Genomic DNA, 57,671 nt, shown 5'->3' with positions numbered 1-57,671 from the left:
AAATTTAAAGTTATTTATATGAAAAATAAGGTGGTTTTTATTTATGTTAATATTAAAAATATTAACATAAATCAGTTGGGATATTAAGTGTATTTTAATGGAATGATTTTATATCAATAAATGGATTTATTTGATAATTTTTGTTTTATCTATCTATAATGAATGAAAGGGAGAAGTGCTCTTGAGCTTACATATTGATTTTATCCCGCATTAACGGGCAGTTTATCTCCCACGTAACTTCTTTGCTTTCACCAAATTTCGAGGTGGGCGTATTACTGCCCGCAAATAGTGGGATAAATGAAGATAAAAACAAAAAAAGAATGAGGCTCGGAGGAACGACATGGAACATTTAATTTCATTATTTGAGCAGCACAGCTATAGTATTTTATTCACTGTTATTTTGATTGAACTGTTTGCGATTCCGATTTCGGCTGAATTCTTTATGAGCTTTGCTGGATATTTTGTGTTTCAAGGAAAAATGGATTACACCTTGGCCATTCTAACAGCTATTGCTGCTGGAGGAGTCGGAATTACAGTTACATACTGGATTGGAAGGTTAGGAGGCTATAAACTGATTGAAAAGTATGGACGGTATATTCACCTTGGACCTAAGAACTACAAAAAAGTAGCCGCCTGGATGGAACGATCAGGAAGTAAATTGTTGGTAGTTGCTTATTTCATTACTGGGGTTCGGCACTTCACAGGATACGTATCTGGTATTTCAAGAATGCCGTATCGAACCTTTTTTATTCCAGCATACATAGGGGCAAGCTTATGGGCAATTGGCTTTATTACACTAGGTAAAATATTAGGACCACGTTGGCAGGATTTTCATAAATTGGCCGGACAATATCTTATCTACATTGTCCTTGTACTCGCTATCGTTATAGGAGGGTTACTAGTTTACAAATTTTACAAAAAACAAATCAAAAACTTTTTCCTACGACTGCTTAATTGGCTTATTTCCTATTTTCGAACAATCCGAGCAACGGAAGTGTTCCTTATCAGTCTTACACTAGTCTTATTAGGAATGATAACCTTAATGCTGGGAATGGCACTGTCTTATTTATATAATGAGTTTACTCAGTTTAACGAGGTTACTACATATATTGTTCATTCTGTACTTCAAACAGGATGGACAAGTAGTATCAAAGGATTTCTATCGTTGCAGTCACCTATCGCATTTAGTGTTCTCATTATTATTACGATTTTAGCCATTTGGAGAAAAGGAAGGGATAGATGGCTTGAAGGTCTCTTGCTTATCGTTTCCATACTTGGAGCACATATATACCATAATGCAGTCTTACACACACTTTCTTATTTTCATTTTATTGGAAAAAATGCGGCAACATGTTCTTCTGCTTTTCCAGATGAAAAAGCAACAATTACCATTATTGTTTTTGGCACCTGCTTATTTCTAATGGTACGTCACCTGAAGAATAAGTATATACAATTTGTTCTCCCTCTTCTGGGTATCGTGCTTTTGCTAGGTATAGCAATTGCAAACATTGCGTTTTCTCATATACTTCCAAGCGATATCGTAGGTGGATATGTATATGGCGGGGTGTGGATGTTCTTGAATTTCTTGCTATTTGAGATGTTTCGCCTTATCGTAAATAAGCAAATTTAATATCCAGTGCATACAGAAATAACTTTTTAAGGAATGCTACAGTTCGCGCGTTCCAACGCTTATTGAGCGCTTCGGCTGAGATACAAGTTCCTGTGGCTGAAATTTTCGTTGAATCATACCTGTTTGATACGCAAGTTCTTGTAAGTGATGGATAGAAAATTTATTTCGAAATTCTTCACCCAGTATGCGTAATTCCTCAACTAATATGTTGTTGTTTGTAGGCATAAATGAGGGAACCCTTTCATGCAGTACTGCATGAAAGGGTTCCCTCATCTTATTATTTTATTGATTTTCTTAAGTTGATGGCTATGGCCGTGAATGGCGCCCTTTTTACTATGCGTTATACCCAAATAACTTTAGCTCTTCTCCTGAGTCTGAAATTATTTTTTCGAATCGCAATCCTACTTTTTCTAAAAGGTTTCCTGAATCAACATTATCTGTAGAAGTAATTGCTACAATTCGTTTAAGACCTAGCTCGTTCTTTCCATACTCAATGACCGCAGAAGCTGATTCGTAGCCGTATCCTTTTGAACGGAATTTTTCTAAAAAGGCAAAACCGATATCAACATCTTCTAATGAATCTCTTTTAATAAGACCGCACATACCAAGCGGGGTAAGATCTTCTTTTCGTTCTACTAAGTAAAGTCCAAATCCGATTTTGTTATACATATCAACTGGTCCGTTTACAATATAATTTTTTGCATCTTCTAAGTTTCTAACCCCTTTATCACCGATAAACTGAATCCATGCAGGATCGTTTACTAACTCGAAAATAAAAGGAGCATCTTTTATATCGAACCAGCGAAGAGTGAGTCGTTCAGTTTCAAGAACTATCAATCTATTGCACCACCTTTAAAAGTTATAACAATTAGTATGGATTGTGTGAAACGAAAGTGCAACATATTTTAATTATGCTCTACTTGTTCACATAAAGTTCGATTGTTTTGTATAAAAGGATATTTTATAATTAGGATTGATTGTAAAGAGTGAGATCCTTATACAATGACTCCTAGGTAACTAGGAGTTTTTACTATATAACTATCATTATTACTAAATATGACACACTACACATTCTACTCAAGGAGGTACATAATGAAGAAATTATATAATGCATCGTTTACTTATTTAATTATCGGTTTATTATCAGGAATTTTTGCTAGGGAGTATGGTAAATTTAAAGGGATTCTAGGATCTACACTATTAAATCTTTTGCATACGCATACGTTAGTACTTGGCTTTTTCTTCTTTTTAATTGCTTTAGGATTAGCAAAAGTATTCGCATTTCATGAAGTGAAAGGTTTTAATAAGTGGTTTGTTTTACATAACATTGCACTAACTTTAATGTTAGGTTCGCTAGCAGCGAGAGGGCTTCTTCAACTAAATGGAGCGGACTTTAAAGGGTTAACTTATATTGTAGGTTTCTCTCATTCTATGATGGCATTTACTTTAGTTTGGTTTATGCTGTTAATAAAGAAGTCATTTAATATGAAATGAAAAAAGAACTTGTAGCACTCGCTGCAAGTTCTTTTTGCTATGCTCAAAGTTAATAATCTTATTTTTCCGATTATTTTGTATAAAAATGGTATACTTGTTTTAAAACTAAAAAGGAGAGTTAGTGATGGAAATAACAATTGAACATTTAGTAAATGCATTAAAGGATATACTTCCAGAAGATCGAGTAGTAATAAATACGACAGTAAGGGAGTTACATAGTAAAGATGAATCTTACCATGCTAGTAGTTTACCAGATGTAGTTGTTTTTCCGAAAACGACAGAAGAGGTTAGCGCGATAATGAAAGTAGCAGGTCAGCAAGGAACAGCTGTCGTTCCGTTTGGAGTAGGGTCCAGTTTAGAGGGACATGTAATTCCTTATGAAAAAGGGATTACAATGGACTTTTGGCTTATGAATAAAATACTCGAAATAAGAGAGAAAGATTTTCTTGTGAGAGTACAGCCAGGAGTAACGCGCTCTCAGCTTAATAAAGAACTAAAGAAATACGGTTTGTTTTTTAGTGTAGATCCGGGGGCAGATGCAACGTTAGGTGGAATGGCTGCTACAAATGCGAGTGGAACAACAGCAGTGAAGTATGGTGTTATGCGTGATCAAGTTCGTGATTTAGAAGTGGTGCTTGCTGATGGACAAGTGATACATACTGGAAATTTAGCAGCGAAGTCATCATCAGGTTATCATTTGAATGGTATTTTCGTAGGATCAGAGGGGACGCTTGGATGTTTTACGGAGTTAACTTTAAAAGTATACGGCATACCAGAACATGTTATGGCTGCGAGAGCATCGTTTCCAACTATAAATGATGCAGTAGAAGCTGTTATTCATATATTGCAGGCAGGTATTCCAATTGCGAGAATTGAACTTGTTGATGAATTATCTATGAAACAAGTAAATCATTATAATGAAACGAGTTACAGAGAAGAACCTACACTGTTTTTAGAGTTTCATGGCAATGAAGCAGGGTTAAAGCAAGATATTGAATTTACGAAAGAAATTGTTTTTGATCATAAATGTAGAGAAGTTGCTTTTGAAACTGAAACTGCGGCGAGGAATAAATTATGGGATGCCAGACATAACTTAGCTTATTCTTATGTGCATAGTTACCCAGGTAAAAAGCTGATGAGTACGGATGTATGTGTGCCGATTTCGGAATTAGCTGGCGCGATCCATCATGCAAAAGAGACTTTAGATAAAGTTGGTCTTGTTGGTGGTATTCTTGGTCATGTAGGAGACGGGAATTTTCACGTGCTCTTAATGGTTGATCCGAACGATAAAGATGAAGTGAAAAAAGCTGACGAAATAAACGAAAGTATCGTACTGTATGCTCTTAAACGAGGGGGAACGTGTACTGGAGAACATGGCGTTGGAATCGGAAAAAGAAAGTATCAAGAAGAAGAACATGGGGCGGCATTATTCGTAATGGAGAAAATAAAGAAAGCTCTTGATCCGCAAAATATTTTGAATCCGAATAAAATTTTCAAGCTAACAGATAAGGAATGATGAAGTTTGGAGAAACGAATTATACACTTTGAAGGATTGATTGTCTTATTAGCTACGATTTATATATATTCATTATGTGGATTTAGTTGGTTATTATTTATCGTATTACTTTTTGCACCTGATTTAGCGATGGTAGCATACACGATAAATAATCGTGTCGGTGCGCAAATTTATAATCTATTTCACACATATATTATATCGATACTACTTGTTTTAATAGGGGTCTATTTAAAGATGGATACGATTTTAATGGTGGGCCTAATATGGACAGCACATATTGGAATGGATAGAATGTTTGGATATGGATTGAAATATGAGACGGATTTTAAGGATACTCATATTCAGAGGTTATAAAAGTGATTTAAGAAGGCTGAGTCAATTGAAACAATTTATTACTGTTGAGAAATATAATACACAATGGGAAAGTGAATTTTGTAAATTACAGAAGTTGATTAATAACGTAATGGGGGAACTCATTTTTTCTATAGAGCACGTTGGGAGTACATCTGTTAAAGGTCTTGCTTCTAAACCGATATTAGATGTCGATGTTGTAATAGAAGATTATGATGTTTTTCCTAAAGTAATAAAGAGGCTTGAAAATATAGGATATTTTCATCAAGAAGAGTGGAGTTTTAAGGGGAGAGAGGCTTTTGGGAGAAAGGATCAATATGTTCCGAGGGATGGGAAGAATACAATTTGGATGGAACATCATTTATATGTATGCGATAAGAATAGTGAAGAGTTAAGAAGACATGTAGCGTTTCGTGAGTATCTTCGGGGAAATCCAAAAGTTGTTATTGAATATGGGAAGTTAAAGAAAGAGTTAGCAGAAACGGCGGAAAATCGCTTAAGTTATAGCCTAGGTAAAAAGGAATTCATTGAAGCTGTATTAGAAAAAGTTATGAAGGATAGTTGAATAGATGAGTTTGTATCAATAAGAAAATAGATTAAGGTGGCAGAAATCATATAATGCCACCTATTATTTTTGAAACAAAGGTTTTACTATATACACTGACCTTATAAAATAATTACAATCTGCCTCTGCCAAATAATAAATTACATAAATATAATGGGAAATAAGAGGATAAGAAAAGAGGGAGCTTATGTACATACCAAAACATTTCGCAATACAAGATGAAGAGATGAAGTACGAAATAATTGAACAAAATAGCTTTGCAACGCTATTTTCTCAACATAATGGAGACCATATGCAACGCATTTACCGTTGTTATTAAATAGGGAGACTCTTACTTTACATGGCCATTTCGCACGTCCGAATGAACAGTGGAAAGACACTGGGAATCAACAAGTACTAGCTATATTCCAAGGGCCACACAGTTACATCTCTCCGTCATGGTATGAAACAAATAAAGCAGTACCAACATGGAATTATGTTGCAGTACATGTATACGGTGAATTAGAAATTGTGGAGGATGAACAGGAATTAATAGATTCTCTTCAAGATTTAGTACATAAATATGAAGGTTCAAAGGGCACATACTCGCTGAGTGAGGTAGATCCGAATTATATGGAAGGATTAAGTAGGGGAATAGTTGGGTTCAAAATAAAGATAAATAAAATAGAAGGAAAAGTGAAGTTAAGTCAAAATCATTCTGTGGAGAGACGAGAGTTAGTTATAGAAGAACTTGGGAAAGTTGGGAGTGAGGGGAGCAGGGGGATTGCGGGGTTGATGAAAGAAATAGAATGAGGATTTTGGTGAAATAAAGGGAGAATACTATTTTTGTTGAAAATACATTCTACTTAGAAGACAAATACTCTAAATAAGTGCATTTAAAAAGACCTTCTTAATTGAAGGTCTTTCGTTTTTTAAAGTGCTTTTTCAGCTGTTGTTGAGTTGTAGTCTTTACTAACGTCAATGGATTGAACAAAGTCAGGTTTTTTTGGTGCAGGAAGATCGGCATGACTTGCTTGATATGTAAATGAACTATTTATTCCAATAGACATAATACCGATAACAGACAATCCTAAAACGACAGAACTAATTTTTTTAATCATTTTAATGCCCCTTTCTCAAAAGTTTTTTCTTTCGCTTGTAATGCGCGATGAAAATATTCACTCGCCTTTATATGACTATTCTCACCATAAAGCTTTATTGCTAACTTTTCGGAATATTCTTGAGTGTAGTTATATAAAGATTCTTTGTCGAAATACGTAATTCCTTCAAGAATAATTTTTTCTAGATCGTCAGTTGTCTCATTATTGTTAAGTGAATTTAAAATTTTAAAATGAATTATATACTCATCATTGTTTAGTTCTGTACAAACTTTCAATCCTTTTTTAATAAGTTCCTCAGCAATATTTATTTCACCAAGTTTAGAATGTTCTCTGGCTTGCAAAAAGAGCGCTTTAAAGTGTGTAGGAACTTTTGTTGTCACTTCTGATAAATGGCGAATTGCTGGAGAAGAAAGGTTTTGACTTGCATATAGCCAACCTAGATTATTGCGAACACTTAAAACTAAATCATTTTCGCCGAATTTTTGTAAAATGGAAAGAGCAGTATTGAATTTTTCCTCTGCTTGTTCATATTGTTTTAAAAATACACATGAGGAACCAATTATATTGTCGCAAAGGGCAAATTTTATCTCAAATCCTTTTTCAGTCATGAAAATATCTCTGGCTTTTGTTGCTTGCTGAATTGCTTCAATAGGTTTATAAAAATGTTGATTAAAGATAGCGAATCGGTAATTAAATTCTGCTTCCTCTAGTTTATCTGAAACATTGACTAATAGTTTTTCAGCATTTTCATAATGTTTACTCGCTAAGTCATAATTTGTTGTTAAAGTAGCATGAATCGCCTTAAACAAATGGTAGTAATAAGAAAGTGGATGATTAGATGAGATTCCATAAGAATCTATCTTATCAAAACTAGATTTTGAAATGCTTAAACTATCTGTTAAAACTTTATACCGAAAATCTAGTAAGGAATGATATAATGCTAAGTTTTCATCTTCATCAAAGTTTAGTTCCTTTTCCTCAATTTCATGCTTTAAATTCGTCGCCTGTAAAACATCTTGCTTTAGCATAGCTAAATACCAATCATTAAATAGTTTCGTAACTTGTTCATTACCTTGTAGTTGAACGTTCATGAAATCCCCTCACTTTTTGAATATTCTTATAAAATATATTATCAAAAATAACAATATTTAGAAATGAGGTTTTATATTTCTCAATATTTGTTTAGTTATTATTAAACTAATTGGAATAGGATGGCTTTTGATTTTTTTGTTAAATGAAGAGGATAGATGCAATATATGGTTAGGCACTTGAAATGTATTTTTAAATTTTCCATTGAGAGGAGATCGTATAAAAAAGATGTGTTCATACAATTTGTATAAACACATCTTTTTCTATATTACAGTATCAAGTCCCACAAAAAGTACGATAAGGACGATTCGTCGGCACAGGTGGAACGCAGTATGCTTCTTGGTCTGTAGAATACGCATAAGGGTATGATAAAGCTTCAAGAAGCTTCTCCATTACGCTATAGTCTCCACCTGTAACAGCTGCTTCTAGTGCTTCTTCTACGCGGTGGTTCCTTGGGATAATTGATGGATTATTATTTTTCATCATCTCATAGGCGTTCTCTTTCGATTCTTCTTGCTTTTCTAATCGAGATTGCCATAATCCGTACCATTCTTTAAATTCTGGACTTTCAAATAGTGGTGTACTTTCTAATGTATCGAGAGTTAATGAACGGAATGTATTTGTGTAATCCGCTTTATATTTCTCCATCATTTTTAAAAGTTTCTCAATAAGTGATTTGTCTTGTTCATCTTCGCCAAATAGTCCTAATTTCTTTTTCATTCCAAGGAACCAATTGTTTTCATACTGTACGCTAAATTTTGAAATTTCGTCTTGAGCAATCTTTAATGCTTCTTCTTCATCTTCGTGTAGGATCGGTACTAAAGATTCAGCTAATCGCGCGAGGTCCCATGCGGCCATATATGGCTGATTTCCATATGCGTAGCGACCTTGTGTATCAATAGAGCTAAATACGGTTCCTTGGTCGTAATTGTCCATAAATGCACAAGGGCCGTAATCAATCGTTTCTCCACTAATCGTTATATTGTCAGTATTCATTACGCCGTGAATAAATCCAACGAGTTGCCATTTTGCGATGAGACTTGCTTGTCTTTTAATGACTTCTTGTAGTAACGCAGTATATCGGTGTTCATGAGCTTCAATTTCTGGATAATGTCTTTTTATCGTATAGTCAGCTAGTGATGTAATGTCCTCGATTGAGCCACGAGCTGCAGCATATTGAAATGTACCGACGCGAATATGGCTACTAGCTACTCTAGTTAAAATTGCTCCAGGTAACTTTGTTTCACGATATGTTGGCTCACCTGTTGTGACAACTGCTAAACTGCGAGTAGTCGGAATATCAAGTGCATACATTGCTTCGCTTATAATATATTCACGTAGCATCGGACCGAGTGCGGCACGACCATCTCCTCGGCGTGAATAGGGAGTAGGACCAGAACCTTTCAGTTGAATATCAAAACGTCCACCTGAAGGAGTAATTTGTTCACCTATTAAAAGGGCGCGACCGTCGCCTAACATATTAAAATGTCCGAATTGATGACCAGCATATGCTTGAGCTAATGGATGAGCACCTTCTGGGAGTGCGTTACCAGCAAAAATCGCGATTTCGGCTGCCTTCTTCAGTTCTTCAGGGTTAAAGCCAAGAGATATCGCTAGTGAATGATTTAGTTTAACTAGCTCCGGTGAACTTACGGGAGTAGGGGGGATTTCTGTATAAAATGATTGTGGTAAAGTAGTATAACTATTATCTAAATTCCAACCTGTTTTATTATTTGTAGCCATTGTATCTCCTCCTTTTTGTGTGTTGAATATGTATTTGTACATATGTATTCTTTGTAAAGTTAACCAAAAGTATAATGTATTATTTCCCCTTGCAATCTATTGTAAGGACTTCAGTGCATTGTGTCTATTTTACAGCAAATACAAAAACTCCATTTTTCAAAAAGATTGATTAAAATGGAGTTTTTGTTGTTATTTAATTTTTACAGTTATTTTTCCTTTTGCTCTGCCAGACTCCGAATATTCCATTGCTTTTTGAGCATCTTCAAAAGGGAAAACTCTGTCGATTACTGGTTTGATTTTTCCAGCTTCAATATAGTTTGCAATAGTACGTAATTGATCCCCGCTTGGCTTCATAAATAAAAATGAGTACCGAGCATTATGCTTTTTTTCAAGTGCAGTAAGTTTTTTACTTGCTAATGAAAATAAGAATGTTTTAAAAAATCTGGAACCAAATTCTTTACCGAAGCGAGCATTAGGCATTCCTGAAACGGAAACGATGTTGCCTCCGCTTTTTATAATGTTGAATGATTTTTCAAGTGTTGTTCCACCGATTGTGTCAAATACCGCATCATAATTTGTTAGTATATCTTCAAATTCTTCTGTTTTGTAATTAATAATTTCATCTGCGCCAAGAGATTTTACTAAATTCGCACCAGCTTCACTAGCAGTCGTTGTAACGGTAGCACCCATTATTTTCGCTAACTGAATAGCGAAAGTACCAACACCACCTGATCCAGCGTGAATTAAAATCTTTTGTCCCCTTTGTAAGTGCATGATGTCATGTAATGCTTGATAGGATGTTAAGCCAACGAGTGGAATCGAGGCAGCTTCCTCAAAATTTAAATTTTTTGGTTTTAAGGCTATATCATCCTCATGAATGGCTATATATTCCGCAAAAGTACCGATTTTATCTTTTCTTGGACGGGCATATATTTCATCACCAACTTTAAAACGAGTCACTTTTGCTCCAACTTTTACGATGACACCGGAAAAGTCATTCCCAAGGATTAGGGGCATTTCATATTTAAGCAACATCTTTACTTTTCCATCGCGTATTTTAAAATCAATTGGGTTAATACTAGCTGCATGAATTTCCGCAAGCACCTCATACTCATTTATTTCAGGAGTAGGCACCTCTGTCATACGCATTGGGACTTTCCCGTACTTATCAATTATCATTGCTTTCATTTCTTATGCCTCCAAACTTCAATAAAAGTTTTGCAATAGCTTCTCAATATCTAATACAAGGTTTTTTAATAAACTTAATTTTGTACGTATATCAATATAATAAAAATTCTTTGTACCTTCTTTACGCATTAAAATAATACCAGCTTCTCGTAAAATTTTAAGATGATGTGATACTGCTGGTCGAGAAAGGTGTGTTTGCTTTGTGATTTCTCCTACACGTAATCCTGTTTGACATTCCGTTTTCATTAGAACTAACAAAATAGCTTGACGTGTTTCATCACCAATTGCCAATAATACTTTTTGACAATTAATAAAATCTTCTTTAATAACATTTAATTGTTCTTGTTTATTCATTTCAATCACTTTGCCTCCTGGTAGTTAGTCGAAAGGTTTAAGATAATGAACCATTATATCGATACGGTAATGCTACATGATTGTTGTATGAGGTGCAATATTGAGAAAGAAAATCGAGACGAATCAATTTTTCTGTATTGAAAATCATAGGGGATAGAAAAGGGATTAGAAGGTTTACATACCACAATGAATGAAGCTTTAAAATAGAAAATGATTTAACAATGCGTTGTCTGTAGAAGGTAGAGGATAAGCCATTTAACAATAAAATAAGCGGTCGTAACCCTATATAATCTATAAGGATACGACCGCTTATAATGTTTTTATTATTTTTTATGTCTACATTAGAAAATAGTTCAACGTAAAGTAGGCCCTTCTTTTTTATCCTTTAATACACACACAAATTAGGCGAGTTGTAGATGTATTAAAGGATAAAAATAATTTGGGGCGTAATCTATCTATATGATAATTCAAAATGAAATATAAGTCTATATTTTTATGTTTTTTTTGATTATATTAATGTTACTGAGCTCAGAAGAACGATGTGGAGGGTAAATATATGAAATCAAACTACGTACCGGTTTTAATTGTTGGAGGGGGATTATCAGGATTAGCGTCTGCGTTATTTCTTGCAAAACATAACATTGATTACTTGCTTATTGAAAGGCATGAAACTACTGCAATTCATCCGAAAGCAGGTGGGCTTACTTTTCGTACGATGGAGTTATTTCGAGAGTTAGGTTTAGAAAATAGAATTAGGTTGGCAGGTAAAGCATTAGAGAATTGCCGAGGAAGAATAGCGGTTCATACAATAGCTGAGGTGAATAATGAAGAGTTGGCACAAATGAGGGCGACTCAGTATGGAAACGATGAAAAGTTACTTCAAAAAGTAGAAGAGATTAGTCCATCAAAACAAACTGCTTGTTATCAAATTATTTTAGAAGAGATGATGTTACAGTACGCGGAAAAATTAGGCGGAAAGCTATCTTTTTATCATGAACTGGTTTCTTATGAGCAAAATGAAAACGGGGTAATAGCGATTATTCGAGATCGGGAAACAGGAAAAGAAAGTGTCATACATTGTGACTATGTAATTGCAGCAGATGGGGCAAAAAGTAAAATACGTGAGCAGTTAGGGATTACGACCGAGGGACGGGGTACAATCGGTGGGTATTATATGAATATTTATTTTGAAGCGGATTTAAGTGAATTTATACAAGGGGACGCATTCGGTTTTTCTATGGTACTTCATCCGGAGGTTCTTGGTGCGCTTATTCCAGTCGATAACGTAAAAAAGTGGATTTATCATGTAGCTTACGACCCATTAAAAGGAGAACGACCAGAGGATTTTACGATGGAACGTTGTAAACAAATTATTCAAACAGCAATTGGGAGCACAAATGTTGAGCCGGAAATATTAAGTGTTTTACCGTGGGAAGCGGCTGAAAGTACAGCTACGAAATTTCAAGGAAATCGCATTTTTTTAGTTGGTGATTCTGCACATATTATGCCGCCAACAGGAGGATTTGGTTCAAATACAGGTATACAAGATGCACATAATGTAGCATGGAAATTAGCGGCTGTTATAAAAGGGCAAGCAAATCCAAAATTGTTAGAAACGTACCATGAAGAGAGGTATCCTGCTGCAAAATTAACGACGGATTATGCGAGTAGTTTGCTGTTCCGTGCTGCCAATAGAGAGGAAGGCAGTTTGAATAATATGGACGGTTTAGCTGTTACTGTTGGGTATCAATATTGTTCAGAGGCGATTATAGATGACTCAGCCACTCCACATAGAATGGATAGAGTAGCGTTGAACGGAAGACCTGGAACACGAGCACCACATTTTTGGGGAATGTTTGAAGGTAAGAAAGTTTCTATACTAGACTTATTCGGTAATAATTTTGTATTACTTACTGGAGTAGAAAATTATTTTTGGGCTGAAGCTGCACATGATGTGTCATCTAAATTAGGAATAAATATAAAAGTGTGTCGAATTGGTTTAAGTGGAGACTTTATTGCTCAAGAAAATGTTTTTCGTGAACGATATGGGATAGGTCATGAAGGAGCTGTAGTAATTAGACCAGATGGCTTTATTGGATGGCGTTCGGAAAAAGAGGTAGAGGTAGCAAATTTAGATACAGTGCTTAACGAGGTAATGAATCATTTATTGTGTAATTTTTAAGTAGCTAGGAAGAATTGTCTTATATAAGACAATTCTTCTACTTTACGCTAACTCTCCAATAAACCAAATCTCTTTTTTAAAGCATTCATCTTCATCATGAATAATCTCTTGAAACTGTAAAGTTTGAACGGTATGACAAATTGAAATTCTCCATGTCTTCCAAAAATCGGATTCATTTGAAAGAGGAATCCACTTTTGATACTCACTATTTCTATTGAAAAAATTATGAAAGTAGTCATCATTTTTAAATACGATAATTTGTGAGCCCCATAAATCTGCGATAGAAATCATAACAACGACTCGATATGTATGTGTATCACTCGGTTTCATTTTTATTAATTGATTTGCTTGATTTAATAAAGTTTGCATACATAATCGCTTTACTTTCCTAGGTGTTTTACGAGAATCGATAAAAGCTTGTGAAACAGGTAACGGCATATACCAATATTCATCATTATGGAAAGTAGAAGGGAACGTTTTTGTATGTTCTTCAATTCGTTTTATCATAGTGTTTGTTCTTCGTTTCATACCACGTATTTTCTTTTCACGCATTGTGAGTCAACTCCATAAATTTTTGTATTACTAAATATTTCAGTAGTCAGCTTATATAAGAAGAATAAAAAATAAAAGAATGTTAGTAATGTAAATTTTTTATGAAGAAAGTCTAAAGAAATGCCATATGAGCGACATTTCTTTTTGAATATGCTGTATAATCAAAGTGTAAATGAGATTCGTTTTCAATGACGTTCATTCCCTCTTTTGAAATTACCTGTTATTTTAGCCATAATCAGTTGTTTTTCTTTGTCGTTATTCGTATGATTTATTTTGTTTAAAAATTTTTCAGCATCATTTCCTTTTAAGATCATAATTTGTTTTCCGTAATATTCAATTAAAACTATATTATTATTCGTTACCCGATAATGAAACATCCTATCATCTAAACGATTGCGTTTATCAGTCTTTTTCATATTACATCTCCATTCTTTTTAGTATGTAACAAATGTTACATAAGAAATTGAAATTATAGTTGGATGTATCCGATTGTATGGTGGAAATTTTGTAAGAAAGAAATACAATAGAGAGTAGTTAAAAATTGAATATGAGAAAAAGGAATCTAGTTTAAATAGAGTGAATAATAAGTAATACTATAAAAAAATTAAAAGATATAGAATAGAATGGATGCACGTTAAGTGAAACTAGATAAAAGAGGGCTCCTAGTATGTTAAAGAAATGGTTAATTGTTTTCTTTATTTTTGCTGTTTTTTGTGGTAGTGTCGTTGCGCTAATACATGCAAATAAAGATAAGAAATATGATATAAAGGCATTTTCAAAGGTAAACGGTAAGCAAAAGGACGATGTGCAAGGAGTTAGTGTAGCTGAAAAAAAACGTTATGAAATTGCAGCTGAAAAACTAGATCAATATTTAAAAGATAAAGGATTTAATGGTAGTGTTCTTGTAGCTAGTAAAGATCATGTGATTTTACGAAAAGGCTACGGATATGCGAATGTGAAAGATAAAGTATTAACAACGCCCAGAACGAAATATCGCATTGGTTCTATTACGAAAACAGTTGTTGCAATATCTATCATGCAACTAAGAGAAAAAGGGCAATTGAATATTGATGACAATGTAAATAAGTATATTCCATCGTTTCCGGCAGACAAAAACATTACATTACGAAATTTGTTAACACATACGTCTGGATTGCCAGATCAGGGGCAAGGTAGTGTTGATGCAGCTTCACGTTTAAAATTAGTAACGTGGATTGGAAAGCAAACGTTGCAATTCCCTGCTGGAACGGGATGGAAATATACAGATTATAATTATATGGTGCTTGCGTATATTGTAGAAAAGATTTCGAATAAACCGCTCGCTGAATATGTGAAAGAAAATATTTTTACGCCTGTTGGAATGCATGAATCTGGAATGGGGGCAACTCTCCCTGAAGATATTTTCTTAGCGGAAGGTTATACGAAAAAAGATAATGAGTTAATAGATGCACCTCGTTTAAAAATGAACTGGCTGTATGGTTGTGGTGAAATGTATACGACCGTTGAAGATATGAAAAGGTTAGATGAAGCTATTATGGACGGTAAACTACTTTCTAAACAAAGCTTAACGGATATGTTTTCTGCATCACCTGCAAGAAAATATGGATTTAGTTTTTATATTTACCCAGATTATTATCATAACCACGGTGTATTAGCTGGTTGGAACACATTTAATAATTTTAATTGGGATAAACGAACGTTTGTAATATTATTCTCTAACGTACAAAATGGTATGAATGATGCATTTAATCAAGAGTTTAGGAAAATGGCGAATGATTTAATAGAAGGAAAATAGTAATTTTAAAATCGGTATTGATATGTAATTATCAATACCGATTTTTTTATTTAGTAAGGTTCTACTTAGTGAATAAACAGCTAGGAGAGGTAGTTAATAATAGAATAAATTTATGGGGGAAGTTAAATGATATTAATGTTAAATAGAGGAAAGATGCTACATGAAGTTCATTTATTTGTACGGAATTTATGCGGAAGAGTAATTGGTAAATTTTATATTTATGAAAAAGCTTGAGCTTCACACTATGTGAAGCCTTACATTATTGGAGAGAAGAACAGGAGGTTGAAAAGTGAAAAAAATAGTAAAGCTTTGTTTAATAAGTGCATTATCTACAGCGATTATTAGTGGTTGTTCTTTTGAAGGAAACAATGAAAATGTCAAAGGAAAAGAGGGTGGAAAAGTAGAGGTACAGAAAAACGCCGGGAAATATACGATGCCGGATGAAAAAGATAAACATGAAGGTACATGGCTACAATGGCCCCATGAATACACATATGGTCAAGAGTATAAACAAGAAGTTGAACCTATTTGGATTAAGATGGCAAGTGCTTTAACTGAAGGTGAAAAAGTTCACATTGTTGCATATGATGAAGAGGAGAAGGAGCGAATCAATAAGCTTTTAATAGATAAAGGGCTGAATATGGAGAAAATTGATTTCTTCATCGCTCCTACTGATGATGTATGGGCAAGAGATAGTGGACCAATTTTTGTTTATGACAATAATAAAAATTTAAAAATATTAGATCCAGCATTTAATGGGTGGGGAAAGAAAACTCCTTATAAAAATGATGCTCGTATACGTGAGAATGTTAGCAAACAATCAGGGATTGAAAGAATTGATTGGGGGGAATTTGTTCTTGAAGGTGGCGCAATTGAATTAGACAGTAATGGGACTGCTTTATTAACTCGAAGTGCTGTAACGAATAAAAATAGAAATCCCGATTTATCAGAAAAGGAAATTGAAGAATATATAAGTGACCTTGGGGTGACAAACTTTATTTGGTTAGATGGCGTGCCTAATTTAGATATTACGGATTTTCATATTGATGGATTTGCTAAATTCCATGATAAATCTACCATTGTAACGATGAAAGAAGATGACTTGGCTGAATGGGGTTTATCAAATAAAGATATGGATACATTGTTGGATGCAAAAAATGCTTCAGGACAGAAGTATAAGTATGAATACTTACCGCTTAGTAAAGAAAACGTTGCTTTAGAAAACGGGAAAACTCTCGATTATAAGGGATCATACATCAATTATTATATTGGGAATAAAGTGGTATTGGTGCCTAATTATAATGATCCGAATGATAAAATCGCAAACGATACGATTCAGAAGTTATATCCGGATCGTAAAGTAGTCGGTATCGATGTGAGAGAGCTTTATAAAAATGGCGGTATGATTCATTGTGTGACACAGCAACAACCAATTAGTTTGAAGTAGTAAACGGAAGTTTAATTATCGGCGGGGATGTCCCATAGTCGAACTTTTGGCTAGGTGGCATTCTTTTTTATTTGTATAAAAGGGGTAACGTTGTTGAAAGAAATCATTTTAATTAGCTTCATAATGATTGGATTTATGATTCTAGTATTTAATTGTATGCTTTCATAATTTTAAAGATTAAATAGGATTCATTACAATCATCAAATATTTATATTTTGAATCCTTGTCAAGAGTCAATTTACGGCTTAATGACGGCTTTATATTTTTTATATAAATATATAATATTTGCCCATGCTATAATCCATTCAAGAAATGTGCACGTTTTAAAAATTGTAATGAAAAGTATTGGGGAAGAGCGGGCGTTTTTAAATCGGCTACTCAATTATTATAAAAAAAGCGAGGTAAAATATATGGAACAAAAGGGAATTATTTTTACTGCGATACCAGATGAATCAAATGAATATTATGAACCGTTTTATGAAGAACTTATTTATTTTAATGAAAATTTAAATGAAAAAAAGGGAATTACAGACCAACTGATTTCTTTATCTGTTGAAGAACAAGAATTCCATACGAGCTTTTTTGAGTATGATGATATTTGGTTAAGAGATGTTGCGCCAGTTGTAACGGATCATCTTGTTAAATTTAAATATCGACCAAATTATTTACCAGATGATCAAGGGCGGTATTTAGATCAACAATTTAATAAATGGTTGAAAAAGAACGACTTTGAATATGTGAAATCCCCGTTAATATTAGATGGTGGTAATCTTATTTGGAATAAAAAAGATACCGTTATATTAACAGAACGCATATTTGATGATAACGATGATTGGACAGAAGAGGAGATTATTGAGCAATTAGAATGGGATTTAGATGTGAGCCGAGTTATTATTATTCCTGCTGAAGAAGGAGATGTACTTGCGCATGCAGACGGAATGGTTAAATTTATTGATGAACAGACAATGTTTATTAGTGATTTTCTAGGGGATCATGAATTTAGATATAATGTTCAAGAGATTATTCAAGAGCAAATGCCAGAAGCTGAATTTATTGTTGTTCCTTCGTCATATACAGAGAAAGGGCAATATGATCAAGAAATAGCGTCGGCAAAAGGTTTATATATAAATATGTTAGAAACATGTGATGCTCTTTACGTTCCTAAGTTTGGATTAGCTAAAGATAGAGAAGTGTTACGATATATTCAACAGTATACGGAGAAACAAGTTATTCAAATTCATGTAGGAGAAATATCAACAATGGGAGGCGCAATGAATTGTTTAACGTGGTATTGTCCGAGTCATTTGTTACCTTCAAAAATGAAGAGGTTGGACAATCAAAATGAAGGTTCTTCAATCAAAAAAATATTTGATTGGTTTTAATCAATAAGCTTATAAGAAAATGTATTCAAGGGGTATTTATATGTATACAATTACTGAATTTTCACGGATTTGTAAAATGAGTACACGGATGCTAAGGCATTATGACAAAGAGGAGATATTAAAACCAGCATATGTGAACCCGGTAAATGGTTATAGATATTATGAGCAAGGGCAGCTAGAGATAGCATTGAAAATTAAAAAGCTGAGGGAGTACAAGTTTCCTTTACCGAAAATTAAAGTCATTCTCCAGTCATCAGATCAAAATTCATTTATTAAACATATGCAAGAGCAAATTATAGAGTTGTCTCATGAGGTGAAACAAAATTTACAGGTTATTTCTGAAATGAATGAAATGGTAAATATGAATAATGGTTTAAATATTGCTCGCCATGGAAGTTACGACATATTAATTGGAATGAGAAATGAAATAACGGTAATTGCTCAAAGATTACAAATAGATATAGATGATATGGATGATTATTTTTATGACTTATATGAGAAAGTACAAAAAAATAGCATTCAAATAGTTGGCTCTCCATCCGTAGTTTTTTTTGATCAAGAGTATATTCCAAATCGCAGTGATATTGAATTAAGAATTCCGATTATGGATGATGATAAAGGTGTATTACAAGGGGGCGAAATAAAAAAGCTAAATCAGCATCAAATCGTTACTACTATGCATTATGGTAGCTATGATTATATAGGTTATGCTTATATAGCGTTAGAAGAGTGGATTGAAAGGAATGACTATATAATAGATAGTCCCCCATATGAAGTCTATATAAAGGGGTCAGAATGTGATTGTTTAGTAGAGGAGTATGTGACACAAATTTGTTTTTTAGTTACGAAAATAGAATGAGAATAAGGATTGACATTAACATTATGTCAATCCTTATTCTGTATACAAAAGCAATTACTAAAATGAGCGCCGATAAGATTCCGAATGCGAAAGTTTTAATGACAGTTTTACAAGGGGAAATAAAGAGTCACCTTATGAAGTGGTTATAAGCAAATGAAAATATTTTTGTTGACCTTAACACGATGTCAAAGTATAGACTGAACTTACATTCAGAGAAGGGGTGAACATGTATGAGAAATATAGAAAATAGTTTGTTTTATATGCCTGCAGAATGGGAAAAACATGAGGGGACATGGCTCCAATGGCCTCATGATAAAGCACATAGAGGTGAAGGTTACCGAGCTAAGTTGAATGATATTTGGATAACGATGGCAAAGGAGCTTCATTATGGAGAAAATGTGCATATAGTTGTATTTGATGAGGAAGAAAAAACGCATGTCCAATCGAAGTTAATTGAAGCGAAAGTAAGTATGGATAAAATTGATTTCTTAGTTCAGGAAACTGATGATGTTTGGATACGAGATAATGGACCAATCTTTGTAAAAGATAAAGAGGAAAATCTCTGCCTAACACACTGGCTATTTAATGGTTGGGGGGATAAATATCCGTATGAAAACGATGCTGTTATTCCAAATAAAATAAGTGAAATGCATAACATTCCAAAAATCGAATCTAGTGTCTGTCTAGAAGGTGGAGGAATTGAGACAAACGGAAACGGGACCTTAATGGCAGCGAAAACTTCTATTATAAATGAGAATCGAAATCCTACACTAAGTCAGGAAGAGATTGAAATGGAGCTAACGAAGTATTTAGGGGTAACGAATTTTATATGGATAACTGGTATTCGCGGTGAGGACAATTATGATGAGGATACGGATTACCATATTGATGGTGCAGCACGTTTTGTAAATGAAAATACGATTCTTTATGAATATGATCCTTTTGGGGAAGGAGAGTCGTACCTTTTGGAGGCGTATGAAAAACATTATCAAGAATTGCGACAAGCAAGAAATATAGATGGAAAGCCATTTCAGCTCATACCAGTACCGGTAACGAGAAAAATGGTAAAAGAGGCAGACTGCAAGGGCTCGTATTTGAATTTTTATATTGGAAATGAAGTCGTATTGGTACCTATATACGGTGATGAACATGACAAGTTAGGACTTCAAATCATTGAAGGACAATTTCCAGGGAGAAGAATTGTTGGTATTTATGTTAATGAATTGTATGCGTATGGTGGCATGATTCACTGTGTGACGCAGCAGCATTTAGACTAAAGTGTTTTAAATAAAAAAAGCATGCAGAGCATATACTCTGCATGCTTTTTATAATGCTGAAAACTCTTCAACAAGTTCACTAAAGCGATTTAATGCACTTTCAATTGGTTCTGGTGTAGTTAAATCAACACCAGCTTTTTTCAGTAGGTTTAGTGGGTAATCAGAACTTCCACCTTTAAGGAATTCAATATAGTTTTTCTGAGCATTCGGATCGCCGCTTAATAATTTATCAGCGATTTGAATGGCAGAGGCAAATCCAGTTGCGTATTTGTATACGTAAAATGGACGATAGAAATGAGGGATTCTAGACCATCCGTATTTTACTTCTTCATCAAATACAAGTGAATCACCGTTATATTCTCTAAATAGGTTTTCATAAATTTCACTGAAGACTTGTGCATTTAATGGTTTACCTTGCTCAGCCATTTCGTGTGTGATTTTTTCAAATTCTGCAAACATGATTTGTGTAAAGAAAGTACCTTTAAAGCTATCGATAAAGTAGTTAATTAAATGATTACGCACGTTCGTTTCTTTCGCTTCTTTTAATAAATAATGGATTAATAACACTTCATTTACTGTAGAAGCAACTTCTGCGACGAAAATGGAATAGTGTGCAGAAATTCTTGGTTGATAACCGTGTGAATAATGTGTATGCATACCGTGACCGCATTCGTGAGTAAGGGTGAAAAGGCTATTTAAATCATCATGATGATTTAAAAGAATGAAAGGGTGAACGCCGTATACACCAAAGTTATAAGCGCCAGAACGTTTTCCTGGTGTTTCTCTTACATCTATATATCGTTTATCTTTAAAGCTTTTTAATGTTTCAATATACTCTTCTCCTAAAGGAGCTAGAGATGCAAGCATGATATCAAACGCTTCATCGTATGGAATGTCTTGTTTTACACCTTGTACTAAATCGACGCCTAAGTCGTATTGTCTTAGTTCATCTACATTTAATTTTTCTTTTCGAAGTTCATTGTATGTATGTAAAGATTGAATGTTTTTCTTCGTCGTATCAATTAAATTTTCATATACTTCTTTCGGAACCATATCGCCAAATAATGATTTCTCTAAAGCGGATGGATACTTTCTTAGCTTTGACACAGTAACGTTATTTTTAATTGCAGCGGATAAAGTAGAAGCGATAGAATTCTTTAATTGAACATATGGTTTGTAATACGCTTTATAAGCTTCTTTACGTTTCTCACGATTCTCATCTTCTATTAATTTTGCATACATACCACGTGTTAAAGGCACTTTCTTTCCATCATCAGTCGTCACTTCACCAAAAATTATATCTGCATTATTTAACATGCCAAATGTGTGCTGCGGAGAGGAGAGTGCTTCACCCATTTGTGATAAAATTTCTTCTTGGTCTTTATTCAATACGTGTTTTTTGTAGCGGTATAACTCAAATAAATCTTCTTTATAATATTGTAAGCCCTCTGTTTCTTCTATGTAAGAATGTAATGTGTTTTCATCTATACTAAGTAAGAATGGAGAGAAGAATGATTTCGCTGCACTTACTTTCACATGTAATTGTGATGCTCTATCAACAAGGGATTGAGAGTCCGTATCGCGCGTATCAAGGTCAGATTGTAATCGTGCATAAGCAAACATTAATGATAATATGCTTGATATTTCTTCGCTCTTTGTTAAATAAGCTAGTAAACGATTTCCATTATGAATACTTCCGTTAAATTCTTTTAGTTCACTTGTTAACTTTTCTATTTTTTTATAGTCATTTTCCCAATCATCAATCGTATCGTAAATATCTGTTAGATTCCATTTTTCACTATCAGGTACGTTTAATCGATTTTTAAGTTCTGTCATAATCATTTCCTTTCTAAACATGTAGTTATATTTCTATATAACTATGAAATACAACAAATTGCAAAAAATCCCTGCTGTAAGCAAGGCTTAAAAATTAGAGTGTAATGCCGAATTTTGAATGTAATAGGTTTACATATTGTTCTTCTGTAACTGTTTCTTTTATTTTTTCACCATTTTTTGTAGCGGTAAGACTATCTTTCGTTAAAGAGGCATGACCATCTTCAGTAAGTTTTACAATAAGAGGTGCTTTGTTAAATGGTGAGCTCTCATGTTCAACGATAATTTTTTGTGCTGCATTTGCTTTCTCTTCATCTACTTCTTCAATATAAAATGCATAGCCTAACGTCCAATCATCAGCAGAAGATTGATCGAGAAACTCATTGTTTTTACGCATTTCTAAAATGTAATTACCTTTTTCAGTTGTTTCTTTGCGAATACGATAATCTCCTGTTACGGAGTGAATGACTTCACCTGAGAAAGGGACAGGTGCAAGAGGTAAGTATGATCCGAATCCAACTTCAATTAAATAAAGTTCATTATGGTGTTTTAAAACTGTTGCGATATGTCCAGAGTCGACAGCCCATAGAGAGTTTGCAGCGTTATAAACTGTTCCTGAAACGAGATGAACATTGAATCCAGAATCTTTAAGGAAGTAATACATAGTCGGGTTTAGTTCATAACAAAGACCGCCGCGGTTGTTTATTAAAATTTTTTCTTTCAGATTTTCTTTTGATATTTCTGTAAAGTTCTTTTCGAGAACATTTAAGTTTTCAAATGGAACAGTTTGTGCCATTGCATACATAATGTTAGGTAAATCTTCAAATGAAACCGTTTCTTGTTCATGTATGTGTAATCGTGCGAAAAATTGTTTTTGAAAGTCTGTCATAGTAATCCCTCCGGCATGCTTTTATAGATAAATTGTAAACAATCTTGAGTAAGATGTGAAATTAAAACTATGTTGAAGTACTTGTGAAATATTTGAAGTTATGCTACAAGATAATGTAAGAGATTAGAAGAGTGCAGCTTTATTCAAAACTTCTCGTCTTTTTTATAAACGTCGTGAATCTATCAGGGCATTTATATATATGAAGTAAAGAGGAGAGACAATATGAAAAAAACAAAAATGAAATATAGCATGATGTTTAGTTTATTACTATTAACATCATGTGATGTATCGGATGAAGAAATTGAACAAAAAGCACAAAGTTATACAAAATCGGAGTATGGTATTTCTGTTAAACTAAATCAAGTTGAAACACTGGATAATGGAAAGGATTTCCTCGGCCCAAAGAGGCGGATAGCTTCTGTGCAACAAGTAGATGAACCGCATTTGCAATTTCAGCTTTATTTCGATGGACAAATCTCTCCAAAAGTAAATAATGATAACTATAAAATAAAAAAAGAAGCGAATGATTTACAAGAAAGATTCAATACATATTATGAAGAAAAAGAGAATAATACGATACTTGCTTTCGATCAAATACAGACGGGGGATAATGTTTCCGATAAGAATGCTGAGAAAGAAATAGCGAAGAAAAATTTGAAGCAGTACTATACGGCAGTTTTTAGAAGTAATACTGTTTTAGATGTAAATAATCCTTCACATATGGAAACATTAGCGGAAGTTGCAAGAAGTATTCAGGAATTTAATAAAACACTTGAAGATAATAAGAGTAGCGTGGAAGATATAACGATTCAGTTTCCAGGTGCTAATAAGGATGTATTACAAAATATTGCAGTAGATTATATATTAACGGCTGAAGATGCAAAAAAGACCCTTGAGAAAAAGGCTGATTATATGAAAATTTTACAGCTTAATAGGTGAAAAAATTATCCTTCCTCAGGTGTGAAGGACAATAGTCTGACACCTTTACTTCTTACAAAACATATAGTATGATGATTTCAGTAAATTAGATTTCAATGACTATAATATAAATTAATGAGAGGTGCTTTTTGTGAGTGCGGTAGGTACTAAATAGGAAAAATTTAATGAAATAAATCAGATAAGATCAGGGGATTTTTATGTACATCATACCCCTAAATTTGTCATGGATTTATTTCGATACCTATGAAGATACCTACAATACTTTATAAAGCGTGTAATAAGGGGACTGCCATCTGTTTTTATGGCTTATTTCCTCATATGTTATTACACATGCCTTGTAAATGTAAAAGCTGCGGTATCCCCGCAGCTTTTTTGTATATATTTTTAATGTATAAAAATGGTAATTAAATAATGTAGAGCTCATTGGAATCTAATGAGTAGGTATCTTCATTAATGATAGAAATTAATCATAGTGAGGAGAAACAAAATGAATACGATGACTTTTGAAAAGTTACAATATAACGAATTAAAGGAAATAGTGAAATCTTATTGTGTAAGTGGACTAGGAAAAGAATTATTAAATAAATTAGAGCCGAGTACGAGTATAAAAGTAGTGAGAAATCGCTTAAATGAAACGACAGAAGCACGAGCAATATTAGATGCAGAAGGGCATGTGCCTTTCTTCGGAATTTCTAATATCGCTAGCACAATTCAAAAATTAGAAAAAGGGATGATTTTAGATCCAGAAGAATTAGTAAGTGTTTCAGACTTTTTACGTGGATGTAGAAAGATTAAAAAGTTTATGTTAGATAAAGAATTTTTTGCACCAGTATTAGCTTCCTACGCAAATTCAATGACTGAATATAAAAGTATTGAAGAGGAAATTAACTTTTCAATTAAAGGAAATAGCATTGATGCAGCTGCTAGTAAAGAGTTAAAGCGAATTCGTAATAACATCGATTCTGTAGATGGAAAAATAAAAGAACGTTTAACGAAGTTTTTAAATAGTAGTGCAAATAAGAAATATATTCAGGAATTCTTTATTAGTAAAAAGGATGATCGCTATACGATTCCAATTAAATCATCCTATAAGAATCAAGTTGCGGGAAGTATTGTCGAAGCCTCGGCAAAAGGCTCTACTGTATTTATAGAACCGCATACGGTTACGAAGTTAAATGTGGAACTCGCAAGCTTGAAAGCAGAAGAAGCGATGGAAGAGTATCAAATTTTAGCGACGTTATCAGGAATGGTAGTAGAAAATATTTATCATATAAAAATTAATATGGAACTTATTAGCCAGTATGATATGGTATTTGCGAAAGCGAAGTTTAGTAAATCAATCGATGGAATAGAACCGAAGTTAAACGATCATGGCTACATTCATTTAGTGAATTGTAAGCACCCGCTTTTAACAGGGGAAGTTGTACCGTTAAACTTTGACATCGGTCAAGAGTACCGTAGCTTAATTATTACAGGGCCGAATGCAGGTGGTAAAACAATTGTGCTAAAAACAATTGGATTACTAACATTAGCGACAATGTCAGGCCTTCATATTACTGGAGATAAAGAAACGGAAATCGCTATTTTCGAAAATGTATTTGTAGATATTGGTGATAATCAAAGTATCGAAAATGCACTAAGTACATTCTCATCTCATATGAAAAATCTATCCGAGATTATGAGAATGTCAAATAATAATACGCTTCTATTATTTGATGAAATAGGAAGCGGTACAGAACCAAATGAAGGTGCAGCACTTGCGATTTCTATTTTAGAAGAGTTGTACCTAGCGGGATGTATTACAATTGCGAGTACGCATTACGGTGAAATAAAGCGATTCTCAGAAATGCATGATGACTTTATGAATGCAGCGATGCAATTTAATAGTGAGACGTTAGAACCGCTTTATAAATTAGTAATAGGTAAATCAGGAGAAAGTAATGCACTTTGGATTGCGAATAAAATGAACGTAAAAGCGCATGTACTGAAACGAGCGAAAGAGTATATGGGAAATAAAGAGTACGCTCTAGAAAAAGTGAATGAAAGTAAAATTAGAAAACCGAAATTTGTGCAAGAAAAAAGAGAATCTCATTATGAGTACAAAATCGGCGACCGTGTGAATTTATTGGATTATGATGATTTTGGTATCATTTATAAGGAAAAAGATAATTTCTATAATGTCGTTGTATATTATAACGGTGAATTTATTGAAGTGAATGTAAAACGTATTACATTAGAGGTAGCGGCGAAGGAATTATATCCAGAAGGGTACGATTTAAGTACACTATTTGTCGATTATAAAGAAAGAAAAATGCAACACGATATAGAGCGCGGATCGAAAAAAGCACTCCGTAAAATTCAAAAAGAAATGAGAAAGAATAGAGGGTAAGTTAAAATGGTAACAATTAGACAAGAACAAAAAAACGATTATAGAAAAACAGAAGAAGTTGTACAACAAGCATTTTTACATGAAGAATTTAGTGATAAAAAAGAACACGAACTTGTAAAACGTATTAGAGAATGTGATGCATTTGTTCCAGCGTTATCTATCGTTGCGATAGATGAGGAAATAGTTGGTCACATTCTGTTATCTAAAATTACGATAGAACAAGATGGAACTTCTGTAGATTCATTAGCGCTTGCGCCAGTTTCAGTTGCTAGGGGTCATCAGAAGAAAGGGATTGGCGGAAAACTAATCGCAGCTGCTTTAGAAAGGGCGAAAGAACTTGGATACGGATCGGTTGTTGTATTAGGGCATCCAGAATACTACCCGAAATTTGGTTTTAAGAAAGCAAGTGAATGGAATATAAAAGCGCCATTTGAAGTACCAGATGAAGTGTTTATGGCGATGGAATTAAGGGAGAATGCTCTTGAAGGTGTAGAAGGGATTGTTCAGTATTCAAGTGCGTTTTCTGGATAAGAAAAGGAAGCTAGAGATAATCTAGCTTTCTTTTTGGTTCGTAAAAGTAGGAATTCATTTTATTTATGAATTGTATATTTGAAAACGAGTGGCTGAATTAGAAGGTAAGCTGTACATATCCAAAATATAATCAATCCACCTTTAAGGAATGAACTAACGTGTAATGAACCTAAAATAAATATAACAAAGATGAGAATCGTGAAAAATAAGAGAATGGAAGAAGTTTTTGCATATAATGTAGTTTTACAATTTGGACATACGATAGAGTACATATTTTTTTCGTTAATATTACTAGTTTTTTGAAGGAGAGAGGGGTGGAACAACTGGTACATTTCAAATTGGATCCCTCCATTTCTAGTTAACAAGGTTTTGAAGTTAAAAAGAATTGTGACCAACCAGCATTAGTTTGTCTAGATTTATAATATATTGTAGAAGGATTTTTGTATTACATATTCTCCTGAAAAAGGAAAAAACCTTCATAATAAATGATGCATTTGGAAGGTTTTTGAATAATATAGCATAATTTGAGCTGCTTGCACTTAGCTTAACGTAGGACTATCCTTAGTTTTTGTTCAAATGGTAATTAAAATGTTAAAATAGATATAGAAATCTAAGGGGAGAGAATAATATGAAGAAGCAAAAAATTGATAGTAATATATTGAATGGAAATAATGGGAAAGTAGTTACGTTATATGTTACAAGACACGGTAAAACAATATTAAATACGAATCATCGTGCGCAAGGTTGGGCAGACTCTCCGTTAGTAGAAAAAGGTGTGGAAGTTGCCACAAATTTAGGAATGGGATTAAAAGATATTCATTTTACGAATGCGTATAGTAGTGATAGCGGTCGCTCGATTGAAACTGCTAATTTAGTATTAAAATATAGTGAGCAGTCAAAATTGAAACTTGAGAAAAGAAAAGATTTACGAGAATTAAATTTCGGTATTTTTGAAGGTGAAAAACTTGAAAATATGTGGGATGTGATTGGAAAAGCTGCAGGCGTTGCATCACCAGAAGAACTTATGAAGTTTTCTATTCAAGAAGTGATTGACCTTATTAGAGCAGCAGATCCTACGAAACAGGCGGAAGATTGGGAATTATTTTCTACTCGTATAAAAACAGAGATTGATAAAATTAGTGAAGAAGCTGCTGAAAATGGTGGAGGCAACGTTTTAGTTGTCGTTCATGGGCTTTTGATAACTGCGTTAATAGAAATGATAGACAGTAGTAAAACAAAACTTGGAGTAGAAAATGCTAGTGTAACGAAAATTGTATATCAAGATGGAACATATACAGTCGAGTCGGTCGGAGATATGAGTTATGTTGCAAAAGGGTAACTAACTGTTACGATATATTTAACTAATTATAACCAAAGTTAATTAAATATATTAGTAAGCCTTGCTAGTCAAGTGATTGGCTAGTAGGGCGGGTTAACTGCGGGCAATCCCTAAAGCTGATCGAACTACAACGTGGCTAGAAATGGTGAGCGTGAATGTTGCGAAAGCTGAAAAAATCAATCAGATGATTAAGGAGTTGACTTCTGATGATATTGGCGAAGAAAGTCAGACTGATTCCAACGTCTGAACAAGAAAAAGTGCTTAGAAACCATGCTGGTGCTGCAAGATTCGCTTATAACTATTGTAAAAGAATGAGTGATAGATACTATAAGCTATTTGGAAAATCTGTTTCACAGTTAGATTTACAGAAACGATTTACAAAGATCAAGAAGCGAAAGAGATATAAGTGGTTAAATGACATCAATGCACAAGTTCCAAAACAGGCTTCAAAAGATTTTGACAAGGCGAGGAAACATTCGTTCGAAAAGTACAAAAATGGTTATCACACTTCTTATAAATCCAAAAAAGATTTAATCCAAGGATTTTATGCCAATTATGAAAGACTGATTATAGGAAAGAAAGTAGTTCATATTCAGTCCATTGGAGAAGTGAAAACAAGTCAACAACTACCAAGAAACAAAAAAACATCAAATCCAAGAGTTACCTTTGATGGTCGTCACTGGTGGATTAGTGTAGGGTTCGAAGAATCCTTTGAAGCGCAAGAATTAACCGATGAGTCGATTGGTGTGGATGTTGGTTTAAAAGAGCTGTTTGTGGCTTCTAATGGTACGAAAGAACGAAATATAAACAAAGATGCCAAGGTTAAAAAACTTTTGAAAAGGAAAAAGTCAGCGCAAAGAGATATGTCTAGGAGATTTAAAAAAGGTGTAAAAATTCAATCTGCCGGATATGAAAAAGCTAAAACTGAGCACCTGCGGTTATCTAGGGAAATTACGAATATCCGAAATAACCATATCCATCAAGCAACAGCTAAATTGGTGAAAACCAAACCAATGAGGATTGTTGTGGAAGACTTACCTATCTCAAACCTGTTAAAAAACAAAAAACTATCGAAAGCATTTTCATTTCAAAAATTAAACTTCTTCTTTCAATGTTTATCATACAAGTGCGAGAAGTATGGCATTGAGTATGTAAAAGCTGATAAATGGTTCGCCTCAAGCAAGATTTGCTCATGTTGCGGAGTAAAATACGACCATTCAGTTCAACCAGAAGGACAGTGGAGTTTAAAGATTCGTGAATGGGACTGTGTTGGGTGCAATAGCCATCACGATAGGGATTTAAATGCTGCGATAAATTTATCAAGATGGGTAAAATAAATGCTTGATAATAGGAGGTAACGATACTGCCTCGTGTGGAGTGTTATACCCCTCGTCCCTTCGGGGTTGCGAGAACACGAAGAAGCACTAACTTGTGTAAATTTGATTGAATTGTATAGATTTAGTTAAGTTTATCGTATCGGGATGAAAGCTATGTTCTATTGCATTAACTGTTCTGACATTCACCATGAAAAACATCCGAATGATAAAGTGAAACTTTAATCAGTGGGGGTTTTGTCCATCCCCCACTGATTATTAGCCCTCACCAATCGGGCTTTTACGGGCAGTTGTCTCCCACCTAACTTCCTCGTATGCGCCGAATTTTGAGGTGGGAGTCTTACTGCGGGGTAAAGTATTCAAAAACGGTTTTTATATTGATCCATTTTTAGGTGATCGTTATCACCTCGGTATGTGCACTGATGCTCAAAAGCATGAAGCAGAAGAACGGCTTTTAACGTCAAGAAAATTAGACACAGCCCAATCTATTATGAACGTATTACCGACACATGTTGTCCCAACATAAAATATAAAAAAGAGCTGGCTCACCCAGCTCTTTTTTATGCTTTATAAACAATCATTGCTGAAAAACAATAAATTTGGTTTTCATCATCGTTAATTGAAACACCAACTTGATACTTAATATCTACAAATTTACTATCATCAATCTTTTTTAAAAATACATTTACTGCGTCTTCTAAATCTTTTTCGTGACTTTCATCAAACACTTTCACACGAATCATGTTAACACCATCCTAGATCGCAGCCCTCCGCCGCTTGATTATTGCCACGGTGCGTATCTATGATGCGATAAAACTTTCCATTCTCATATATATATCCGTCTTCTAACACATATTGTTTACCTTCAGTATAGACATAAAACTTACCTATCATAAATTTACTCGTATATAATTCCAAATAATCTGGTCTAAATTTAGCTACCACTTTATTTGTAATATCAATTTTTATTGTGCGCCCCACCTTCTCTCCCTCCTTTGCAAAGAACGGATTTAGGTATATTGTATTAGCGATTTTACATTTTATGCTAAAAAATAAGTGGATATGCCTTATTTTTTCGCCTGTACTATTTTTCTAAAAAAATCTCCCCTTTTTATTCCACATATACAGGCAAAAAAACATCTAAAAAAATAACTTTTACATATTGACTACGATGTATCAGATATGATATTATATAAAATTTGATATTTTTACCAAAGTATGTTATCATTAAAAATGGTTACCACATATGGAGGTGGATGATTTGTTTCAAATTGGTGATAAAATCGTTTATCCAATGCACGGTGCAGGAATCATCGAAGCAATTGAAGAGAAAGAAATATTAGGTACTACTCGTCAATATTGTGTGATACGCATCCTTAATAAAGATATGCAAGTAATGCTTCCGATGGATCAATTACAAAAATCAGGTATACGTTATATCGTCGATAAAGGTACGTTAGATGGTATACTTCTTGAATTTCATCATGGGGAATCCGATCCCTCACTCTCTTGGAAACAAAGATATACAATGAATATGGAAAAAATGAAGAACGGCAATCTTCAAGATAGCGCAGAAGTTGTTCGTGATTTACTTCGTCGCAATAAAGAAAGAGCATTAAATGCGAGCGAAAAACAAATGCTAGATAATGCGCGTAAAATGATGATTAGCGAAGTTGCTCTCGTGCAAAATGTTTCTGAAAATCAAGCAACAGAATTACTTCAAGATACAATTAATCATTAATTTTAAAATAGCTGGCCGCTATTTTTTTTTGTAAAAAAAGGACAAAGAGATAAAACTCTTTGTCCTTTTCTATTACCCTGCTAACGTTTCGGGTATAAGTTACCGCTCTACACCATTAGAATGTGCTTTCATTTTTTCCTTCGCTCGTGCGCACACCTTTTCTGCAATCACACTAGAAACATTTTTTTCTCGTTCCACATCCTTTATCTTTATGTGATCTAAATTATCTTCCAAAGTAAGTGTAACTTTGTCATTCGGCGGATTGTGTGCACCTTGAAAAGTAAGAAATTGTATCGTCACTTCAAATCTAGGAACGAACTCATCTTTTTTGCCCAGACGCTTTATATTTATAACTGAGTCACATTCATATTGATCTTCTGTCGCTTGCCTTATAACGGAGTAATACCGATTCAATAACGCACTCTCTAACAGCTGCTCCTTCGACTCTTTTGCCCACGAATAACTTGGAGAAAAGAAAAAGATAGAACATATCATTATCATCATTACACATAGTTTTTTCATAACGCCCTCCTTGTTCTATAAATTAGTGTTCTCAAAAATGCCATAAAAAAACGACTTCCCCTATTCAGGAAAGTCGTTTTAATAAATCCAATATTAACCACCGCTCACTGGTGGTATGAGTGCAACAACATCACCAGATTGGATCGTGTCATCTTCATTTGCGTATTCTTCATTAATTGCAACCATAATTGGTGCTGACACCGGTACATTATATTCTGTGGCAACAATCTCTTTTAACTCTGCAACCGTAATATTTTCTTTCTCTATTTGTAATTCACTTGTTCCTGCTTCTTCTTGCAAGTGCGCAAATAACAATACTCGAATCATATTTATAGCTCCTTCCCAGGCTCTCCCGCCGGATATGGTGTTTTTTCTAATTGGTCACCAATCCACGAATCACCATCTTCCCAAAACTCCTTTTTCCAAATCGGAACAATTTGTTTTATGCGTTCCATAATATATTCATTCGCTTCATAAGCCGCTTTACGGTGCGGTGTTGAAACAGCAACAACAACCGCGATATCAGAAATTTGCAATGTACCGATGCGATGTGTAATTGCAACGTGTGTACCTGGCCATTTCTCTTTCACTTCTGAGCAAATTTTCTCTAGCATCTTTTCTGCCATCGTCTTATATGCCACGTACTCTAAGTATAATGTACGGCGCCCTTTCGTAAACTCCCTAACCGTTCCAATAAATGTTGTAACGGCACCGCATTCACGGCGAATTACCTTCTTCGCTACCTCTTCAATCGAGATTTCTGTATCAATGACTTCATACGTCTTTTTCATTTTGCACTCCTAACCGTTTGTACAAACCAGTCTATATAAAAATCTTCTTCTGTTATATGAAATACTTTATATTCTTCTCTTAATTTTATCGAAACATCATGCCACGTAATAACCGCGACTACATTTTCTACTTTATGTAAAAGTTCAGCGTCTTCCGCAGAACGAAGTAACACTACTTTCGGGTAGTTCTCTTTTTTATAGCCCTCTATTAAAATCGTATCCACTTCAAAAAACTCATATAAGCGAATAATTTCTTGTAAAGACCATTCCTCTCTTAATGAAGAAAGCGAAAGTAATCCAGCACCTTCTACACTACTTACGACAGCACCAGCTTTACGGTGTCTTTCACTATCTTTTTGTGCTACTTCCGGAAAACCTCCGTGCCCGTGATGTTTAATTGTAGCAACCTTCATTTCACTTTCTGCTAATGCATGCACAACTTTCTCTACAAGTGTTGTTTTCCCGCTATTTTGATACCCTACTATTTGTAAGATTGAAGGGGCTTTGCCCATGGCCAATCACATCCCTCGGCGTGCTCTAACAATAATACAGACACTTTCATCCCTGCCTCAAATCCTCTCGTTCCTCCAGGCAACACAATAAAAGCATTCGCATCCGCGAGTGAAGATACCGCACTCGATTTATCTAAACCGACCGGCATCGCTTGTAATCCCCCATCTACAATCGTTACGTTTGCTCTTACAAAACGAGTAAACGGATTTGGCTTCGGAAAATCTTTTTGTAAAATAGCATCAGCTCTATATACATGGGGCTCCTTCGCATACAAATACGTTTTTATAATTGGATGCACAAATAATTCAAATCCTACGTAACAAGCGGATGGATTCCCTGACAAACCGAAAAGCAACTTTCCATCAACTTCAGCTACTGTCGTTACACTTCCTGGTCTCATCGCTATTTTATTAAAGAGTACATTCGCCTGTAACCTTTCATAAATAGCCGGTAAATAGTCATAATCTCCTACCGACACACCACCCGTTGTAATTAAAATATCAACCTCATCCATCGCGGATTGAACAGCTGTAAAGCATGCATCTAACTCATCAGCAAGTTGGCCATAATAACTAACTTTCCCGCCAGATTTCATAATTTGAGCGGCTATCATATAAGAGTTACTATTTCTAATTTTTCCTGCCTCTAGCGGCTCATGTACTTCTAATAATTCACTTCCTGTCGTTACAATACCAACAACAGGCTGTTTTACAACTTTCACCGTACTATATCCAAACGTAGCTAATAGGGCGGCAACACCAGGATTGATTGCAACACCTTTCTTAACAAGAACTTGATTTTGTTTTATATCTTCTCCTTTGAATGACACATTGTCACCACTATTAAAAGGACGCTTTAACTTCATATATGTACTTCCGTTCTTCTCGGACCCTTCCGTCAGCTCTAGCATTACAACTGCATCGCACCCCTCTGGAATAGCCGCTCCTGTCATAATACGAACCGCTTTAAAAGATCCTACTTCTTCTAAAAAAACAGACCCCGCCCCGATTTCCCCTATTACTTCAAATTCAACTGGATTCTCCTGACTTGCTTCTTTCGTATCTTCTGCTCGAATTGCAAAACCATCGTAAGGAGAACGATCAAAATGAGGAACGTCATGATCTGAAACAACATCTTCCCCAAGAATTCTCCCGTAACTTTCCGTAATAGAAACTTCTTCTACTTCACCATGCTTCGCATATTTCATTACTCGTTCTACTGCCTCAGCAACTTGAATTGGAATTCTTTTTTCTACCATCATTTCTCACCTCATATTTGCAATTTTTTTTATCTCGATTAAACTTTATATATTAAATAGCAATTACTTCAAGGAGGAATTCCATGTCTTCATTCACACACTTTAATGACCAAGGACGCGCGAAGATGGTTGATATAAGCGAGAAAAAGGCAACCGTTCGAACAGCGATTGCGTGCTCTAGCATCGTCGTTACAAAAGAAATTTACAATAAGATCTCTCATAATGAAATTGGAAAAGGTGACGTATTAGCAGTTGCACAAATCGCAGGTATTATGGCTGCGAAACGCACTTCTGATATTATCCCAATGTGCCATCCTTTATTATTAAAAGGTGTTGACGTTTCTTTCGATTGGAAACAATCAGAAGAACAATATCGACTACTTATTGAAGTAAAAGTTAAAACAGAAGGTAGCACTGGTGTTGAAATGGAAGCTTTAACAGCTGCTTCTGCTACTGCTCTTACTGTGTATGATATGTGTAAAGCTGTTGATAAAGGTATGATTATTGGCGAAACATACTTATTTGAAAAAACAGGCGGAAAAAGTGGAGATTATACGAGAAATTCGTAATCCGCTCTCCGTTGAACCTAAAGGGTTTCCTTTAGGTTCAACCTATATATCTTGCATATAAACTTTTCGCTACATTCATATCATTTGTTCCATGAATAAACGCCCTACCATCTGTAAATAGAACAAAGCGATATTCTTCTACCGGAAATGATAATAAATAAGGTGTTGCCTTTACCTCTACACTTCTTTGTAAGCGCTTTTTAATTTCTTCTAAATTAAAATCTTTCCGCACACCTGGACGAATTTGTACTGTATTCCGCCCACATAAAACCTCCGTTTTCGTTTGTGCTTCAAATGTTAAACTCGGATATGTACGTAACCTGCCGCAAGATAAACACGTATCTTTTTTCTGCCTATTCACTTTAAATGCCATCTGTTGGTTATTCCAAAGATCAAACGATAACATCGTTTCACGAAGCGCCCCAAAATCTTCTACTAATATTTTCAACGCTTCCGTTATTTGATGGGCCACTACTAATTGTACAGCTGGCTGTATAATACCGGCTGTATCACATGTTGCTCCACTCGCCGGATGCTCCATTAAACAGCGGAAACACGGCGTTTTCCCTGGTAAAATTGTATATGTTACTCCGTAGCTTCCGACACAACCACCATATATCCATGGAATATTATACTTTTGCGAAATATCATTAATAAGAAGACGCGTTTCAAAATTATCTGTCGCGTCTAATATTAAATCTACATCATGCACTAGCTCTTCCATTTCTTGCACTGTTACATCAGTCACAACCGGATTCATTTCCACCTCAGAATTAATTGCTTTTAAATGTTCTGCTGCTGCTATAGCCTTCGGTTTATACTGCTTTGCATCTTCTTCTGTATATAATTGTTGCCTTTGTAAATTGCTCCATTCTACATAATCACGATCAGCAATCGTTATTTTTCCAACACCTGCTCTAACAATCGCTTCTGCATTCGCCGCACCGAGGGCACCAGCGCCGATAATAAGCACATGTTTCTCTCTTATTTTTCGCTGCCCTTCTTCTCCAACACCAGGAAATAATATTTGTCTTGAATATCGCTCCTGCATACGATAGCCCCCTTCCTTATCCTCCTATATAAGACATTTCAATTTTTGGACGATTGTTTGCACTTTCTTCTGTCCGTTCATCTGAATATCTATCTTTTCTATTCATCCATACATCTTGTATAACGCTTAATAACTCTTCATCCGAAAGATTTCCTCTAAGAAGTTTCCTTATATCCAATCCTTCTGTCGCAAATAGGCAGGTATAAAACTTTCCATCTGCCGAAATTCTTGCTCTCGTACAAGACGAACAAAATGACTCAGAGACTGAAGTAATAAAACCAACTTCAACATTTGTTCCAACATACCGATATCGTTTCGCAACTTCACCGAAATAATGCGCTTCAGCTGGCTCAAGTGGATACACCCTATGAATCATCTCGATTAATTCCCGCTTTGTAACTACTTGATCAAAATCCCACCCATTCGTACTACCAACATCCATAAACTCAATAAATCTAAGTGAAATTCCTTGTTCTTTAAAATACTTAGCCATCGGAAGTACTTGATGATCGTTCATCCCTTTTTTCACAACCATATTTACTTTCACTTCAAGCCCTGCCGCTTTTGCAGCCATAATTCCCTTGATCACAGGTTTCGTATTAATATTCCGGCCATTAATGACCCTAAATACATCATCATCTATTGCATCTAAACTAACATTTACTCTATGTAATCCAGCTTCTTTCAATGCCTTTGCTTGTTTCGTTAAATGAATCGCATTTGTCGTTAACCCTATATCTACTAAACCGTTAATTTTCACGAGACGTGCAATAAGTTTTGTTACATCTTTACGGAGCAGTGGCTCACCACCAGTAAGTCTAATTTTTCGTACACCGATGCTAACAAATACTTTTGCCAAACGCTCAATTTCATCAAACGTCAGTAAAAACTCATCTTTTAAAAAAGCATAATCAGGTCCAAATACTTCCGCCGGCATACAATATGTACATCTAAAATTGCAACGATCAATGACAGAGATGCGTAAATCTTGAAGTGGGCGTCCAAAAAAATCTTTAACCTTCTCCTGCATCGCCACCCTCCCTTTCTGCCAATTTTTTCTCTTTTCATTCTATTATAATATATTTTCGAACTGCGATGTTTTTGCTCACGTGAATAAAGTGAAACTTTATTCAGTGGGGATTTTGTTCATCCCCCACTGATTGTCAGCCCTCACCAATCGGACGTTTACGGGCAGCAGGGCTCCCACCTAACTTCTTTGCTTTCGCTGAATTTTGAGGTAGGGGTCTTACTGCCCGCAAATAGAGGGATAAAAAACCTTGAAACATAAAAGTTCCAAGGTTTTCTGCTTATTAACTTAATCTAATAATAGTTAGAGTAGCCCCAGGTGTTGTTGTAGATAATGTAACCCCAACTAATCCGGATAATTGCAAGCTAACAGCAGCTCCAGCAGGCAAATTAGTAATAATTGTCGCATTCAATGAACTCACATTAGCTACCGCAGAATTTACCGTTCCAGCGAGCTGGATCCCATTTACAGTTATACGTGAACCAACAATTACAGCAAGTGTTAAATTGATTGTATAGGCTATATAATAATTCCCTGCATTCGCAACTGTAAATATAGTATTTCCACCACTAACAGTTATTCCTGGACCCATATTTTGGTTATTCGGTAAATTAACATTTGCAGCAGCTCCTATACTACTTCCTGACGTGTTATTCGCAAATGCATACGTTGCAGTGGTACTAACTCCGGTCGTTCCAGTTGCACCTGTTGGACCTGTTGGGCCTATTTCCCCTTGAGTACCTTGAACACCTTGCGGGCCTTCTGGACCTGTTGCACCTATGTTTCCCTGAATTCCTTGAACGCCTTGCGGACCTTGTGCTCCGGTCGCTCCCGTTACCCCTTGGATTCCTTGTAATCCCTGTATTCCTTGCGGGCCTTCTGGGCCTGTTGCACCTACTGGCCCTTGAATTCCCTGGATCCCTTGCGGACCCTCTGAACCCGTTGCACCTACTGGTCCTTGTATCCCTTGGATTCCTTGCGGGCCTTCTGGGCCTGTCGGTCCTATCTCACCCATCGGACCTTGAATTCCTTGAACTCCTTGTAATCCCGTTGCTCCTGATGGACCTGCTACTCCTTGTATCCCTTGTGGACCTTGATCGCCTGTTGCTCCTGTCGCACCTTGAGGTCCTATAGCCCCCTGTATTCCTTGTGGGCCTTGATCACCTGTTGCTCCCGTTATCCCTTGAATCCCCTGAACACCTTGGATTCCTTGTTCACCTGTTACTCCCGTCGGACCAGTATTTCCCGTTGCTCCTGTACTTCCACTCGGCCCACCTCCTGGCCCAGTCGCACCTGTTGGCCCCGTCGGACCAGGAGGCCCTCCAGATGGGCCCGTTATCCCCTGACCAGTTGCTCCTGTTTCTCCTGTACTTCCACTTGGTCCTTGTGGGCCTTGTATCCCTTGTGCTCCTTGTATCCCTTGTGGACCAGTTACTCCCGGTACCCCTTGCACCCCTTGAATTCCTTGAGGCCCCTCAGGTCCAGTCGCTCCAATCGATCCTTGTAATCCCTGTATACCCTGTATACCTTGCGCTCCAGTCGCTCCTGTTGGGCCAACCGGACCTTGAATCCCTTGCACACCCTGCATACCTGTTGCTCCTGTATCTCCAACTGGTCCCCTCAATCCCCCAGGCCCTGCTGTCCTTCTGGTTCTGTTGCACCTATTGGTCCGCCGGTCCTTGAATTCCTTGCACACCTTGAGGTCCTGTTGGGCCTGTAATCCCAATGCCAGTAAATCCCGTTGGAACGGGAGGAAAGGTAGGTCCAATAAGATTTGGTGAAATTCTGAAATTAGAGTTTAATGAATTTTGTTTATCGCGCTCTTTCACACTTTCACCGCCTACATACCATCTTTTTTACATTAAACAAACCTCTTCTTCTTAATATCTATTTACAAAAACAATCTCAAAGACTATTTTTATTTCAAATAATAAAAACCCCCTTAATTCCTTAAGGGAGTCCAGCAATTGAATCCATATTATCTGTATTAGGGACAGCTTGCGCTATACCCGATACATTTGTACCTTGCCCTGTATTTGTTCCTGTTACAGTACCAGCAGGAGTGCCTCGTGTATATGTTGTCGTCACAGAATCTCCCGGCTGTAAACAAAGCTTCGTCTCCGTTCCTATTACTGTAACAACATCAATCCAAGTGCATCCCATTGAACCACTATACGATTTCGAAGCAGTAAATGAAGTATCACTCAAATTATCACCCGTAAATATATTCCCAGTATTATTTACAATAATAAACTCTTTTATACGCGCAGGCATATTTACACTCTACCTTTCCTTTACGCTCCTAATGTACGTGTACTCGTTGCTAATGGTGGTAAAAACACTGATGTTCTAATTGTAGGTTCAGGCTGCCGTTTCCCATTTAAAAAAACAGCCGCACTTGATCCTCCAGCACCCGCATATATTTTCGCCACCGCTAAAGGTGAGATATCATAACAGTCGCCAACATTAACAGCTCCTGTATTGTTAATAATTTTCACTTTACGCAAATTAATTCCCATTTACCCCTCCCCCTTTTTTATACTGTATGCAAAAGAAAAAAACTTGAAACAGACTCGTTTCAAGTTTTTAAGCATTAACTATTTCGTTTCACCTTCATATTGAAGCATACCGCCAACCATGTTCACTGTTTTAAATCCTTGCTCATTTAAATAATGGCATACATTTTCACTGCGCATTCCTGAACGGCAAATAAAAATATACTCATTCTCTTTATCAAAGAAATCTACTTTATGTGGGATATCACCCATTTTAATATGTACAGCTTCTGGAATCTTTCCTGCCGCTACTTCCTCATCTTCGCGTACATCTACTAAAAATAACGTTTCTCCATTTTCTAAACGCTCTTGCACTTCTTCTGTAGTAATCGTGTTAACTTCTGTCATATGTCATTCCTCCTTATATACAATAAAACCATTAGCTTCTTCTTTAAACAACCGTTTCTAATTAATTTTAGCATGCGAAAGAAGGAACGCAAAGAATGGAAATTTTATTTCTCAATTTTCTCGCAAAACTTATTCTTTACAAACATAACTAGCACATTGTATCCTCAATATACTTGTTTTATGAAAGGAGCCAGTTAAAATGACACTTTTTCTTTTCATTACGGGCATCATTTTCTTAGCTTTTGCAGTTATTGCTCTTAGTATGAAAAATAATAAAAAGATAAAATCGCCACAAGAAATGTCATTCTTATTTCTATTGCTTAGTATAGCGTTCTTCGGTATAGCAATCGCTACATATATTTTCCGTCTGCAGATCATGTAAAAAAAGGTGCCTACTACGAACATCGCACCTTTTCCACATCATTTATTCCCTAAACAAAACTAGATACTTTCCGATTCAAAAATTCATAAACTTTCTTTTCAAATAAATGAATATCTAACGCTCCTGCCATATGTCCATTTATACTTTCTATTTCATACACTTCCGCATACTTCCCTTGTTTTTGCAAAATATCTACCATTTTATAATTGTAACGAGACGGCTGAAGTAAATCTTGTTTACACGGAATCATGAGTACATTCGCTTCTATCCGAGAAAGAGCCTCTGCTAAAGAAGAAAATCCGTGCGCAATATCATGTAATAAGACTGCTTTCGCAGTATACATCCATGAATTTGCATCTACTAACTCTATACTTCTATATGTCACTTTATTTATCTCTTTCTCAAATGATGTTAATGCAGAAAACTCTTGATAAGGTTCCATTTCTATACTATTACGTGAGAATGCCGTTTCATAAAAATGTTCGTCAAACGCATTCATAAACATCATTCTATTCGCTAAATGAAGCCCCTTCATTGGCTGCACTTCTCCATATTTACCACCTTTCCAACTCGGGTCCAGTTGAATTGCTTCAATCGCATTTTGCGCTACATTTACTGACGTGATAATTGGATTTTGTGGGTTCGTAATAACGCCAATCATCCGCTCTACCATATGAGGATAGTGCACAGCCCATTGCTGCGCAATCATTCCACCCGCCGACGGTCCCATTACAGCGTGTAATCTCGAGATTCCCATATCTTTTATTAACTCATATTGCATACGAGCTACATCAAGAAATGTAAACACAGGGAAATCCATAGCATATTCATCCCCTGTTTCTCGATTAATCGACTTCGGTCCCGTTGTAATCACATACGGATTCTTCACTTGCACATTACAAAGATTATCTGTACATATAACGAAATACTTATTTGTATCAATTGCTTTTCCCGGTCCGATTAGTCCATCCCACCAACCAGGATTCTCATCATGCGCTGTATATTTTCCTGCCGCGTGACTTGTTGCACTAAAATAATGGCAAACCAAAATCGCGTTTGATCTTTCTCCATTTAAAGTGCCATACGTCTCATACCCCATTTGAACAGGAATTTCCCTACCATTTTCAAACGTAAACTCGTTTAAAACAAACTTCCCCTTTTTTACAATTTGCACAGACTCGCCTTCTTCCCATCATAGTATGAACTCTTTACTAAAGGATTTTTTCTATGCAAACCAATCTCCTTCTTCTTTTCATAAATAAATGAATAATATACAAAATTAACCACAAAATAGCACTATATTACAAGATTAAAGAGGGCGTACATATGATTTGGAATTGGTTACGTAAGAAAAAAAAATCAAATACAACAGAAACAAACGAAACAGATAACCGGGAGCAGCAACCTAATAATCAAGATGATGATAACAAAGAACAGACTAGAAGTATGAAACATAATAAAAATAGCAATGAAGAGCAAAAAAAAGAGAGCCACAAAGATTCTTCTCAGGATAAAAAACAAAATTCTAAACAAGACAACTCTTCTCAAGATAGGCAACAAAACTCTAAACAGGATGATTCTTCTCAAAACAAACAACAAAACGCTCAGCAAGACGATTCTTCTCAAGATAAACAACAAAACGCTCAGCAAAACGACTCATCTCAAGACAAACAGCAACATTCTAAGCAAGATGGTTCTTCTCAAGATAAACAACAAAACGCTCAGCAAGACGACTCTTCTCAAGACAAACAGCAACATTCTAAGCAAGATGGTTCTTCTCAAAATAAACAGCAAATCGCTAAACAAGACGACTCTTCTCAAGATAAGCAACAAAATTCTAAACAAGACGACTCTTCTCAAGATAAGCAACAAAACTCTAAACAGGACAACTCTTCTCAAGGTAAGCAACAAAACTCTAAACAAGACGATTCTTCTCAAGATAAACAACAAGACGCTCAGCGCGATGACTCTTCTCAAGATAAACAGCAAATCGCTAAGCAAGACGATTCTTCTCAAAATAAACAACAAAGCTCTGGAAGTAATAGTATTTATGATTTTACGAAACCAGAAAAAGACCATATTCATTCTCTACAAGAGTTAATAGAGAAACTAAAACAGTCTAGTGATTTTGTTAATTACCATACATCTGACGATGAAACGATGCCTTATTGGATTTCTTACTATCGTCCTTCACTTGATGGTGAGAAGTTACAAAAATATTTAATGCCAACACTTTTAGAACACCCTAACACTTCATTCGAAGTATTAAAAGAACATATTCCAATGAGCGGCATTACAATTACAAACGATTTACAAAAGATTGAGGACATGGTTTTAAAAGGTCATGCAATTATTCAATTAAATCAGCAAGATCAAAAGTGTATGCTTGCGAATATTGCGATTGATAATTATCGTGCACCAACTCCTCCTTTAAATGAATCGACTGTTATTGGTCCTCAAGAAGGTTTTGTAGAAGATGTTGATACAAACATTAATTTAGTACGAAAACGCCTTCCTGTTTTAGATCTCCAAACAAAAGAGATGATTATCGGAGAGTTCTCAAAAACAAAAGTCGTTATGATGTATTTAAATAACCTAGCTGAGAAAGAAAATGTAGATTTTCTAGAGGAATCATTACGAGCTCTTGAATATGATCAAATTAATGATAGTGCTTATATACAAGAATTGATGGGGGAAAAGTCAATTTTCCCTCTCTATATCAATACAGAACGCACTGATAGAGTTACAAAAGCACTTATTGATGGGAAAATCGCTATTTTTGTTGATGGTTCTCCAAGTGTTTTACTAACACCTGTATCATATTTCGATTTCTTCATTTCACCAGAAGACTATAACGTCTCTTGGCTATACGCTACATTTTCAAGAATTTTACGGCTAATCGCTGTTTTATTCTCAATTTGTGCGACACCATTATATGTTGCCACTTTAAACTATCACTATGAATTAATTCCTAGTGATTTATTGGAAACGTTAATTTTATCAAGGGCACAAGTACCGTTTCCGCCTTTAATTGAAGCGCTCTTCTTAGAACTTGCCATCGATTTATTAAGAGAAGCTGGCGCGAGATTACCGATGAAGGTTGGTCAAACACTCGGTATTGTAGGAGGTATCGTAATTGGACAAGCATCTGTACAAGCTGGTTTAACGAGTAATATTTTATTGATTATCGTTGCATTATCAGCACTGGCTTCCTTTATTACACCTATTTACAAAATGGGTAATGCCGTTCGCTTGCTTCGTTTTCCATTTCTCATGTTTGCAGAAATAGGCGGTCTATTTGGTATCTCTCTTGGATTTATCTTTCTATTTACCCATCTTTTTAGACTAACTTCTTTACGTAAACCGTACGCACTTTTTTATCCAACTAGACGACAATCAATGAAAGATTCATGGATTCGTTTTCCATTAACGATGATTGATACAAGAGATGTACAAGCGAGACCACAACATGTAAAAAAATCTGCAAAAGGGATTTCAACAAAACATAGATCCGATTTTGACGATTAAGAAATGAGGTGCATTGATGAGTAAAGTCCAAGAAAAATATCAAATATCCCCTATCTTTGTTTTCTTCTTAATTCACAGTGCACAGTTTGGTGCCGGAGTTCTCGGGTTTGCTCGCATCATTGCAAAAGCGGCTGGATATGATAGCTGGATGGGAGTTCTTCTGACCGGGATTGCTATCCATATTCTTATATGGATGATGTATTTTTTATTAAAAGAAACAAACGGGAATTTAATTGATTTACAGCGACAAACATTTGGAAAATGGCTAGGAAATGGCATTAATATCATCTTTGCGGCTTATTTTTTAATCGTCAGTATTTCCGTCATTCGGACATATGTTGAAATTATTCAAGTATGGATGTTTCCTACCGCGTCAACTTGGATGTTAACAACCTTTTTATGCTTAGTTAGCTATTACATTATTTCTTCTGGATTTCGTGTCATTACTGGTATTTGCGTCATCTCAGTTGGCGGTACATTGGGATATTTATTTCTTAGTCTATTCGTTTTGAAATACTCACATTGGTCTAATTTACTACCTGTGTTCACACATTCTTTTTCAGATATTTTAAAAGCCGCCAATCTGTCAATCTACAGTATGACAGGGTTTGAAATTTATCTTATGATTTATCCATTTGTAAAAAAACCTAAGCAATCTCATAAATTCGCTCAATACGGAGCACTATTTTCAAATCTTCTATATTTATTTAGTACCCTTTTAGCCTTTACATTTTTTAGTGAGAAACAATTATTAAAAACGATATGGTCACAACTTTCTATGACCCAGGTAATCCAATTACCGTTCATAGAAAGGCTGGAATATATTGCGATTTCAGGCTATGCGCTTACTATTATTACAAGTTTTATCCTTCCCTTATGGGCGGCAACAAGAGGAACGCATGAAATATTTCGCGTAAAACAAAGAGGGGTTCTAATCGCTTTTCTCCTTATCACCCTCATTGTTTCACAACTTTTAACAAACAGACACGATATTAATAATTTTACTAGTAATGCATCAAAAGTTAGTTTTTGGCTCATTTATGTATACATCCCAATCCTATTTATCATTGTGTGGGTGAAAAGAAAATGGAAAAAATCAAAAGCAAATTAATACTTATTTCTTGTATAACACTCTTCAGTCTAACTGGATGTTTACAAAAAAATATTATCGATGATGTACAACTTATTCAAGGAACTGTTTTCGATGTAGCAAAGGATAATAAAGTAAAAATGACATTCGTTTGTCCCATTCAGCGAAAAGGAAATAAAGTTCAAGTTTTTGAAGGAACGGCAAATGCGGTAAAACAAGTAAAAGCAGACACATCTTTAGAATCTTCCCAACCATTTGCTAGCGGGCAAATGCGAGTTGCTCTATTTACTACAAGAATTGCAAAAAAAGGAATGGCTTCTGCCTTCGATACATTAATCCGCGATGTAAATATCGGAAATGCGTTATATGTTGCTTTACTTGAAGGTAATGGTCTTGAACTTTTAAAAGGTAAGTATACAACCTCATCCAACGTTGCAATCTATATAAAAAAATTGCTAGAACATAACATGGAAACCGGTCCTTTACCAAAGGATAACCTGCATTTAGGAGCATTCCGTTATTATCAAGAAGGACAAGATTACTATATTCCGATTCTAAAGAAACATGCCGATAAAATAAAAATCATCGGAATTGGTCTTTTTAAAAAGGATAAATATATCGGTAAAATCGCTGAAAGAGATATGTTCATATTTAAAGGACTGTTAGAGAAACATAGATTAGATTCACATGAATTTAAAACGGATTCCGCGTACGTAATGATTAATAATATTCGTTCTGTTCCAACTTACGATATAAAAATAAAAAACGGGAAACCTTCTTTTTTCATTCACGTTAAGCTTGATGCCCGTATTCAAGAACTATCGAAACAAATTAACTTAGAAAATGCTAAGAACACAAAAAAAATTGAAAAAGCCGTCCAAAAACAATTAGATGTACAGGCTGCCAAATTAATTAAGCAGTTTAAATCTTTAAGCGTCGATCCTCTCGGGCTAGGAGCTAAATATAAGCAACATTATCGCCCATTTAAATTAGAAGAGTGGAAAAAAATGTACAAAGATGTCCCTGTTAAAGTAAAATATACCGTAAATATTACAAATTCTGGTGTAATTGAATAAGTTAACGATTGAACTCCCCTCTCTGGCATGGTACAACGGAGAGGGGAGTTTTTATTTTTAAATAGAGAAAAGGGATATTTACGGGGGAGCTTATGTCTAAAAAATTAATAAAGCCTATTTTAAATGGTATTTTATTTCTCGGCGTCTTTTTATTTGCTCATACATACTTGAAAAATGATTCCTTCACACGTTATTTGCTTGTTGTTATACCAATGTTACTTGTTGGTATGTTTGGCATCGACCTTATTTTATCCATTTTAATAAAAAAAGAAGAATAACAAGCGAACATCTTATTTCTATAAGATGTTCTTTTTCATTTCATAATCACCTTATGTTACAATAAACTTCGGCACAAAGTGAGAAAGGATGAAACAACATGACAAACGAAAAAGGTTTAGATAAAGGATACGAACTTGTTGCAAAAATGCACAAAGTATTCGGACATCCTGTAACAAATACTCCAACAAAATTAACAGAAGAGCGTGCAAAAATTCGTGCTAGCTTTATGCAAGAAGAGCTAGAAGAATTTCTAGAAGCAACGACTGTTGAAGATCAATACGATGCACTTATTGACCTTATTTACTTTGCATTCGGAACGTTTGCAGAAATGGGCGTACGTCCAGATAAAGGATTTGAAATTGTAAACAACGCTAATATGGCAAAATTATTCCCTGATGGGAAACCTCGCTTCCGTGAAGGCGACGGTAAAATTCTAAAACCAGAAGGCTGGGAAGCACCAGAACCACAACTTCGTGCGGAAATTGAACGTCAACGTCAAGAGGCATTAGCAAACGCAGGAAAATAATATAAGAGCAGCTGCTAAGAATATTCTTGGCAGCTTTTTTGTACTATCATTCACAGGTCATGAACTTCGTATCTACTAATAAAGTGAAACTTCAATCAGTGGATTTTATCCATCCCCCACTGATTATTAGCTCATCCCAAATATCAAAACGCGATATATTTTTTCTCAAAATAAAAAATCCCCTTGTGCACAAGAGAATTTTTCATGTAATTCATTAATGTCCAGCTGTTCCCGCTGCAGTTCCAGCTCCTCCACCATACCAAATTTGTTGTTGCCCTTGTTGATGTGGTTGCCCTTGTTGATGTGGTTGCCCTTGTTGATGTGGTTGCCCTTGTTGATGTTGTTGTCCTTGATGTTGTTGCCCTTGGTGGTGATGTTGGCCTTGGTGATGCTGTTGACCTTGGTGGTGATGTTGACCTTGATGATGGTGCTGACCTTGGTGGTGCTGACCTTGGTGATGGTGCTGACCTTGGTGGTGCTGACCTTGGTGATGGTGTTGACCCTGGTGTGTTTGATACAAGACAGCCTGCGGATGAACCTGGTGGTGACCGTGATGATGTACTTGTTGTTGATGATGACCTTGATGATGGTGTTGGCCATGATGATGACCATGGTGATGGTGTTGACCATGATGATGATAACCATGGTGATGGTATTGACCATGAACACCTTGAGGGAATCCGCCGATTCCACCAGCTACAACACCGACGCCAGGTACAGGAAATCCTGTTTGTACGCCTCCCACAAAAGATGGAAATGTAGTTGGCATACCTACAGGTACTCCTCCTTGTGCTCCTCCTCCGAAAGATGGAAATGTAGTTGGCATACCTACAGGCACTCCTCCTTGTGCTCCTCCTACTAATGTCGGAATTCCTGTTTGTGCTCCAGCTACTGATGTTGGAAACCCTCCAGGTTCTCCTCCCATGAACATCATTTGTCCATAACTATCCGATCCGCCCCCGAAGAAGCCATGCGGTGCATTATTGTCCATCCCTTTCATTCCTTTCACCTCTTCTTCTCAATTTAGCCTACCTTTTTTATCATATTTTCTATAGAAGAATAGGTGTTTGTCTATATGGGAATTCCGCACTTATTTCTTCGTTCTTCATTGATGAAGGTGATCCAGAACTTATTTTTCATATAAAAAAGCTCAGAGCATAAACGCTCTGAGCTTTTATTTAGCATTAATTAGTTTGCAACAACGTTAACAAGTTTTCCAGGAACAACAATTACTTTACGAACTGTTTTCCCTTCAATTTGCTCTTGAATTGCTTCAAGTGCAAGTTGTTCCATTTCTTCTTTTGATGCGTCTTTACTCATTGTTAATTTCGCACGAACTTTGCCCATAATTTGAACAACGATTTCAACTTCATCTTCTACAAGTTTAGACTCATCAAATGTTGGCCAGCTTGCATATGTGATTGTTTCACTGTATCCAAGTTTGCTCCATAGTTCTTCCCCGATGTGAGGTGCAACTGGTGCAATCATTTTTACGAAACCTTCTACATATTCTTTCGGAAGTGTTTCAGCTTTGTATGCATCGTTGATGAATACCATCATTTGAGAAATCGCTGTGTTGAAGCGAAGCTCTGCATAGTCTTCTGTTACTTTCTTCACTGTTTGGTGGTAAGCTTTTTCAAGCTCTTTGTTTGGTGCATCAGTGATTTTCTCACTTAATTCACCATTATCTTGAACGAATAGGCGCCATACGCGGTCTAGGAAACGACGAGCTCCGTCAAGACCATTTTCAGACCAAGCGATTGAAGCATCTAATGGTCCCATGAACATTTCGTATAGACGAAGTGTATCTGCACCGTGGCTTGCTACGATATCATCAGGGTTTACAACGTTACCTTTTGATTTACTCATTTTCTCGTTGTTTTCACCTAAGATCATACCTTGGTTGAATAATTGTTGGAACGGCTCTTTCGTTGGAACTACACCGATATCATATAATACTTTATGCCAGAAACGAGCATATAGTAAGTGAAGTACAGCGTGCTCCGCTCCGCCGATATAAATATCAACTGGAAGCCATTGTTTTACTTTTTCTGGATCTACAAGTGCTTCGTTATTGTTTGGATCCATGTAGCGTAGGTAGTACCAACAGCTACCAGCCCATTGTGGCATTGTGTTTGTTTCACGACGACCTTTTTTACCAGTCTCAGGATCAACTACATTTACCCACTCATCAATGTTTGCAAGTGGTGATTCACCTGTACCTGAAGGACGGATGTTATCTGTTTTCGGAAGAACTAATGGTAATTCTTCTTCTTTCACAGCTGTCATTGTGCCATCTTCCCAATGGATTACTGGAATTGGCTCACCCCAGTAACGTTGACGGCTAAATAACCAGTCACGTAGACGGTACGTTACTTTTTGATTTCCTGCGCTCGTTACTTCAAGCCATTCAATCATTTTCACAATTGCTTCTTCTTTATTTAAACCATCAAGGAATGCTGAATTTACGTGAGCACCATCACCTGTATATGCTTCTTTCGTAATGTCTCCGCCTTTTACAACTTCCTTCATTGGAAGATTGAACGTTGATGCGAATTCATAGTCACGCTCATCGTGAGCTGGAACCGCCATTACAGCACCTGTTCCGTAAGTTGCAAGAACATAGTCAGCGATCCAGATTGGTAATTTCTCACCATTTACTGGGTTAACTGCGTAAGCACCAGTGAATACACCAGTTTTCTCTTTCGCAAGTTCTGTACGCTCTAAATCACTCTTCATTTTTACCGAATTAATGTAAGCTTCTACAGCTTCTTTTTGATCTGCTGTTGTAATGTCAGCAACAAGCGCATGCTCTGGAGCAAGTACACAGTAGCTTGCACCAAATAGTGTATCAGGACGCGTTGTGAAAACTGTGAACTTCTCATCTGTACCATCGATGTTGAAGTGTACTTCTGCACCTTCAGAACGACCGATCCAGTTACGCTGCATATCTTTTAAGCTTTCTGGCCAATCAAGCTCATCTAGATCTTCTAATAAACGATCTCCGTAAGCTGTAATTTTTAGCATCCACTGTCTCATCGGACGACGTTCAACTGGATGTCCACCGCGCTCACTCTTACCGTCAATGATTTCTTCATTCGCAAGTACTGTACCAAGTGCTGGGCACCAGTTTACAGGTACTTCATCAACATAAGCTAAGCCTTTTTCAAATAGTTTCAGGAAGATCCATTGTGTCCACTTGTAGTAGTTTGGATCTGTTGTATTTACTTCACGATCCCAATCATAAGAGAAGCCTAATGCTTTAATTTGATTACGGAACGTATTAATATTAAGCTCTGTAAATTCTGCCGGGCTGTTTCCAGTATCAAGTGCATATTGCTCTGCTGGAAGACCGAATGCATCCCATCCCATTGGATGAAGAACATTATATCCTTGCATACGCTTCATACGAGATAAAATATCTGTCGCTGTATAACCTTCTGGATGACCTACGTGTAAGCCTGCACCTGATGGATATGGGAACATATCTAGTGCATAAAATTTTGGTTTTTCTGTCTCATCTGGCGTACGGAATGTTTTATTCTCTTCCCAATACCCTTGCCACTTCTTCTCAATTTCTTGATGATTAAAGCTCATGAGATAACCTCCTTGAAATTCTATTTATTTTCACCGCCTAAAATACAAAAAACCTCTCATCCCTAGAAAGGGACGAGAGGTTATAGATTCCCGCGGTACCACCCTAAATTAATGTAATATATACATTCGCTTAGATCCGTAACGTGGATTAACGGCAATTGCTACTAAATGTTCGCAACTGCAACTCAAAGGCGAGTTCATAACGAAACGTGGATTGACTTGCACCGACCGTCAACTCTCTAAACCAGCTTCTATTACTACTACTCCTTCTCACTGTTATTACAAATATGAGTTAATGTGAACTACCCACCACTTAGTATCTGTTAAGAGATTACTTGAAGCGGAGGCTTCTCGGTTAATCGTTATTCTTAATAACTAACGAATTCGTCTTAGGACAGCCGAGCTAACTCCCTTGTTCCAAAGGTTATTTTATTACTATTTATTTAAATATATTCTAAAACATGTTGCATGTTCCGTCAAACTAAACTGCAATTTTTTCTTCAACTGTTTCTTCTACTTTTACTCGTTTATCGTAAATACTCGCTGCCATAAGCGCTACTACAAGCATTACCATGATTGCTATGAACAATACTTCCATATTGTATAAATCAACAATAGCTCCGCCAACGACCGGTCCGAACATCTTTCCTACAGTCGCCGCGCTATTTACGACCCCTTGATAAAACCCAAGTTTATCTTTCGGTGCAAGTATATTAGCAATGGTTGGAACTGCTGGCCATACGAATAACTCACCAATTGTTAATGTCACCATCGCAACGAGGAACATCGTAAATTGCTGTGCTTGGCTTAGTACAATAAATGAAACCGCAAAAATACCAATTCCGATCATAATTTGTTGTTTTAAAGAACGCTTCATCCAGCGAATTAGCATACTAACTAATGGCTGCGCACAAACAATCATCGCTCCATTTATCGTCCATAATAAGCTATAGTGACGAAGGCTAATATTTAATTCCTGCATATATGTTGCAATCGCTCCTTGCCACTGTACGTATGTAACCCAGCATAAAGCATATGCTACACACACGATAAGAAGGGCTTTGAATCCTGGTGTAAGCGTCCACCCTTTTTTCGTTTCGACTTCTTTTTGTACTCCTGGCTCTTTTTTGTCTTCCATACCACGGAACCCAATAAAAGCAATTAAGAAGAAAACAAAGTATAAAATAAAGTTCGCTAAGAAAATAAAATCAAAACGATATGATGCAACTAAACCACCACACGCTGTTCCGATCGCAATACCAACGTTTTGTCCAACATACATCGCATTAAATGCTCGTCTGCCGCCCTCTGGCCACACCGTACCAACCATCGCATACATCGATGGGAAGACCATTCCAGAACCAAAACCGATTAACGCTAGCCACACAACATATAACGGCCAGCCGTGGAAGAACACAAGGCCTAAAATCGATACAAGTGTAATAACAATCCCTACTAAAATTGATTTATATCCGCCCCATTTATCAAATAAAACACCGCCGAGCAAGTTTCCGATTACACCAGTAAGTGAGTTGATCATTAATACCATTCCGGCCACAGATAAAGATTTCCCTAGGTGATCATGCAAATAAATTGTATTAAAAGGCCATAAAAAAGAAGCACCCGTGACATTAATAATCATCCCAGCTACTAATAGCCATACTTTCCTTGGCATAGTCTCCCCTCCTATTCTATTTTTTTCGTTCATCTATAACAGTAAAATTGTAGTCGTTTTTAAATAGGAAGGCAACTGATTAATAGTTGATGAAATTCAGATAATAAAAAAACAACAAATGAAATTATATACGCGAAAAATGACCAATAGTAGCAACTTAACACTAAAAAAACAGTGCAAAAATTAATTTTCGCACTGTTCCTCTTATAAATCTACATCAATCTCTGTTTTAAATTCTTCATCTTTTGAGATTCCCAAATACTTCAATGTCTCTGAAGGGGTCGCGTGATGAAAATGTTTTTGCAATAGTGCAATCGCTATTCCTCTTTTGTACGCATGAAACCCAAATGTTTTTCTCATTGAGTTCGTTCCAATATTCCCAATAATTCCAACTGCTTCCGCAGCACGATGAATTACACGATACGCTTGTTGGCGCGTAATTGAATTCGTCGTTTTATTAGATTGAAATACGTAATTTTCTCTTTTAACATCAATAGATTGTACGTAATTTAACAGCGCTTCTTTTACTTTTGTATTTAAATAAATATCTTGTTTAAACTTTTCATCTTTCACAGGAAGAGAATAAAACTCTTTAACAGTTCCATCTTCATTTAATACATCTTCAAATTTTATGCTCAGTAGCTCTGTAATTTTTAATCCTGTATTAATCCCAATAACGAATAAAAGATAATCTCGCTGCGAATGCTCTTTCAAATATTTTTTCATAGCCTCAATTTGGCTTATATCTTTTAATGCCTCTACAACTTCCATGCATAGATTCTCCTCATCTTATGAACGATAATTTTCTCATCATGTTGTCCATTTTACCTTATCATGCTATTGGATTTCCATGTATTATCCATTATTTTCACGCGGTGTGCCTAATGTTCATAATAATTTTCAATGCAGAAACTTACTGCTATACAAATATGGTTGAAAATAATAAAAACCGAGCATATCCGCTCGGTTTTTTATCATTAATCTTCTTTCGGAAGAACAATTCCTTTATACAATTGAACTGTAATGAAGTAATAAATTGCATAAATGACTACGAAGATAACAATCGGTAACCAAATACGGAAGTACGGATCAATTAAAATAAATCCGAAAATATTCATACCAACTAATACGTGAGCAATACCCACAATTGCTGGGAATAGGAATACTAAGAATAACTCTTTATAAATAGATTTTGTTAATAATTCACGGCGCACACCGATTTTACGAAGCATTTGATAACGCGTAATATCTTTTGATGCACCAGAAAGAATTTTAAACATTAAACAGCTTGCCATCATTGCTAAGAAAGCAATTCCAAGGAAGAAGCCCATAAACACTGTTCCACTCGCAACACCGTAGAACATGTCGTAAGCTTGATATTTGCTATCTAATCTTTCAGCTTTTACATTTTTATATTTATCTAGCTGCAACTCGTCAAGTTTTTTCCATTCTTTTGTGTGTGCTACAAAATCATCTGTTTTTCCAGTGAATACAATTCCTTCTTTACCATTTACAGTATCGTACATTTTTTGATCTACAATTTTAATTGCGTGATCCTCATGTACATAGAATGGCTGGATTGTTCTGAAAGCCTCGTCCCATTCTTCTGGAAGTTCTTTAGCGTTCGCATCTTTTTCATTCATTTCTCTAGAAACCGCACCTACTGGTAGTTCCTCTGAAACTTTCTTCGTTTTTACTAAATCCTTCATCGATTTCATATTTGCCATATCTTTTACTAAAGGACGATTTTTCTCTAAATCCTCTTTTACATAGTAAACGCATTTATCATCAACTTTGTAACGGTATTCGTTTTTCTCTTTAAATGTAATACCGTCTAAAATTTTCTTTTCTTCAGCTGTTGGACTATGAACTACTGAATCATATATTACTAAACCATCAACCATTTTTATAACGTTATTTTTAAACGCCATACCACCTGAAATCGCACCCGCTCCAAGAGCAACTAACATCGCTACCGTTGCAAGCACCTTTGTTAAACTATTAATACGGAAGTTTAACTGGGCGAAAGTAAAAACGTTAAGCCCTTTTTCACTACGCTTTTTATTACTTTTTAATTTTTTAATAATAACCGGGAGAAGTGATCCAAATAGCATGTAAGTACCAGCTGTTGTTGTAACTAATGCAATAAGGATTCCCATTTCTCTTAGTTTTTCCATGTAAATCATTGATGCATAGCCAATTCCTAATAAAATAACCGCAAGGAATGCAACTACACCTGTCATTTTTCCTTTTACTGCAACACGTTCTGTTTGCGCATCTGCATGTACAAGTTGCAGTACAGAAATACGTGATAACTTAATACTATTCATAATTGCTGATAGTACAAATAATGCAAAGAAGAAAATGCAAGTAACAGTCATAGATGGAAGGTAAAATGCTTTATAACCTTCACCAGCAAATTCGAGTTGTTTCATTAATAACTGACCGATACCTTCTGCAAGTCCTACACCAACTGTAATACCAATCGCCAGAGACGCAGCACCTAATACTATCGTTTCAATAAACATAAGTAATGTAACTTTATGTTTTTTTGCTCCTAACATCATATACATCCCAAACTCTTTTTGACGAAGAGATAATAAGAAAGAATTCGCATATAAAATATAGAAGAAGGTTATGATTGCTAGTAAAAATGAACCTGCTTGGAATACGAATCCAATTGATTGAATCACTGAATTAGATTCGATAAACGCTTTATTCAGCGCTAGCGTTTGAAACATATAAAAAATTGAGATAGACATGACAAGACCGACAAGTAAGACAATGTAATCTTTTAGCTTACTCTTTAGCCCTGACATGGAAAGTTTGAATAACATACCCTAGACCTCCTTCCTTACGCTTTTTGTGTGCCTAAATCTGCAAGTACATCTAAAATTTCTTTATAGAACTCTTCACGCGTACCACCGCGGTGAATTTCTTTATATAGCTCACCATCTTGAATGAATAAAATACGCTGACAGTAACTTGCACTGTACGGATCATGTGTAACCATCATAATAGATACGCCTTGCTCTTTATTTAAGTTTGTCATCGCATCAAGTAAACTCGCCGCATTCTTAGAATCAAGCGCTCCTGTTGGCTCGTCCCCTAAAATAATTGCAGGCTCATGTACTAAAGCGCGCGCTGCTGCTGAACGTTGTTTCTGTCCACCAGATACTTCAGATGGGTACTTTTGAAGAATGGCCGAAATCCCTAACATATCTGCTACTTTTTCTACTTTCGGTCCAATATTTCGTGACGGGACACCTTGGAGAGATAGTGGAAGTGCAATGTTTTCGTAAATAGATAAGTTCTCTAATAAGTTAAAGTCTTGGAAAATGAATCCTAATTTTTGTGAACGGAAATCTGAAAGCTCACCTTGCTTCATTTTCGTAATATCCGTACCGGCAATCTCAACAACGCCGCCTGTTGATTTATCTAACGTTGAAATTACATTTAATAATGTCGTTTTACCAGAACCAGATGGTCCCATAATTCCAACAAACTCACCTTCTTGAATTGAAAATGAAACACCTTTTAACGCGTGTGATTGGTTCTCACCTTTTTTACCGTACACTTTTTGAACGTTTTTTACGTCTACAACTGGTTTCGTCATATATATCCTCCTACGCTTGTTTTTCCATTACCTATTTTGCGCCTTTTGGAGGGGAACTGCTATTTGTTAACATTACATTTACCTTACACTTTTGTAATAAAATAAAACCAGGTCGTATTTCGACCTGGTTTACTCTGATTGCTTCGATCTTTGAGGCTGTCCTTTTTTACTGTTACGCTGTTTCACTTGAACAACTGGATCAAGTTCATTTGAAAATTCAGCGTTATGTCCATTTTGTGTTTTTTGCTCTGGGTTATTTTGATCTGAACGTTTCGCCATGACATTCACTCCTTATTAGTGCGGCGTAATAATCATTTGATGTTGCAATTGGCGAATTGCCATACGTGCTCTATTTAACTGCTCACGTTGCTCATCATTCGCATGTTGCTGCATCGTTTGTAAGTCGTTATAGGCTTGCTCTAATTGCAATTGTGCATCTGAATATTCCATCGTATTATAATGCTCTTGTCTCATACCAAGATCTAATTGTTCTTTCGCATATTCCACCGCTTGTTCTGCTTGTGTAATATACGATTCAAGTGATTGACGCTCTGCCATAATTGTCCCTCCTTGCTTCAATTCCCCTTTAGTGTGTCCCTTCCATCTGAACCTTATGAGTATGTTATAATGGATTTTATTTGTTTCATTTTGACTCGGCTTAGGAGGGAAAGTAATGAAGGTTCAAAACCCTTTTCCATATACAAACGACAATAAACGTTATCATACATGGAATTACCATTTACGAAATGAATTTGGTGAAAAAATCTTTAAAGTTTCATTAGATGCTGGCTTCGATTGCCCGAACCGTGACGGTACAGTTGCTTATGGTGGATGCACGTTTTGTAGTGCTGCTGGATCTGGTGACTTCGCTGGCGATCGCCGCGATGATGTTATAACGCAATATCATGAAATGAAAGAAAAAATGCGCTCAAAGTGGAAAGACGGAAAATGTATCGCTTATTTCCAGGCATACACAAATACGCATGCTCCACTTGAAGTGTTAAAAGAAAAATTCGAACCGCTTTTAGCAGAAAAAGACGTTGTCGGTCTTTCTATCGCAACTCGTCCAGATTGCTTACCGGATGATGTTGTTGAATATTTAGCGGACTTAAATAAACGCACGTACCTTTGGGTTGAACTCGGACTACAAACTGTCCATGAACGTACTGCAAATCTTATTAATCGCGCTCACGATTATCCATCTTACGTTGAAGGCGTAAATAAATTACGCAAGCATGGCATTAGAGTTTGCTCTCATATTATTAACGGTCTTCCCCTTGAAGATTACGACATGATGATGGAAACAGCTCGTGAAGTAGCAAAGCTTGACGTACAAGGAATTAAAATTCATTTACTTCATTTATTAAAAGGAACGCCAATGGTGAAGCAATATGAAAAAGGGCAATTAGAATTCCTATCTCTTGAAGATTACGTAAGTCTCGTTGTTGACCAACTTGAAATTATTCCAGAAGACGTAATTGTGCACCGCATCACAGGTGACGGTCCACCTGATTTAATGATCGGCCCAATGTGGAGCTTAAATAAATGGGAAGTATTAAATTCCATCGATGCAGAATTTGTACGCCGCGGAAGCTGGCAAGGAAAATATGCAAATGAGGAGAAACAAAAATGAAATTAGAACGTGTATTACCGTTTGCTCGCTCGCTTCTGCAAACGGCAGTAAAAGAAGGCGATTACGCTGTAGATGCTACACTTGGAAATGGACATGACACTTGCTTCCTAGCTGAA

At 35.8% G+C, this 57,671-nt stretch carries 59 protein-coding genes, 4 pseudogenes and 1 other annotated feature (1 of these 64 only partly in view); of the genes and pseudogenes, 29 read left to right on the top strand and 34 right to left on the bottom strand.

What is annotated here, in order from left to right; translation table 11 throughout:
• Positions 1-340 precede the first annotated feature (340 nt).
• Positions 341-1,630 carry a VTT domain-containing protein gene (locus MR065_RS03080; RefSeq protein WP_242212457.1) on the top strand — a complete coding sequence of 430 codons (1,290 nt, stop codon included), beginning with the start codon at positions 341-343 and terminating at the stop codon, positions 1,628-1,630.
• A gap of 36 nt (positions 1,631-1,666) precedes the next feature.
• On the opposite strand, the gene MR065_RS03075 is transcribed toward MR065_RS03080, so the two are convergent.
• Together MR065_RS03075 and MR065_RS03070 are read right to left on the bottom strand one after the other, a co-directional pair.
• Positions 1,667-1,855: a hypothetical protein gene (locus tag MR065_RS03075; protein WP_242212456.1), complete on the bottom strand. Its 189-nt coding sequence runs from the start codon at positions 1,853-1,855 to the stop codon at positions 1,667-1,669.
• A gap of 108 nt (positions 1,856-1,963) precedes the next feature.
• The gene (locus MR065_RS03070) at positions 1,964-2,467 is read right to left on the bottom strand and encodes a GNAT family N-acetyltransferase (protein ID WP_242212455.1); all 504 of its coding nucleotides are present in this window, start codon (positions 2,465-2,467) and stop codon (positions 1,964-1,966) included.
• Between the two features lie 255 nt (positions 2,468-2,722).
• Between MR065_RS03070 and MR065_RS03065 the strand changes: the two genes are divergently transcribed.
• The 5 genes and pseudogenes from MR065_RS03065 to MR065_RS03045 all read left to right on the top strand — a co-directional run bounded on the left by MR065_RS03065 (position 2,723) and on the right by MR065_RS03045 (position 6,348).
• Positions 2,723-3,124 (top strand): DUF2871 family protein, encoded by a 402-nt coding sequence (locus MR065_RS03065; RefSeq protein ID WP_242212454.1) that lies wholly within the window; start codon positions 2,723-2,725, stop codon positions 3,122-3,124.
• A 124-nt stretch (positions 3,125-3,248) separates the two neighbouring features.
• Entirely contained in the window at positions 3,249-4,640 is a 1,392-nt protein-coding gene (locus tag MR065_RS03060) for an FAD-binding oxidoreductase (protein WP_242212453.1), read from the top strand.
• A 6-nt stretch (positions 4,641-4,646) separates the two neighbouring features.
• On the top strand, positions 4,647-4,994 hold the full coding sequence (locus tag MR065_RS03055) for a DUF4260 domain-containing protein (RefSeq protein ID WP_242212452.1): 348 nt from the start codon (positions 4,647-4,649) through the stop codon (positions 4,992-4,994).
• Positions 4,995-5,019: 25 nt separating this feature from the next.
• Positions 5,020-5,556 (top strand): GrpB family protein, encoded by a 537-nt coding sequence (locus MR065_RS03050; protein WP_242212451.1) that lies wholly within the window; start codon positions 5,020-5,022, stop codon positions 5,554-5,556.
• A 187-nt stretch (positions 5,557-5,743) separates the two neighbouring features.
• Positions 5,744-6,348 (top strand): annotated as a pseudogene (locus MR065_RS03045) (FMN-binding negative transcriptional regulator).
• A gap of 119 nt (positions 6,349-6,467) precedes the next feature.
• Here MR065_RS03045 and MR065_RS03040 read toward each other — a convergent pair.
• The 5 genes from MR065_RS03040 to MR065_RS03020 form a co-directional block, all read right to left on the bottom strand.
• Positions 6,468-6,656 (bottom strand): Phr family secreted Rap phosphatase inhibitor, encoded by a 189-nt coding sequence (locus MR065_RS03040; RefSeq protein ID WP_242212450.1) that lies wholly within the window; start codon positions 6,654-6,656, stop codon positions 6,468-6,470.
• On the bottom strand, positions 6,653-7,747 hold the full coding sequence (locus MR065_RS03035; RefSeq protein WP_242212449.1) for a Rap family tetratricopeptide repeat protein: 1,095 nt from the start codon (positions 7,745-7,747) through the stop codon (positions 6,653-6,655). The genes MR065_RS03040 and MR065_RS03035 overlap by 4 nt, the downstream gene beginning before the upstream one ends.
• A gap of 274 nt (positions 7,748-8,021) precedes the next feature.
• Entirely contained in the window at positions 8,022-9,488 is a 1,467-nt protein-coding gene (locus tag MR065_RS03030; protein WP_242212448.1) for a protein adenylyltransferase SelO, read from the bottom strand.
• A gap of 189 nt (positions 9,489-9,677) precedes the next feature.
• Entirely contained in the window at positions 9,678-10,676 is a 999-nt protein-coding gene (locus tag MR065_RS03025; protein ID WP_242212447.1) for an NADP-dependent oxidoreductase, read from the bottom strand.
• An 18-nt stretch (positions 10,677-10,694) separates the two neighbouring features.
• Positions 10,695-11,039 carry an ArsR/SmtB family transcription factor gene (locus MR065_RS03020; RefSeq protein ID WP_097902697.1) on the bottom strand — a complete coding sequence of 115 codons (345 nt, stop codon included), beginning with the start codon at positions 11,037-11,039 and terminating at the stop codon, positions 10,695-10,697.
• A 547-nt stretch (positions 11,040-11,586) separates the two neighbouring features.
• On the opposite strand from MR065_RS03020, the gene MR065_RS03015 reads away from it, so the two are divergent.
• Positions 11,587-13,212: an FAD-dependent oxidoreductase gene (locus MR065_RS03015; RefSeq protein WP_242212446.1), complete on the top strand. Its 1,626-nt coding sequence runs from the start codon at positions 11,587-11,589 to the stop codon at positions 13,210-13,212.
• Positions 13,213-13,254: 42 nt separating this feature from the next.
• Here the strand turns inward: MR065_RS03015 and MR065_RS03010 are convergent, their stop codons facing one another.
• Together MR065_RS03010 and MR065_RS03005 are read right to left on the bottom strand one after the other, a co-directional pair.
• Positions 13,255-13,764 carry a DUF3916 domain-containing protein gene (locus tag MR065_RS03010; protein WP_242212445.1) on the bottom strand — a complete coding sequence of 170 codons (510 nt, stop codon included), beginning with the start codon at positions 13,762-13,764 and terminating at the stop codon, positions 13,255-13,257.
• A 185-nt stretch (positions 13,765-13,949) separates the two neighbouring features.
• Positions 13,950-14,180 carry a hypothetical protein gene (locus MR065_RS03005; protein ID WP_242212444.1) on the bottom strand — a complete coding sequence of 77 codons (231 nt, stop codon included), beginning with the start codon at positions 14,178-14,180 and terminating at the stop codon, positions 13,950-13,952.
• A gap of 251 nt (positions 14,181-14,431) precedes the next feature.
• Between MR065_RS03005 and MR065_RS03000 the strand changes: the two genes are divergently transcribed.
• The 5 genes from MR065_RS03000 to MR065_RS02980 all read left to right on the top strand — a co-directional run bounded on the left by MR065_RS03000 (position 14,432) and on the right by MR065_RS02980 (position 20,524).
• Positions 14,432-15,559 carry a serine hydrolase domain-containing protein gene (locus tag MR065_RS03000; RefSeq protein WP_242212443.1) on the top strand — a complete coding sequence of 376 codons (1,128 nt, stop codon included), beginning with the start codon at positions 14,432-14,434 and terminating at the stop codon, positions 15,557-15,559.
• Between the two features lie 289 nt (positions 15,560-15,848).
• Complete coding sequence (locus MR065_RS02995) at positions 15,849-17,006, top strand: agmatine deiminase family protein (protein WP_242212442.1); 1,158 nt, start codon at positions 15,849-15,851, stop codon at positions 17,004-17,006.
• 314 nt (positions 17,007-17,320) lie between these two features.
• Positions 17,321-18,388: an agmatine deiminase family protein gene (locus MR065_RS02990; RefSeq protein ID WP_396022357.1), complete on the top strand. Its 1,068-nt coding sequence runs from the start codon at positions 17,321-17,323 to the stop codon at positions 18,386-18,388.
• Positions 18,389-18,428: 40 nt separating this feature from the next.
• Positions 18,429-19,247 (top strand): MerR family transcriptional regulator, encoded by an 819-nt coding sequence (locus MR065_RS02985; RefSeq protein WP_242212440.1) that lies wholly within the window; start codon positions 18,429-18,431, stop codon positions 19,245-19,247.
• A 230-nt stretch (positions 19,248-19,477) separates the two neighbouring features.
• Entirely contained in the window at positions 19,478-20,524 is a 1,047-nt protein-coding gene (locus MR065_RS02980) for an agmatine deiminase family protein (protein ID WP_242212439.1), read from the top strand.
• 48 nt (positions 20,525-20,572) lie between these two features.
• On the opposite strand, the gene pepF is transcribed toward MR065_RS02980, so the two are convergent.
• Together pepF and MR065_RS02970 are read right to left on the bottom strand one after the other, a co-directional pair.
• Positions 20,573-22,360: an oligoendopeptidase F gene (gene pepF, locus MR065_RS02975; protein ID WP_242212438.1), complete on the bottom strand. Its 1,788-nt coding sequence runs from the start codon at positions 22,358-22,360 to the stop codon at positions 20,573-20,575.
• Between the two features lie 94 nt (positions 22,361-22,454).
• Positions 22,455-23,246, bottom strand: coding sequence for an arylamine N-acetyltransferase family protein (locus MR065_RS02970; RefSeq protein WP_242212436.1), 792 nt, complete (start codon positions 23,244-23,246; stop codon positions 22,455-22,457).
• 222 nt (positions 23,247-23,468) lie between these two features.
• Here MR065_RS02970 and MR065_RS02965 point away from each other — a divergent pair, with 222 nt between their 5' ends.
• The 7 genes and pseudogenes from MR065_RS02965 to MR065_RS02935 all read left to right on the top strand — a co-directional run bounded on the left by MR065_RS02965 (position 23,469) and on the right by MR065_RS02935 (position 30,304).
• Positions 23,469-24,185: a hypothetical protein gene (locus MR065_RS02965; protein WP_242212435.1), complete on the top strand. Its 717-nt coding sequence runs from the start codon at positions 23,469-23,471 to the stop codon at positions 24,183-24,185.
• A gap of 487 nt (positions 24,186-24,672) precedes the next feature.
• Positions 24,673-26,574, top strand: coding sequence for an endonuclease MutS2 (locus tag MR065_RS02960; RefSeq protein ID WP_242212434.1), 1,902 nt, complete (start codon positions 24,673-24,675; stop codon positions 26,572-26,574).
• Positions 26,575-26,580: 6 nt separating this feature from the next.
• Positions 26,581-27,105, top strand: a complete 525-nt coding sequence (locus MR065_RS02955) for a GNAT family N-acetyltransferase (protein ID WP_242212433.1) — start codon at positions 26,581-26,583, stop codon at positions 27,103-27,105.
• A 628-nt stretch (positions 27,106-27,733) separates the two neighbouring features.
• Positions 27,734-28,444, top strand: coding sequence for a histidine phosphatase family protein (locus MR065_RS02950; protein WP_242212432.1), 711 nt, complete (start codon positions 27,734-27,736; stop codon positions 28,442-28,444).
• 206 nt (positions 28,445-28,650) lie between these two features.
• On the top strand, positions 28,651-29,781 hold the full coding sequence (locus MR065_RS02945) for an RNA-guided endonuclease InsQ/TnpB family protein (protein ID WP_242212430.1): 1,131 nt from the start codon (positions 28,651-28,653) through the stop codon (positions 29,779-29,781).
• 144 nt (positions 29,782-29,925) lie between these two features.
• A pseudogene (locus MR065_RS02940) lies at positions 29,926-29,994 on the top strand (DUF3973 domain-containing protein); the annotation flags it as partial.
• 115 nt (positions 29,995-30,109) lie between these two features.
• On the top strand, positions 30,110-30,304 hold the full coding sequence (locus tag MR065_RS02935; protein WP_242212429.1) for a DUF3973 domain-containing protein: 195 nt from the start codon (positions 30,110-30,112) through the stop codon (positions 30,302-30,304).
• Positions 30,305-30,338: 34 nt separating this feature from the next.
• On the opposite strand, the gene MR065_RS02930 is transcribed toward MR065_RS02935, so the two are convergent.
• Positions 30,339-30,521, bottom strand: a complete 183-nt coding sequence (locus MR065_RS02930) for a sporulation protein Cse60 (protein ID WP_000621750.1) — start codon at positions 30,519-30,521, stop codon at positions 30,339-30,341.
• A 1-nt stretch (position 30,522) separates the two neighbouring features.
• Entirely contained in the window at positions 30,523-30,759 is a 237-nt protein-coding gene (locus tag MR065_RS02925; RefSeq protein ID WP_000533802.1) for a DUF2553 family protein, read from the bottom strand.
• Between the two features lie 265 nt (positions 30,760-31,024).
• Between MR065_RS02925 and MR065_RS02920 the strand changes: the two genes are divergently transcribed.
• A complete protein-coding gene (locus MR065_RS02920; RefSeq protein WP_097904652.1) occupies positions 31,025-31,519 on the top strand; it encodes a CarD family transcriptional regulator in 495 nt (164 codons plus the stop codon).
• Positions 31,520-31,618: 99 nt separating this feature from the next.
• On the opposite strand, the gene MR065_RS02915 is transcribed toward MR065_RS02920, so the two are convergent.
• The 5 genes from MR065_RS02915 to MR065_RS02895 all read right to left on the bottom strand — a co-directional run bounded on the left by MR065_RS02915 (position 31,619) and on the right by MR065_RS02895 (position 34,603).
• A complete protein-coding gene (locus MR065_RS02915; protein WP_242212427.1) occupies positions 31,619-32,041 on the bottom strand; it encodes a DUF3888 domain-containing protein in 423 nt (140 codons plus the stop codon).
• Between the two features lie 93 nt (positions 32,042-32,134).
• The gene (gene moaD / locus MR065_RS02910; RefSeq protein ID WP_242212425.1) at positions 32,135-32,368 is read right to left on the bottom strand and encodes a molybdopterin converting factor subunit 1; all 234 of its coding nucleotides are present in this window, start codon (positions 32,366-32,368) and stop codon (positions 32,135-32,137) included.
• 2 nt (positions 32,369-32,370) lie between these two features.
• Positions 32,371-32,832, bottom strand: coding sequence for a molybdopterin synthase catalytic subunit MoaE (gene moaE / locus MR065_RS02905; RefSeq protein WP_242212424.1), 462 nt, complete (start codon positions 32,830-32,832; stop codon positions 32,371-32,373).
• Positions 32,829-33,344, bottom strand: a complete 516-nt coding sequence (gene mobB / locus MR065_RS02900; RefSeq protein ID WP_313895147.1) for a molybdopterin-guanine dinucleotide biosynthesis protein B — start codon at positions 33,342-33,344, stop codon at positions 32,829-32,831. The genes moaE and mobB overlap by 4 nt, the downstream gene beginning before the upstream one ends.
• Positions 33,314-34,603 (bottom strand): molybdopterin molybdotransferase MoeA, encoded by a 1,290-nt coding sequence (locus MR065_RS02895; RefSeq protein WP_242212421.1) that lies wholly within the window; start codon positions 34,601-34,603, stop codon positions 33,314-33,316. The genes mobB and MR065_RS02895 overlap by 31 nt, the downstream gene beginning before the upstream one ends.
• A gap of 83 nt (positions 34,604-34,686) precedes the next feature.
• Between MR065_RS02895 and moaC the strand changes: the two genes are divergently transcribed.
• Positions 34,687-35,172, top strand: coding sequence for a cyclic pyranopterin monophosphate synthase MoaC (gene moaC / locus MR065_RS02890; protein ID WP_242212420.1), 486 nt, complete (start codon positions 34,687-34,689; stop codon positions 35,170-35,172).
• 37 nt (positions 35,173-35,209) lie between these two features.
• Here the strand turns inward: moaC and MR065_RS02885 are convergent, their stop codons facing one another.
• The 7 genes and pseudogenes from MR065_RS02885 to MR065_RS02860 form a co-directional block, all read right to left on the bottom strand.
• Positions 35,210-36,223, bottom strand: a complete 1,014-nt coding sequence (locus tag MR065_RS02885) for a molybdopterin-synthase adenylyltransferase MoeB (RefSeq protein WP_097904659.1) — start codon at positions 36,221-36,223, stop codon at positions 35,210-35,212.
• Between the two features lie 16 nt (positions 36,224-36,239).
• Positions 36,240-37,253, bottom strand: coding sequence for a GTP 3',8-cyclase MoaA (gene moaA / locus MR065_RS02880; protein ID WP_242212419.1), 1,014 nt, complete (start codon positions 37,251-37,253; stop codon positions 36,240-36,242).
• Positions 37,254-37,533: 280 nt separating this feature from the next.
• Positions 37,534-37,902 (bottom strand): annotated as a pseudogene (locus MR065_RS27875) (BclA C-terminal domain-containing protein); the annotation flags it as partial.
• Positions 37,903-37,932: 30 nt separating this feature from the next.
• Positions 37,933-39,079, bottom strand: a pseudogene (locus MR065_RS02875) (exosporium leader peptide-containing protein); the annotation flags it as partial.
• Between the two features lie 121 nt (positions 39,080-39,200).
• Positions 39,201-39,524, bottom strand: a complete 324-nt coding sequence (locus tag MR065_RS02870) for a hypothetical protein (RefSeq protein ID WP_242212418.1) — start codon at positions 39,522-39,524, stop codon at positions 39,201-39,203.
• A gap of 20 nt (positions 39,525-39,544) precedes the next feature.
• The gene (locus MR065_RS02865; protein WP_242212417.1) at positions 39,545-39,769 is read right to left on the bottom strand and encodes a spore germination protein; all 225 of its coding nucleotides are present in this window, start codon (positions 39,767-39,769) and stop codon (positions 39,545-39,547) included.
• 78 nt (positions 39,770-39,847) lie between these two features.
• Complete coding sequence (locus tag MR065_RS02860) at positions 39,848-40,153, bottom strand: rhodanese-like domain-containing protein (RefSeq protein WP_097904662.1); 306 nt, start codon at positions 40,151-40,153, stop codon at positions 39,848-39,850.
• A 199-nt stretch (positions 40,154-40,352) separates the two neighbouring features.
• On the opposite strand from MR065_RS02860, the gene MR065_RS02855 reads away from it, so the two are divergent.
• A complete protein-coding gene (locus MR065_RS02855) occupies positions 40,353-40,535 on the top strand; it encodes a hypothetical protein (RefSeq protein WP_242212416.1) in 183 nt (60 codons plus the stop codon).
• Positions 40,536-40,584: 49 nt separating this feature from the next.
• Here MR065_RS02855 and MR065_RS02850 read toward each other — a convergent pair whose 3' ends face one another.
• Entirely contained in the window at positions 40,585-41,709 is a 1,125-nt protein-coding gene (locus MR065_RS02850; RefSeq protein ID WP_242212415.1) for a homoserine O-acetyltransferase family protein, read from the bottom strand.
• 152 nt (positions 41,710-41,861) lie between these two features.
• Between MR065_RS02850 and MR065_RS02845 the strand changes: the two genes are divergently transcribed.
• The 5 genes from MR065_RS02845 (at position 41,862) to MR065_RS02825 (ending at position 47,034) form a co-directional block, all read left to right on the top strand.
• Positions 41,862-44,063, top strand: coding sequence for a spore germination protein (locus MR065_RS02845; protein ID WP_242212414.1), 2,202 nt, complete (start codon positions 41,862-41,864; stop codon positions 44,061-44,063).
• Between the two features lie 16 nt (positions 44,064-44,079).
• Positions 44,080-45,174, top strand: coding sequence for a spore germination protein (locus tag MR065_RS02840; RefSeq protein ID WP_242212412.1), 1,095 nt, complete (start codon positions 44,080-44,082; stop codon positions 45,172-45,174).
• Positions 45,150-46,229 (top strand): Ger(x)C family spore germination protein, encoded by a 1,080-nt coding sequence (locus tag MR065_RS02835; protein WP_242212411.1) that lies wholly within the window; start codon positions 45,150-45,152, stop codon positions 46,227-46,229. Before MR065_RS02840 ends, MR065_RS02835 begins: the two co-directional genes overlap by 25 nt.
• A 92-nt stretch (positions 46,230-46,321) precedes the next feature.
• Positions 46,322-46,507: a hypothetical protein gene (locus tag MR065_RS02830; RefSeq protein ID WP_242212409.1), complete on the top strand. Its 186-nt coding sequence runs from the start codon at positions 46,322-46,324 to the stop codon at positions 46,505-46,507.
• Positions 46,508-46,605: 98 nt separating this feature from the next.
• Entirely contained in the window at positions 46,606-47,034 is a 429-nt protein-coding gene (locus MR065_RS02825; RefSeq protein ID WP_242212407.1) for a pyrophosphohydrolase domain-containing protein, read from the top strand.
• A 214-nt stretch (positions 47,035-47,248) separates the two neighbouring features.
• Here MR065_RS02825 and MR065_RS02820 read toward each other — a convergent pair whose 3' ends face one another.
• From MR065_RS02820 to MR065_RS02785, 8 genes are all read right to left on the bottom strand, one after another.
• A complete protein-coding gene (locus MR065_RS02820) occupies positions 47,249-48,034 on the bottom strand; it encodes a VrrB protein (protein WP_242212406.1) in 786 nt (261 codons plus the stop codon).
• A 188-nt stretch (positions 48,035-48,222) separates the two neighbouring features.
• Positions 48,223-50,631, bottom strand: coding sequence for a leucine--tRNA ligase (gene leuS / locus MR065_RS02815; RefSeq protein ID WP_097904670.1), 2,409 nt, complete (start codon positions 50,629-50,631; stop codon positions 48,223-48,225).
• Positions 50,632-50,696: 65 nt separating this feature from the next.
• Positions 50,697-50,914: a binding site (T-box leader), on the bottom strand.
• 198 nt (positions 50,915-51,112) lie between these two features.
• Positions 51,113-52,306, bottom strand: coding sequence for an MDR family MFS transporter (locus tag MR065_RS02810; protein ID WP_242212404.1), 1,194 nt, complete (start codon positions 52,304-52,306; stop codon positions 51,113-51,115).
• Between the two features lie 204 nt (positions 52,307-52,510).
• Positions 52,511-53,077 (bottom strand): tyrosine-type recombinase/integrase, encoded by a 567-nt coding sequence (locus tag MR065_RS02805; protein ID WP_242212403.1) that lies wholly within the window; start codon positions 53,075-53,077, stop codon positions 52,511-52,513.
• Positions 53,078-53,283: 206 nt separating this feature from the next.
• Positions 53,284-55,143, bottom strand: a complete 1,860-nt coding sequence (locus MR065_RS02800) for an FtsX-like permease family protein (RefSeq protein WP_242212402.1) — start codon at positions 55,141-55,143, stop codon at positions 53,284-53,286.
• Positions 55,144-55,160: 17 nt separating this feature from the next.
• Positions 55,161-55,922: an ABC transporter ATP-binding protein gene (locus MR065_RS02795; RefSeq protein ID WP_242212401.1), complete on the bottom strand. Its 762-nt coding sequence runs from the start codon at positions 55,920-55,922 to the stop codon at positions 55,161-55,163.
• A 129-nt stretch (positions 55,923-56,051) separates the two neighbouring features.
• Complete coding sequence (locus MR065_RS02790; protein ID WP_001129345.1) at positions 56,052-56,201, bottom strand: hypothetical protein; 150 nt, start codon at positions 56,199-56,201, stop codon at positions 56,052-56,054.
• A 15-nt stretch (positions 56,202-56,216) separates the two neighbouring features.
• Complete coding sequence (locus MR065_RS02785; RefSeq protein WP_000840865.1) at positions 56,217-56,480, bottom strand: YtzC family protein; 264 nt, start codon at positions 56,478-56,480, stop codon at positions 56,217-56,219.
• Between the two features lie 115 nt (positions 56,481-56,595).
• Between MR065_RS02785 and mnmL the strand changes: the two genes are divergently transcribed.
• Together mnmL and mnmM are read left to right on the top strand one after the other, a co-directional pair.
• Positions 56,596-57,555 (top strand): tRNA modification radical SAM protein MnmL/YtqA, encoded by a 960-nt coding sequence (gene mnmL, locus MR065_RS02780; protein WP_000868033.1) that lies wholly within the window; start codon positions 56,596-56,598, stop codon positions 57,553-57,555.
• Positions 57,552-57,671, top strand: the beginning of a protein-coding gene (gene mnmM, locus MR065_RS02775; RefSeq protein WP_242212400.1) for a tRNA 5-(aminomethyl)-2-thiouridylate-methyltransferase MnmM. The gene runs 453 nt beyond the window's last position; only the first 120 of its 573 coding nucleotides appear in the window; the start codon lies at positions 57,552-57,554; its stop codon lies off the right edge, out of view. Before mnmL ends, mnmM begins: the two co-directional genes overlap by 4 nt.

This window comes from Bacillus cereus group sp. BfR-BA-01383 (assembly GCF_022663495.1).
Taxonomy (GTDB): Bacteria; Bacillota; Bacilli; order Bacillales; family Bacillaceae_G; genus Bacillus_A; species Bacillus_A cereus_AU.
This window is presented reverse-complemented; position numbering and strand designations above follow the sequence as displayed.

Coding starts and splice junctions, on each gene's coding strand:
- MR065_RS03080 (WP_242212457.1), top strand. CDS start 341: ATGGAACATTTAATTTCATTATTTGAGCAGCACAGCTATAGTATTTTA.
- MR065_RS03075 (WP_242212456.1), bottom strand. CDS start 1,855: ATGCCTACAAACAACAACATATTAGTTGAGGAATTACGCATACTGGGT.
- MR065_RS03065 (WP_242212454.1), top strand. CDS start 2,723: ATGAAGAAATTATATAATGCATCGTTTACTTATTTAATTATCGGTTTA.
- MR065_RS03060 (WP_242212453.1), top strand. CDS start 3,249: ATGGAAATAACAATTGAACATTTAGTAAATGCATTAAAGGATATACTT.
- MR065_RS03040 (WP_242212450.1), bottom strand. CDS start 6,656: ATGATTAAAAAAATTAGTTCTGTCGTTTTAGGATTGTCTGTTATCGGT.
- MR065_RS03035 (WP_242212449.1), bottom strand. CDS start 7,747: ATGAACGTTCAACTACAAGGTAATGAACAAGTTACGAAACTATTTAAT.
- MR065_RS03030 (WP_242212448.1), bottom strand. CDS start 9,488: ATGGCTACAAATAATAAAACAGGTTGGAATTTAGATAATAGTTATACT.
- MR065_RS03025 (WP_242212447.1), bottom strand. CDS start 10,676: ATGAAAGCAATGATAATTGATAAGTACGGGAAAGTCCCAATGCGTATG.
- MR065_RS03015 (WP_242212446.1), top strand. CDS start 11,587: ATGAAATCAAACTACGTACCGGTTTTAATTGTTGGAGGGGGATTATCA.
- MR065_RS03010 (WP_242212445.1), bottom strand. CDS start 13,764: ATGCGTGAAAAGAAAATACGTGGTATGAAACGAAGAACAAACACTATG.
- MR065_RS03005 (WP_242212444.1), bottom strand. CDS start 14,180: ATGAAAAAGACTGATAAACGCAATCGTTTAGATGATAGGATGTTTCAT.
- MR065_RS03000 (WP_242212443.1), top strand. CDS start 14,432: ATGTTAAAGAAATGGTTAATTGTTTTCTTTATTTTTGCTGTTTTTTGT.
- MR065_RS02985 (WP_242212440.1), top strand. CDS start 18,429: ATGTATACAATTACTGAATTTTCACGGATTTGTAAAATGAGTACACGG.
- MR065_RS02980 (WP_242212439.1), top strand. CDS start 19,478: ATGAGAAATATAGAAAATAGTTTGTTTTATATGCCTGCAGAATGGGAA.
- pepF (WP_242212438.1), bottom strand. CDS start 22,360: ATGACAGAACTTAAAAATCGATTAAACGTACCTGATAGTGAAAAATGG.
- MR065_RS02970 (WP_242212436.1), bottom strand. CDS start 23,246: ATGACAGACTTTCAAAAACAATTTTTCGCACGATTACACATACATGAA.
- MR065_RS02965 (WP_242212435.1), top strand. CDS start 23,469: ATGAAAAAAACAAAAATGAAATATAGCATGATGTTTAGTTTATTACTA.
- MR065_RS02960 (WP_242212434.1), top strand. CDS start 24,673: ATGAATACGATGACTTTTGAAAAGTTACAATATAACGAATTAAAGGAA.
- MR065_RS02955 (WP_242212433.1), top strand. CDS start 26,581: ATGGTAACAATTAGACAAGAACAAAAAAACGATTATAGAAAAACAGAA.
- MR065_RS02950 (WP_242212432.1), top strand. CDS start 27,734: ATGAAGAAGCAAAAAATTGATAGTAATATATTGAATGGAAATAATGGG.
- MR065_RS02945 (WP_242212430.1), top strand. CDS start 28,651: ATGATATTGGCGAAGAAAGTCAGACTGATTCCAACGTCTGAACAAGAA.
- MR065_RS02930 (WP_000621750.1), bottom strand. CDS start 30,521: ATGATTCGTGTGAAAGTGTTTGATGAAAGTCACGAAAAAGATTTAGAA.
- MR065_RS02920 (WP_097904652.1), top strand. CDS start 31,025: ATGGAGGTGGATGATTTGTTTCAAATTGGTGATAAAATCGTTTATCCA.
- MR065_RS02915 (WP_242212427.1), bottom strand. CDS start 32,041: ATGAAAAAACTATGTGTAATGATGATAATGATATGTTCTATCTTTTTC.
- moaD (WP_242212425.1), bottom strand. CDS start 32,368: ATGATTCGAGTATTGTTATTTGCGCACTTGCAAGAAGAAGCAGGAACA.
- moaE (WP_242212424.1), bottom strand. CDS start 32,832: ATGAAAAAGACGTATGAAGTCATTGATACAGAAATCTCGATTGAAGAG.
- mobB (WP_313895147.1), bottom strand. CDS start 33,344: ATGGGCAAAGCCCCTTCAATCTTACAAATAGTAGGGTATCAAAATAGC.
- MR065_RS02895 (WP_242212421.1), bottom strand. CDS start 34,603: ATGGTAGAAAAAAGAATTCCAATTCAAGTTGCTGAGGCAGTAGAACGA.
- moaC (WP_242212420.1), top strand. CDS start 34,687: ATGTCTTCATTCACACACTTTAATGACCAAGGACGCGCGAAGATGGTT.
- MR065_RS02885 (WP_097904659.1), bottom strand. CDS start 36,223: ATGCAGGAGCGATATTCAAGACAAATATTATTTCCTGGTGTTGGAGAA.
- moaA (WP_242212419.1), bottom strand. CDS start 37,253: ATGCAGGAGAAGGTTAAAGATTTTTTTGGACGCCCACTTCAAGATTTA.
- MR065_RS02870 (WP_242212418.1), bottom strand. CDS start 39,524: ATGCCTGCGCGTATAAAAGAGTTTATTATTGTAAATAATACTGGGAAT.
- MR065_RS02865 (WP_242212417.1), bottom strand. CDS start 39,769: ATGGGAATTAATTTGCGTAAAGTGAAAATTATTAACAATACAGGAGCT.
- MR065_RS02860 (WP_097904662.1), bottom strand. CDS start 40,153: ATGACAGAAGTTAACACGATTACTACAGAAGAAGTGCAAGAGCGTTTA.
- MR065_RS02855 (WP_242212416.1), top strand. CDS start 40,353: ATGACACTTTTTCTTTTCATTACGGGCATCATTTTCTTAGCTTTTGCA.
- MR065_RS02845 (WP_242212414.1), top strand. CDS start 41,862: ATGATTTGGAATTGGTTACGTAAGAAAAAAAAATCAAATACAACAGAA.
- MR065_RS02840 (WP_242212412.1), top strand. CDS start 44,080: ATGAGTAAAGTCCAAGAAAAATATCAAATATCCCCTATCTTTGTTTTC.
- MR065_RS02835 (WP_242212411.1), top strand. CDS start 45,150: ATGGAAAAAATCAAAAGCAAATTAATACTTATTTCTTGTATAACACTC.
- MR065_RS02830 (WP_242212409.1), top strand. CDS start 46,322: ATGTCTAAAAAATTAATAAAGCCTATTTTAAATGGTATTTTATTTCTC.
- MR065_RS02825 (WP_242212407.1), top strand. CDS start 46,606: ATGACAAACGAAAAAGGTTTAGATAAAGGATACGAACTTGTTGCAAAA.
- MR065_RS02820 (WP_242212406.1), bottom strand. CDS start 48,034: ATGAAAGGGATGGACAATAATGCACCGCATGGCTTCTTCGGGGGCGGA.
- leuS (WP_097904670.1), bottom strand. CDS start 50,631: ATGAGCTTTAATCATCAAGAAATTGAGAAGAAGTGGCAAGGGTATTGG.
- MR065_RS02810 (WP_242212404.1), bottom strand. CDS start 52,306: ATGCCAAGGAAAGTATGGCTATTAGTAGCTGGGATGATTATTAATGTC.
- MR065_RS02805 (WP_242212403.1), bottom strand. CDS start 53,077: ATGGAAGTTGTAGAGGCATTAAAAGATATAAGCCAAATTGAGGCTATG.
- MR065_RS02800 (WP_242212402.1), bottom strand. CDS start 55,143: ATGTTATTCAAACTTTCCATGTCAGGGCTAAAGAGTAAGCTAAAAGAT.
- MR065_RS02795 (WP_242212401.1), bottom strand. CDS start 55,922: ATGACGAAACCAGTTGTAGACGTAAAAAACGTTCAAAAAGTGTACGGT.
- MR065_RS02790 (WP_001129345.1), bottom strand. CDS start 56,201: ATGGCGAAACGTTCAGATCAAAATAACCCAGAGCAAAAAACACAAAAT.
- MR065_RS02785 (WP_000840865.1), bottom strand. CDS start 56,480: ATGGCAGAGCGTCAATCACTTGAATCGTATATTACACAAGCAGAACAA.
- mnmL (WP_000868033.1), top strand. CDS start 56,596: ATGAAGGTTCAAAACCCTTTTCCATATACAAACGACAATAAACGTTAT.